Origin of the sequence: Empedobacter sp. UBA5036 (genome assembly GCF_002415215.1) — a bacterium.
GTDB classification, from domain to species: Bacteria; Bacteroidota; Bacteroidia; order Flavobacteriales; family Weeksellaceae; genus Empedobacter; species Empedobacter falsenii_B.
Genome location: NZ_DICC01000073.1, coordinates 83,190 through 140,860, shown reverse-complemented (window position 1 = coordinate 140,860; position 57,671 = coordinate 83,190). Strand labels below are relative to the sequence as shown.

Genomic DNA, 57,671 nt, shown 5'->3' with positions numbered 1-57,671 from the left:
AAATATCCCCATTCGTGTGTAAAAGTATACCAAAAAAGATGCGAATAAGCTCCTATTATAATTGAGAGAATTATGATTATCCAATGTTTTTTGAAATAATCAATCCAATCGAAAGTTAGGAATTGAGCAAATCGTTCTTTAAAAAAATAAGGTAAATGATGAATTAAAACATTTCGGACAAATAAGTGAAAAACGAAACAATAAATAATAGCAATTGGTAAATCAAAATACAAAACGCCCCAAAACAAATGACTATACGTCGCTACAATCTCCATTCGAGAGAAATATTCTAAATCCGGCAACATCGAACCAATGATTAATCCCGTCATCGAAAACCAATTCGATTTTAGCTTTTTTAGCGCAAGAACAATTGCTGGATGGCAAAAAGTTAGTGGCATTTAGAGTTTATTTTGATGCAAAGTAAATCAAAATATCCATTAACTACCAAAACGTTTAATGTTAACTTTTCGTTCCTTAATTTTCAGAATAAGCGGTTCATATTCTGTATTTTGTTCCTTTTCTACCGTTATTTTATTCAAATATGTTTTTGCATAAACATGTTCCGGTAAACTATTTTCAACAAGATGAAACGTGTAATTTCCAACAGGTAAAAAAGCTGTATATTCACCTCTATCATTTGTTTTAACTGTAAAAATCTGTCCATTTTCGTGATTAAAAATCAATGTAAATCCGAATAAATTTGCCGAAACCTGATACTCCAAATTTGAAGATAATTCATACTCAACTTTTCCTCTCACAACACCAGTTTGTTGCATTGGAATAGAAATAGAAGTCGTTTTAGAATTAATATTAACTGCATAATCTTGTGCAAACCATTTTTGTCCAGGAAGTTTAATTAAATAATTACCATAAGGAACTTTTTTATACTTGATATTTCCTTCTAAATCTGTAATAAAGTTAGTTTCATTTATCTTCACATTACGACTATCAGCCACTTTATCACCTTCATCAAAAATACCATTTGCATTGTAATCATAAAACACAAACAAATTTAATGTTCCGTCTTTTACATCTGTCACAGTACGTTTCGCAGGCAAATTATATTGTACACCAACTTGCAAATAAGTTTGTTTGCTATTCAATGTTTTCGAATCGTAATGGCTAAAATTCGTTTGTGTACTCACAATAAAATTATCAATTGGTTGATAATCCACAGAAGCTCCAAAAGTTAGGGTATTTCCAAAATTTTTGTCAATATTATAATAAGTAGAAACTGCCGTATTCAATTTTTTCTGAAAAAAGCTTTGACGAAAACTCGCCGAAGTTGTAAAACGTTCTAATTGATGATTTAGATTATTCGTCGAATATACTTCTGCAATCATCATACTTCCTCGTTGATAAATTGAGTTTAACTGAAAGTTTTTCACATTCCACGTTAATTGCCCATAAACAATTGGATCAACTTTACTCAACTCGTTTAACTCAGAAAACCCTCCCAAAGCATTCAAAACCAACTGATGCACACGAGAATTAGACAACCATGTAAATGTTCCGTTTAAATAAGCTGATTTAAAATCCATCGGCATATACTTAAATGTCTCATAATTCAGAATATTTGATTTTTCTATATTCAATTTTGGAGAAATCGAAAGATTAAAATGACTCGCTAATTTGAACGAAATTCCCGTCTCAAAACGTAAGGCTTTCGATTCATTTGCTTGCATATAATTAATCAAATACGGATCGATAGATTTCGGATTGTTATTCGTAATCGTTAACGAAGACCACAACGAAAATTTAGAAAACGTACGTTGCAAACGCTGATTAAGATACAATGCTCCACGTCGCGTCCCCGGATAATATCCTGAGCTGTAATAATTGGAACTATAAAAATCAAATTTACCAATTGTTCCAGAAACATTTGCAGAAACCGATAATGAATTTTCAACATCATTTGTCTCTTTAAATTTTGACAAACCATACCCAAATTTCACTGAATGATTCCACTTGTTTGGTGTAACCCATTTGTAACCATTTGTCAAAATAAAGTTCGTTGTAGAATAAGTTCTATCAAACAAAGCTGTTGTTTCTAATTCGTTTTTATCTTTTATTAAAAATCGTCCATTCGCAAAAGTTGTGTTGCTATTCTTGAAAACATCATTACTCAAATCATCTAATAAATTATAATTTTTTTCGACTGTTCCAACTACAATTCGGTTGTCATTCTTATCATAATTATTAAACAACATCACTCCTCTCCCGTTAATTGGAATATCAAAATCGTTATTATTGATTGATCCGATTAAAATTCCTTTGTCTTTGCGTTGATATTTCACCCAAGAATCTGTCAAAACCATGTCTTGATCGTTATTCCAAGTTGTTCCATTAATATTATATGCAAATTCATTCAACCCAACCGAAAATTCTTGATGAGCCATTAAGTTATAATTCGCATTAGCAGAATTAATATCGCGAGCAGTTAATCGAACATAATTTGAAGAAAAATTGGCCCAATTCTGATTTAACATTGTTGGATCTCTATACACACGATTGGAACTTGCATTCTGAATGGTAAAAAATACATTTCCTGCAAAATCTTTGGTCGTTGTATAACCCGAAACATTTGCCTGAAAACTTTCAATTTTCATCATATCTCGGTCTACATATTTAGAAAAACGAACAATTTTTTCTTGAAAAGCTTCTATCTTTATTCGTTTGTTATCAGAAGTAAAATTACCTCTGAAGTCAGGAAGAACATTGGTTAGCAAAATTTCTTCGGCTTGATTTCCCATATTCATTACTTTCAATTCATAATGAATAGAATCTCCTTCTTGACGATAAAAAATATTACTCTGGACAGGAAAAATCTTGATGTTTCTCTTCTGCAAAACCACAACCGAAGTAACGGATTTCCCTATTTCTTTTTTGCTTAAAAAATCAATAATATTGAATTCTAAATCTAATTTCCCAGCCATTTGCGATTTACTCACCGTAAATTGCATTGGAATAAAAGCCTTCTTGTTTGGATTGATTTTTATTTGAAGATTATCTTGCGAATACGATCTTATAGCCGAAGGAATTTTAAGTCCCAGACGAGCATTTATCGTATCATTGGTTGTATTTTCTAATTGAAGAATAACAGAAAAGTTGTTGCTATCTTCTAATTTAACTTCTTTTATTGTACTAAATTTCAATCCGTTATTTATTGTTTGAGCACGTAAGTTTTGTCCGCTAACAAGGAAAAGCAGAATAAAAAATACGCTTCGAAAATAATTAATTGAAAAGAACATATTGTTTTACAAAGGTGTAATCGTGTACAGCAAAGAAGTTGAATAATTCCCAGGTTTGCTATTCAAAATTTTATTATCCGACGGAGTTGTAGAATAAATAATATTGTACTTTTTTGAAGCCGTTTTAGAACTATTCGTCATCAATGATTGATTGTAATTCGAAAGTTTTATTTCCTTAGAAAGATTATTTGTTTCGGTGTCTTTTATCTGAACATTGATTGAATTTAATTCCAAATTCTGTGCATCACTCGATTGTAAATATTGATTAAGCGACGAAACTTGAATATCGTAAGCAGTATCAGAAGAAACAATTAAGCCGTTTTGATATTCTTTCTTTACACCATTTCTATAATCTTGTATTGTATTGAAAACCAATTCTGCATTTACAGCAGAACCATCGACCGCAATAGAAAACGTCGGAGCTGATTCGTAATTTCCGTTTGGACTAATTTGCATTTCAATCGGAAAAAGACTTTTACCAATCAGGGTTCCAAATTCATTCAATAAAGAAAACTCGAATTGAATTGGATAATTGTTCCATGATTTTAGAGGATTTAGATATGCTCCTGCATCAATCACAATATCATAATTCAGTACAATTGCACCATATTTTCCTGCTGGTGTTGCAATTGTTAAAGGAGAATTTCGGATAAAATAATTTGGAGAAAAACTCATCGCGATGTTATTCTGAATAACTCCTAATTGATTTATTGTAGGATAATTCTCTGAATAATATTGAGAAGTTGTATAATTATTAAATTTTAGCTTCAGTTTTTCGACAGGAAATTCTTTTTTCTCAGAATTTACAATAGGCGAAACAACACGCGCAACTAAAGACCAATTTTTATAATTTAAAGCACCAGACATGTGCATTTCTACAGCCACAACATTAGCCGTCGTAACTCCATTACTTCCATTTACTTGCACCCAACCATTATTATGAGCATTTAACGTAAACTGAGCAGAAACTGCCATTGTCAACAATAATGTTATGGTTGAAACTATCTTCTGAAACAAGTTACTATTTATCATTTGAGAACGTCAATTCAGCAATTTTCAATTGATCATCTTTCTCAAAACTTAAAGTTGAGGTAACAATATACGAGCCTTTTGGCAAATCCTTTGGCAATGGTATATATACAATTCTTTTATCATTGGGTAAACTATAGAAAACTGCATCTTGCAATTTTGTTTGTTGACCATTTTCTTGATTAATGATTTCATTTGTAATCGTTCCTTCGCTCCAAACATTTCCTTCATTGGAAATATTAAGCACCAAACGATTTTCAGTTTTATCGTAAACAAAATTTGTAAACTCTACATTTGTATCACGTGCAATATTTAATCGTTGATAAATTTTGACACCTGTACGAATCGAGATTTTAATATTTTCTCCACTTTTGTTTTGTCCATCGATCGGATTTGTTTGCGTGATGTACATCATTGCTGTATGCACACTCTCTGCATTTATCTTTTCAGGAACTTGCATCAGAACTTCTATTTCTTTCGATTCTTTTGGCAAAAGTGTAAATGTATTACTTGGTAAAACTGTGATCCAATTTGCATTACTTGTTGTTAAAGTATTAGGTTCAGAGACTACATTACCTCCAAACTCATCATACTTCCAATCATTAAAAGAAACTGACAACTCTAATGTATGTGCATCACTTACATTGGTTACCAAAATCTTTTTACGCTCAGACTCACCAGGATTTAACGCAAAATAAGTCCTTGGTGGACTTACAGAAATACCTGATTGTGCACTAATCTTAGTTGAAATGATTAATGCTAAAAAAGAAACGATTGTTAAAAAACGAAGAACTTTCATAAGCAAAAAAAGAAGTGATATTTTTCAATACCACTTCCTGTTTTTTATATTATTGTGCCTCAATTGTATAAGTTACAGTAGTTGTATAAACATTAGGATTCTCAACATTGTAGTATTTATTTAGATAAGCATTGTTTCCTCTTCCTTTATACGCAACGTTGAATTTTAAATCTGTACCTCCAACTGCACTAGAAATTAAATTTTTATCAGAATTAGTTAAATTTTTAACTTCAGGAAACTTAGCCTTTGTTAATTCATTCCCTGTTCCTAAACTTGCTTGTAAATTAATTGTACTTACAGCAATTTTATGATCTTTACCATCTTTAGATGTATATTCTAAATTTTCTTTATCAGATTTCACTTTTACAGCAAAACCACCAGTACTATATACAATTAAGTGGTCGTTCATGTTTGATGTAACACCATTAGAATAATCTTCTTTTGTTTGATATTCTAAGTTTACAATATTATCACCTCCAATTAAAATTGTTTGAATTGGTCTTAGTGTTACGTTTAATGTAGCTGTTGCTGTTTTAGGCTGTGCAAAAGCTAATCCTGAAGTTAATGTACAGAAAACTGTTAAAAAAAATGCTAATTTTTTCATCATTTTAAAATTTGTTAAAAATTTATTAAAAAATATTTGTTAAATAAACTGGTAGTTTATATATTTAAGATTGGTTATTCTCAAATGCGATGCAAATGTAGAAGTTGTTTTTTATTCTTAAAAGATTAAATCATACCAAAAGATGATGAAAAACGACATTTCTAACTATTTAATTCCGAGTGCTTTGTCTGAATTTAGTCGGAGAAATCCCCGTGTTTTTCTTGAAAAACGCAGTAAAATTGGTTTCTTGAAGGAAATTGAGTTCCAGCGCAATCTCTTTTATTGACATTTTTGAGTTGACTAATAAAATCTTTGCATTTTTCATCAATTCTTCAACAATCATTCCTTTTGCTGTTTTTCCAAAAACGATTTGAGTTGCTTTATCTAACCTTCTTTTTGTAATAAAAAGTTTATCACTGTAAAAAGATACTTGTTTATTTTCCTTGACATTTTCTTGCAAAAGTTTTTTGAATTTTGTCGCAAGTTCTACATCAAAATCATCTTGTTTAAATTGGGTTTGCATATCAAATGTTTCCATTTGACCATTGATAATAATACGTTCCAAAAGATTATGAGCAAGCTTCATATCTAATTCATTTTCGAATGCAGTAAAGAAATATTGCAAATAATTAGCCTCAAAAATTGGAGCAGAACAAATTGTATTCTCAACAATATTTATAATATCTCGCGAAAAAAGTGTAGAATTTTCTAACTTCAAGTTCTCTTCGATTGATTTTGAATAAAATTCTTGTTTAAAAACAATATAATAAGCATCAGTACGAGTAATTTGTTTCACAAATTCTTGAGAGATATTGGGAGCTATAAAAGGAAAATGGTTTTTAGGAATCGAATATTCTTTTCCATTTATTTTATGAATAAACTTTTTAGAACCAGACCAGATTATTCCAAAATAGTCATCAACGGATAACTCTTTTCTCAATTTCTCTATTTGTACGATATCATTCAATTCAAATGCGGTTATACCTACATCAAAAACCAAATTATTATAAACTTTACGATTATTCCACAACATACGTCTATACTATTTTATCAGTGTTATCAATGCAAAATTACGACCATTTTTAACCAAATTACTTGATATAGATCAAGTTATAATTTTAGTGCTCCAAAAATAATAAAATACAATATGCTATTTAAGTATTTTAAAAAATTAACTAAAAAAGAAAGCTTATTTTTAATGAATAAAAAAAAGTCTCAATAAATATTGAGACTTTTAAATGTATTTTAATGTAGAAATTTTCTAATAACCTTTTGCTCCTTGCTCTCGTTTTACAATCGCCAATGCAGAAGATGTTCCAATTCTTTTCACGCCTAAAGCGATCATTTTTTCAGCTTCTTCTGTTGTGCGAACTCCACCAGAAGCTTTCACTGGAAGTGAACCTGAATTTTCAAGCATCAATTTAATAACATGCTCGTTTGCTCCATTTGGTTCTCCATTTTCAGTTTTATAAAAACCTGTAGAAGATTTTACAAAAACTTTTGATGCATTTTCTTCACCTGCTTTCTCTAAAACAGTATCACGAATTAATTGTGTTATACCAACAATCTGTTCATCTGTTAAAGCAGCAGTTTCGATAATCCATTTTACAACTTTACCTTCACGCAATGCGACTAATGTTGCAGCTTCTACTTCTTCTTTTACTTTATCACTATCACCTTTTTTGAACGCTTCGTAGTTGACTACAAAATCTAATTCATCGGCTCCATCAGCAATTGCTTTTTGCGCTTCTCTCAACTTTTCATTCAAATCGTAAGTCCCTTCAGGAAAACCAATTACAGTTCCCAAAACAACATTCGATTTTTTCTCATCCAATAATTCACGAACTGATCTTACATAATCAGGACGAATCATTACCGCATAGATATCATTATCAATAGCTTCTTGTGCTAACTTATGCACCATCTCTAATGTATCAGAATTCGAAATACCTGCTTGTTCAGGTGTTTTAAGATACGTCGAGTCTAAATATTGATTAATATTCATCTTTGTATATTAAAGTTTTATTTGTCTATCTATTGGTTGCTCCAACGAAATTATAGTTTCTGTACGTGTAACGCCATCAATTTGCTGAATTTTTTTGTTCAACACATTCATTAAATGTAGATTATCACGACTCAAAATTTTAAGGAAAATCCCGTAATTTCCCGTTGTAAAATGAGCTTCCACTACTTCTGGAATCTCTTCCAAAGCTTTCACAACTAATTTATAAGAAGAAGGTTTGTCCATAAAAACACCAACAAATGACATCGTTGAATAACCTAAAATTGTTGGATTTACAATTACTTTAGTTGAATCAATCACACCAGAAGCTTCTAATTTCTTGATACGTTGATGAACTGCCGTATTTGATATACCTAATTCTTTTGCTAATTGCGAAACAGGCATGTTAGCATTGTCCATAAAGGCATTCAGAATCAACTTATCGATTCCGTCAATCTCAACCTGACCATTTTCGTGGATTCTCACCTATTCTTAAATTATACTGCTACAAATTTAATATTTTAAAATGGTATAAACGGGAAAATGATCGCTATATCCACCGAAATATTTTCTACCAAGAAAAGTTCTGAATGGCGAACCTGTAGATTTTCCGCCTGTATTCTTCAAAAAATCAGCATCAAAAATATCTGTTTTTATATATTCTAAATTTGTGTGAGAAGTAAAAAATCCTTTCGAAAAAATCTGTTGATCGAATAACATCCATTGTTTCTTAAAGATCATCGAACCTCTTTTATACGATTGTAGACTGACCATTGGATTGAATAATTCGTTTCTGTTTATTTCTTCTTGTTTAGAACGAGTATCCAATTCATCAATTAAGTCAGAATTTGTTGGAGCATCATTAAAATCTCCCATCACAACAATTTTTGCCGAATAATTTTCGGTTAACAAATCGTTAATTCTTTTTCGAATCGTTTTAAAAATATGTTGACGTTTTAATTGATTGATTTCTTTATCAATTTTAGAAGGCAAATGAACAATAAAAATATGAATAATTTCGCCAACTAAATTTCCTTTCACATATAAAATATCTCGTGTATAAGATTTTGTATCATACTGATCTTTAAAGATAAATCTAATTGGTTCGCTTTCTATAACTTCAAAAAATTGTTGACGATAAATTAATCCAACATTTATTTTTCTTTCGTCTAATGATTTATATAAAAGTGTTTTATAATCACCATCTTTCAAAAAATCATTTTGAATCAAATCTTGCAAAACCTCTTCATTTTCAACCTCAGCCAAACCAACCAAACATGGTAATTCATTTGTTTCTAATTTTCCAATTTTAGAGATGCAGAATGCAATCTTTTTCACCTTTGTGTCATAACGATTATCTTTCCATTTGATAAAATTACTGGGCAAAAAAGATTCGTCTGAAGATTTAGAATAAAAATTTTCGACATTATAAAATGCGATTGTCACTAGATTTTGTTTCAAAAGAATTGTTTTCTGCAAAATTAAGAAAGAAACTAAGTTTATAAAAATTGGTTTCTTAAGAAGCATTAAAAAGACGACTTTCTCAAAAGTGAACTTATACATAAAGTTGAAAAAAAAATCAGTCAAAAATTATCAACTTGAACAATTTTCTTTCAATAAATTATCAACTTGACGACCTATCAAAAATCATGTTAAAAATTATACTAAAATTAGTGTAAATGATTGATTTATGGTCAATTTAATCTGCTAAATATTGTATATTTGCAAAGTTTGCAGTTTCTGCATTCAAAATTGAAAAAATGTATTTTTAATTGACTATTATTAAAATAGTCTCAAAAAAATTTAAAACATAATGTCAAAAATTCATTACACACTTACGGATGAAGCTCCGATGTTGGCAACTCACTCATTTTTGCCAATCGTACAAGGATTCACGAAAACAGCTGATATTACAATCGAAGTTCCAGATATTTCTTTAGCTGGACGTATTTTAGCTAATTTCCCTGAATTCTTAAAAGAAGAACAAAGAATTCCTGATGCTTTAGCAGAATTAGGAGCTTTGGCGACTACTCCGGAAGCAAATATCATTAAGTTACCTAATATTTCGGCTTCTGTTCCTCAGTTAGACGAAGCGATTGCAGAATTGCAGGCGAAAGGTTTTGCTGTACCAAATTATCCAGCTGAACCAAAAAATGAAGATGAAAAAGCAATCAAAGCTAGATACGGAAAAGTTTTAGGTTCTGCTGTAAATCCAGTTTTACGTGAAGGAAACTCTGACCGTCGTGCACCGAAAGCTGTTAAAAACTATGCAAAAGCTAATCCTCACAAAATGGGAGCTTGGGCTACAGACAGCAAAACAGAAGTTGCTTACATGAAATCCGGTGATTTCTATGGTACTGAAAATTCAACTACATTAGAAAACGCAACTGAATATACAATCAAATTTTACGGAGAAGATGGTTCTGTTCAAGAATTAAAATCAGCAGCACCTTTAAAAGCTGGAGAAGTAATTGATTCTTCTGTAATGAACTTAAACTCTTTAAGATCATTTGTTCAAGAAGCTATTCAAGAAGCAAAAGACAAAAACGTATTATTGTCTACTCACTTAAAAGCAACAATGATGAAAGTTTCTGATCCAGTTATTTTTGGAGCTATCGTTGAAACTTTCTTTAAAGATGTTTTCGTAAAATATGCTGATACTTTCAAAGCATTAGATATTAATCCGAACAATGGTTTAGCAGATTTATTCGAAAAAATAAAAGGTCATGCACAAGAAGCAGAAATCAAAGCTGCAATTGAAGCTGATTTAGCAAACGGACCACGTGTAGCAATGGTGAATTCTGATAAAGGAATTACTAACTTCCACGTTCCTTCTGATATTATTGTTGATGCTTCTATGGCTGCATTGGTAAGAAACGGAGGTAAAATGTGGAACAAAGATGGCGCTGAAGAAGATACTGTAGCGATCATCCCAGACCGTTCTTATGCTGGTTTCTACGAAGCTGTTGTAGACGATATGAAAGCAAACGGTGCTTTAGATCCTACAACTATGGGTTCTGTTCCTAATGTTGGATTAATGGCTCAAAAAGCGGAAGAATATGGTTCTCACGACAAAACTTTCCAAGCTCCTGCAAACGGAACAATCAAAGTTGAAGACGCAAACGGAAACACATTATTAGAGCAAAAAGTTGAAACTTCTGATATTTTCAGAATGTCTCAAACTAAAGATGCTCCTATTCAAGACTGGGTTAAATTAGCAGTTAACAGATCTCGTTTATCTGATACTCCTGCAATTTTCTGGTTAGATAAAGGAAGAGCTCACGATCAACAAATCATCAAAAAAGTTGAAAAATACTTAGCTGATCACGATACAACAGGTTTAGATATTCGTATCATGGACGTTAAAGACGCGATGAAAGAAACTTTAAGCCGTGCAAGAGAAGGAAAAGATACTATTTCTGTTTCTGGTAACGTTTTACGTGACTACTTAACAGATTTATTCCCAATTTTAGAATTAGGAACTTCTGCTAAAATGTTATCTATCGTTCCATTAATGAACGGAGGTGGATTATTCGAAACTGGTGCGGGAGGATCTGCTCCAAAACACATCGAACAATTCGTAGAAGAAGGTTACTTACGTTGGGATTCTTTAGGTGAGTTCTTAGCATTACAAGCTTCTTTAGAGCACGTTTCTCAAACACAAGGAAATGCAAAAGCTCAAACTTTAGCTGATGCTTTAGATGAAGCAAATGCTAAATTCTTAGCAACTGACAAATCTCCAGGTCGTAAATTAGGAACTATCGATAACCGTGGTTCTCATTTCTATTTAGCTATGTACTGGGCAGAAGCGTTAGCAAATCAAACAAAAGATGCTGATTTAGCTGCTAAATTTGCTCCTGTTGCAAAAGCTATGGAAGAAAACGAAGCAAAAATTAACGAAGAGTTAATCGGAGCGCAAGGTAAACCTCAAGATATTGGTGGTTACTACAAAGCAGATTTTGCTAAAACAACTGCTGCAATGCGTCCATCTGCAACATTAAATGCAATTGTTGACGGAATCTAATCCAACACAACATTTCTTTATAAATTTAAAACCTCGAGAAATTCTCGAGGTTTTTTTGTTTAAAGTCTTTTGATTAAATTCATTAACAAAAATTAACATTATTCGAGAAGAAAAATCATCATTCAATCAAAAGTTATGATAAACTTTAATAAAAAGTATGAATGAAAATCGTCTAAATAATGATAATTTTAAGAATTCAAATTCATTCTATTAGATTAATCATTCTCGCATGAAATATATTTATTTACTCGCATTATACTTTTGCTCGATTACAACTTTTGCGCAATCAAAATTAGAAACGGCTATAAAAAGTCTGGATACAAATTACGCTCAAGAAAAAGTTTATTTATTATTTGATAAGGAAAATTACATTGCTGGCGACAATATTTGGTTCAAAGCTTATACATTAAATGGCTACAAACCGAGCTTAATTTCTACAAATCTTATTGTAGAATTATACAATAAAGACAAAAAATTAATCGACCGAAAACTGGTTCCGATTGTGAACGGTGAAAGTGACGGAACGCTAAATACCAAAAACGAAAACGAGGAAGGAATTTACTTTGTAAGAGCCTACACAACGTACATGACTTTCTTCTCAGAAGAATTTCAATACATCAATCAAGTTAAAATATTTAATCCAAATTCTAAATTAAAACTTGTTCCAAATCCAAATTTAAAATGGAATGCAAAAGCTTTTGCGGAAGGTGGAAATTTTATTCAAAATCAAACAACTAAATTTGCTGTAAGATTAAAATCGGACGGAGATTTACCAAAAAAATGGAATGGTTTTGTATTTGAGAAAAATAATCCTACCAATAAAATTACAACATTTGATAATTTAGATGAAAACGTTGCGACTTTTGCGTTGAGAGCAGAAGAAGGCAAATCTTATCAAGTACAATTAAATGACGAAAAAGGAAATCAACAAATTATTGATTTACCTGAAGCTAAAAAAGATGGGATTCTGATGAAAGTTGTTCGAAATAGCAAAGACATTGTGATCCAATTAAAAAGCATCAATCAAGAAAATCCTTTATTGAATCATAAAATTATTGGAACAATTAATAATGAACTTGTAATGAGTTCTCAAATTGTAAAAAGTGTGGAATCGGTTTCAACTTATGTTCCAAAAGAGGTTTTAGACAATGACAAAGGTATTTTGAACATTGCCATTTTTGATGCAAATGATATTCAGGTTGCTCATCGTTTGATATTTATCAATCCAAAAGAATCGTACAAAAAACCTGAAATTTCTTTCGAAACAACGGCTAATCCACGAGAATTAAACACAATTAAGGTAAAATATCCTGAAGAAATTAATTTTTCGGCTGTTATCAAAGATCAAAAAAATAATGATGAAGACAATTTAATTTCTGCAATGTTATTGACGCGAGATTTTAGTTCGAAAATTAATCATCCTACACAATATTTTAAAAATAATGAATTCTCAGAAAATCTGGATGCGCTTTTAATAACAGAAAAATGGAAAAGATTTAATTGGGAAGATTTAGTGGTTGGAAATATCGTAAAACCTACTATTGACAACGATCGTAGATATCTTTCCTACAAAGTGAAAGCATATAATAACGGGAGAGAATTGAGCAATGCTTCGTTGAGTATTATTTATAAAATGCAGAATAATGGAAAAGAATTTGCAACGCTTGATACTGATTATGAAGGAAACTTCGAGATGAATAATTTGTTTTATTATGGGCCAATGGCGATGAATTATTTCTTGAATTCGGAAAATGGAAAATCTGCCAACAACGGAACTTTAACTTTATCTGTTGTGCCAAATTATAAAAGTACAAGTTATAAATCCAAATTGCCTGCAACGCCTTATTTATTAGAAGAAATTACGAATAAAGAAGAAGTCGAGAAGCAGAATACGTATAAACAGAACATCAAAATCATCAATGATAAAAGTATTCGTCTGAAAGAAGTTGTTGTAAAAGCGGATAAAAAATCGAAAACTGAGAAGCTGAACAATGAATTAAGTAGCGGAATGTTCAATAACATAAACGAAACTGTGATAGATTTCGTAAACGAATCTCAGCCAATAGAAGGTTATACAAATATTATGGACTTTTTAGCTGGACGAGTTGCAGGATTAACGGTTTCTAACGGAGTTCCAAAAATTAGAAATTCTGAAGTTGCAATTTATTGGAACGAAATGAAAATGACTTCGGATAATTTAACGAGCATTAATCCTAGAGATATTGCGATGGTAAAAATTTTCAAAGGCGCTGGTTTACTTGGAAATGCAATTGCAATTTATTCGAAACGAGGAAGTGATGCGCCAGTTGATAACACGCCGATGTTACCAAATAATTTAATTCAGATTGGTGGCTACAATCAATCTCTGCCATATTTTAGCAATGATGATTACGAGTCGCTTTACAACGATATTCCAAATGATATAAGAAGCACTTTATTTTGGAATCCTAATTTGTATACAGCTCCAGGAGAAAACACAGAAATAGAATATTTCAACAATGATAAACCAAAAGATTATCAATTAACCATAATTGGTTTCGACGAAAAAGGAAATCCTGTTTATTATGAAGGGAAAATAAATTAAACCAAAAAACCTCGAGAATCTCTCGAGGTTTTTGGTTTTAATCAAATTCGTCGATAATATAGTAGGGTTTGTCGATTTTAAAGTTCAAAAAGAATCGATTTGGAGAATATTTGTTTAAAATTAATTCAACATGAAAACATTTATTCAACTTATCATTTTATTTAGCGCTAGTTTTCTATTTGCTCAAAACTATACACTAACAGGCGAAGTTATGGAGCAAAATAAAGCGCTTCCTTATGTTGACATTACCTTATCTAACCAAGACACAATCATCAATTTAACAACAGATGAACTTGGAAAATTCGCTATTGAAGCAAAGAAAAATACGTACAAATTTGAAATCAACTATTTTGAAGAAATTGTTTTTCAGAAAGATATTCAATTGAATAATTCTATCGATTTAGGAAAGATTGAAATTAAAACATCTACAAACTTGAAAGAAGTTGTCGTTGGAGCAGAAAAGAAAATCATGGAACGAAAAATCGATCGGTTTGTTTTCAATGTAGAAAATTCTACTTCAGCGGCTGGCGGAACTGCAATGGATGTTTTGCGCGTCACTCCTGGTTTGAATGTAACAAATGATAATATTGCGGTTTCTGGAAAAAATTCTGTAATGGTTTTGATTGATGACAAACCAACTTATATGTCGCAAACAGATTTGATTAATTATTTGGAAAGTATTAGCGCTTCTGATATTTCAAAAATTGAAGTCATCACGACTCCGCCTGCAAAATATGAAGCAGAAGGAAATAGTGGAATTATAAATATTGTAACAAAAAAAATAAAAAATAATAGCTGGAATTCCACTATTGGAGCATCATATACGCGAAGTAAAAGAAACACAGAGCGCTACAATGCAGCTTACAATTTACAAAAAGATAAATGGACAGTTCAGACTTCGTTGAATGCTGGAGATAGAAGATTTCTGAGAACATGGAACAACGAATTATTTTTCTCTGATGCGCGCAGACACAACATTTCTTACACAGATTATATCAACAAATATCTAGGAGGACGATTCTCTGTTGATTATAAATTAACCGATAAATGGACAATTGGTTCTAAATTTTCATTCAACAATTCGAAATATAATTCAGAAAATCCACAAGAAATGTTTTTCAAGAATTTAACGAACGAAGTTTATCAAACAAATAAAGGAAATTCATTCGAAAATGGTAAGACGAATCAATCTTTGGTCAATCTTTATTCTGAATTTGCACTTGATTCATTAGGTAAAAAGATTTCATTTGATGCCGATTACGCCAATTATTCATCTCCTATGAATAGAACTTATGCAACCAATTCTTACAAAAATAATCAGTTAATAGAAGATTCTTTTTTTGGTGGAAAAAGTAATTTAAACAATCGTATTGAGAATTTTTCATCTAAAATTGATGTAGAACTTCCTTTAACAAATTTCAATTGGAGTTTTGGGGCTAAATTTTCGCAATCAAAATCAAATAATTTGGTTGAAGCATATAAAGCAGACGAAAATTACAACTATACATTTGATGAAAATTTGTCGAATCTTTTCAAATACAAAGAAAATAACGAAGCAATTTATTTGAACGGAAGTAAAAAGTTTGGAGAAAAATGGCAGATGCAAGCTGGTTTGAGATTAGAAGCAACACAAACAGAAGGTTTTTCGAGAGAAAATAATCAAACGAATAAAACAGATTATATCAAACTGTTTCCGTCATTTTATTTGTTGCATACTTTTGATAAAAGTAAAAGTTTAGGAATTAATTATTCGCGTCGTATCAATCGTCCAAATTACGAAAGTTTAAATCCTTTTCGAATGATACAAAACGAATATGTTTACAACGAAGGAAATCCTTTTTTGAAACCAGCTTTTACACACAATTTAGAACTTACTTTTACTTACAAAAAATTTGATACTCGACTTTATTATTCAAGTTTGAGAGATGGTGTCAATCAAGCTTCAATCATTGATGAGAACACAAAACATAATACTTTTGTTTGGATGAATTTTGTAGATTCGGATAGCTTTGGTTTGAGCCAAAATATGACGATAAATCCTACAAAATGGTGGTCAAGCGTTACTACTTTTGAAGTTTCTTATTCGAGCGCAAATGTTGCAATTTCTTCTAAGCGATTCAAAGGTTGGTCAAGTTCATTATTTTCGACAAATGATTTTACGCTTAATCAACAAAAAACGATGTTTATTAACTTGATTTATTTTCAAAATTTTGGAGAAACTTTCCAAAATTATAAACTAAAACCTTATGCTCGTTTCAATCTTTCGTTCAAATATTTGATGTTAGATAAAAAATTAGAATTGAGTTTGAATGCAACAGATATTTTCAAAGCGCAAGAATATTTATCACAAAATAACAATGGAATCGTACAAACTTTTGCGAATGTATGGGATACTCAAAGCATAAGAATTGGATTGAATTATAAATTCGGAAGTAATAAATTATCAGTAAAAAATCGCGAAACTGGAAATCAAGATGAAGTAAATAGAATGTAAAAATAATAAAAAAAGACGATTTTATAAAATCGTCTTTTATTATTTAAAACCTCGCTTGCACTTGCACACTTCCCGTATGTATTGGCTTATTTTCTTCGGTTTTTCGTCCATCATACGAAATATTCAATTGCAAAAAACTTGTGATTTGCCGTTGGATTTGCAACTGCCAAACAAAATTATTTCCAGCGCGCAAACCTTCCATCATTTGATTTCCAACAACAGATTCTTGGTTTCCGATAAATTTATTGTTGATAAAACTAAAACTTCCCAACAAACTCATTTTATCCGAACCGTTCCATTGAATTTCTGTTCCCAAATCCGACTGATTTAATTGCTCTTCACCCGAAACATTCTTCTTATTTTGATAATTATAAAACAACGACGCAACAAGATTTTTTTCTGTTTGATACGTAATTTTTGGTGATAAACGAAGATTATTTAACTTATATCGTCTACTCAAAAATAATTCAGAATCGCTGTTAATCACCATATATTCAGTATCGAAACTTGCGATTAGATCTTGCAAAATCTTATAACGCGCTTGCAACAAATAACTGTCTGAATCACGGTATTCAGAACCTGTGTAAACATACGTTTGGGATTGTTGTTGATTGTAAATAAAATTTGACGACCATTTATATTGTGTTCCTTGATTAAAGAAAATCGACGAACGAATACTTCTTGTTTTACCTAAAATTTGAGCCGAATTCGTAAAAGGATTCCATTCTAACGTCGTTCCTTCTTTGCGCAACGAGTTACTTGCCGAGATATTTTGCTGAAACATCCAACGATTCCAGAATTCATTTTCGGTATTAAAAACTTGTTTTGGACGAAAACGCAACGTAAAATTGAATTGATTTTTATTCGTTTTCAAATACTCGATTGTATTCGTATACACGCGAATATAATTTGCTTGGTCGATAAATTCTGCCACTTCAAACTCGTCAATTTGCTCAATTCCATCGCCGTTATAATCCGTCCATTTGTAAATTCCCATTCCATCCGAAACTTTTACATACTGAAATTCACGCTGCGGTTCCACACCGCTTCCCACTTCATAATCTACATTTAATTGTAAACCTTGATTGAAAAAAGCTTTGTACCATTTTACGCTTCCTGTCATAAAATCTTCGTTCGGCGCATCTAAAAATTGATAATTAACTCGTCGATAATGGAAATTTAAATTTAATTGATGATTTTGTTTTTGTATTAATGTTGAATTAAAAATAGCTCCTTTACTTTGTTGAATATTTTGCCAAGTCCCTAAACGAACCGAATCGTCTTGACGTTGATAAACCGTCAAATCGATTTTATGACCAAGCGAATCTGCAAAACCTCCTTTCAACTGAAATTCATTCCATTTAAAACTTAAATCTGATTTTTGATTTTTTGTCAAATCATCCATGTCATTATTCTCGCCCCAAACTCTCGCTCCAACCCAAAATTTATTTCCAATTTTTCGTTTTCCATCTACCATATAACGCGCAAAATTGGTATTTTGAAGCGTTGCTTTTGTTGATAAAATATTTGCTTGCGCAACGATTTCGTCTTTTTCAGTTTTATAATTTGCATCAAGTTGATTTCTCAAACCTTTGTACAAACCAGTATTTTCAAGATAATCGAATTTATATTGTGCATTAAATTTTTCTTTCCAAGATGAATTGATTTTTGCTGTGATAAAATTCTGATTTACGCCACTTAATTCTTGTTCCAAATTAAAATCTCGTGCAAATTCAACAGCTCGTAAACGCTCTGCACTTTTATAATTTTTATTAATAAAATTCCATTCCGCATAAGGTGTAATTTTCCAATTTTTGAAAGAAAATGTTTTTTCACCATAAACACGAGTTGCTAAACCAGAATTGTTTTGATCATCAATCGATGAAAATAAATTTTGATCATAATTACTCAAACCTAAATTAAAACCAACATTTCCATTATTTCTCAATTGATATTGTCCATTCAACGTATAAATCTGCAACTTTTTAGGCGAAATTAATTGCTTTATTGGTTCATAATCACCTTGTAAAACTCCAGCAATTGCTTCGTTATATTGAAAGACTTTCCCATTTTGATTCGCATTTATTTGTCGATAATTTCCTTGATTAGCGCCAACATACGTGAAAGCCACTTGATACAATTCATCGTTTGGATCCGTCGAATATTCAAAAATATCTAATCCATTTTGATTTACTTTTCGATACAAGATTTTATTCGAATCATACTTCGTTTTCTCTGCAGAAATGGTGTACATTTTATCTGGATCATTCCCTGCATTTGCCAAAATTTGCTTTTCAGCATCTGTCAAATCATTTCCAAGTGAATTATACTTCGAATCTCCTTGAGAAAAGAAAAAACCTGACAATTTCAATCGTTCCGATTCGTATTCAGCTCCACCATAAAGTAAAACTTGTGAATAATTTCGAGAATTGTACAAATACTCCACATTAATACGCGTATTTGCGGTAATCAATCGGTTTGAAGTGAAAGAAATTTCTCCTGTATTGTAATTAATTACATAATCATTTTGCTCGCCACGCTCCAACAAAACACCATCAATATATACTTTTTCACTTCCCGAAATAATAATCACATACAATTCATTATTCTTTCCAGAAAGCCTATAAGGACCTTGATTTCCGTCTTGTCCAACAAAATTAACACGCATAAATTCACCTCGTGTAATGCTTCCAGAAGCAAAAATATTGGTCGACGATTTTTCGCCTTTTAACTGAGTTGACAATTGTAAACCTGTTACTTTTTGATTAAATGGATTGAAAAAATCTCGTTCTTGATTGGTATTAATATCAATATGTCCAGCTCTAATTTTCGAATTTTTACTGGCTAATTCGATGTAAACTTTATCAAATTCTTGCAGATTTTGCGTGTATCCATCCGATTCTATTGGCACATTATTATCCGCAATCGCCGCATTTACTGTAATATCATCCGATAATTTTCCTGACAATTCCAAATCCAACGAAGATTGCACAGACGCACTTTGATTATTCCCAAAACGAATACCACGAACCATCGAACCTTTACTATTCAAACCATCAAAAACATCTTTGTTCGCTTGTTTTGAATTCGGTTCTATTTGATGAAAAATATCAACTGGTTTTGCATCATTAACAATGATATTCGGATTTTTGGCATAAAAAACAGATTCGGCTAATTTTGGATTAACAAAATACTGAATTTTCACCATTTGTTTGGCGATTGAAGAATTGAAATAAACCTCGTTTCGTTCAAAATTTATCGTATAAAATTCTTTTGAAATTGGATTTCCTATTGAATCTAAAATTTGAAATTTTTCTGACAAAATTCCTTTATTTTGCAGCTTTATCGTATCAGAAAGTTGAACAGAATCTTGTCTAAAATTAGGATTTTTCCACCCAAAATGTTGAGCAAAAACAAAACTGTTCACTAACCAAAAACATAGAAAAAATAGAATCCGAAACTGCAAAAGATTTTATTAGAATAACGAAAATTTAAGCTAAAAATTTTACTCGAAATTTAATCACTTTTTTTGAATCAAATAATAGTTTCTTTGGATACGATCGTTATAATTTTTTTGATTTTTTGAAGAATGATTCAAATCGACCACACCAATTTTTTTGATTGAATAATTATTGAAATGATCCGCAAAAAAAGTAGAATCTGACGGACTTGCTAACATTCCAAATTTCTCTTCTTTCGGAAAGATAGTTTTCTTTCCATCGTTAATTGCAGGAATTGAAGTCCCATAATCCAACACTATTTCAGGAACAAAACTTTGCCATTCGTATGTTTTGATTTGATTTTGTTGTTCTAATTTTTTCAGATTTTTAGCAGAAGAATACAATTCTTCGGAAAAAGTTAATTTGGAAAGTGGAAATCCAAACGCAACAACTGAGCACATCAATAAAATAGTTGAGTAAAATATCTGTTCGAATGATTTTATCTTTAATCCTTTAAAAATTGAGATTCCTAAAATTAATCCTACGACAGCAAAAGGAATCGACCAAACCAAAAATTCTGACAAACGATCTTTTGTATAAATAAAAACACCAACTGAAATTGCGATTCCTATTATTCCGTATAAACCAAACGCAAAATTGGTAAAATATCGTTCAGTTTTATTTGATAAATTTTTGAATTCTAATCGTAAATATTCGATATAAAAGCCAATATTCATCGCTAAAGGAATTAAAACTGGTAATAAATATCTTGATTTTTTTTCTGGAATTACAGATAATAAAACCACCGATAAAATCGTCCATAACCAAGCAAATTGATAGGCTTTTTTATTTGCAACTTTATTATTTAGATAAGGATAAATCAAACTTACCAAAGCAGGAATTGTCCATAAACCAGATTGCGTAAAGAAGCTCCAATAATAATAAATTGGGCGAGTATTATAGCTATGCCAATTGTTTACTTCCTTTTGAGAAGCCGCTAAAAAATGTTCTGGATCAAAATATTTCACATACATCATCCATGCAAATCCTACAACGCAACCTAATATTATCGTTAAAATTGTGATTCCTAAATTTCTTCCTAATTTGTATCTATAAACAATAAAATAAGCAATTAAAAACGGTAAAAATAGCGCATACAACGAAACTGGACCTTTGCTCATTATCGAACAAGCTAACAAGAAAAATGCAGCAATAAAGTTGAAAAAAATAAATTTTGATGATTGAAATTCTTTCACTAAAAACAATATCGCTCCCATCACAAAACTATGTGTGTACATGTCCCAATTGTTGTCTCTTCCAGAGAAAAACACGTAAAATGAAGTGATTAAAACCAATGATGAATTAACAACTTGTTGTTTTGTTAAATCGAAATGCGTTAATGTTTTATAGAACCAAACGACCAATAAAATGGTAATTAGAACAACTGGGATGCGTAACCAAAAAAAGTTTTCAAAACCAAAAACACTTCCAAAAACAGCCGTAATCCAAGTTGGCAAAGGTGGTTTTTCATAACGAGGCAAACCGTTAAGCGTGGTAAAAATCCAATTTCCATCGTGTACCATTTCTCGCGCCGAAATAATGTTTCGAGCTTCCATAATGTTCGTTTGTAAAACACCAAGATTGACAAACAACATCAAAATTGTTACGATGATTAAAAATAAAACTGAATTTTGCTTAATCCACTGAACCATTTTTTTCTTTTCGTTTGATTAATATATTTCGAGCATAAACGATAAATCCCATAAAATGACCAACAAATAAAACGGGATCTTTTCGAATAATCGCGTAAGTTAAAATCAACAATGATCCTGTTAAACTAATTGCCCAAAATCCCATTGGTAATTGCGATTCGTGTTTTCGTTCGGAATAAATCCATTGATAAACGAAACGAAATGTAAAAAGTACCTGAGATACGACTCCTAAAGATAATAACCACAAAGGAATTTTTTCGTTTTTGAATAATAAATCTACATCAAAAATTCCGTTATTGAAACCATACAAAACAATTAATGCAGGAAAAACATACAAGAAAATGCGTACTATTTTCGGGAATTCTTTCCAATGATTTTGAAGTTGAATATTTCTAATATAGATATAATACGTCAAAGTTTGACCCAACATAATCGAAAAATCATGACGTAAATAACCATAAAAAAACAATAAAACCGAAGCAAACAAGCTGACTTCCCAAAATAATTTTGGTGTAAGAACTTTCTTATTTTTTTCAGAAACAATCCATTGTAAAATAAGACGACTCGAAAAAAGTGCTTGTGCAAGAAAACCAATACTGATGATAACCCAATTTGGCATTACGCTCTTTCTTGAATTTTATAATTGATGTATTTTTTCTTCATCCAAACAAATGCAAAACAATCCATTAACGGTCCTAATAAACGGTTCCATAAATTGAATTTTGATTCGCCCGCGATACGAGGAAAATGTTTGACAGGAACTTGAGTAACCGTTCCGTTTTGTAATAAAATCATAGCTGGCAAAAAGCGATGCAAACCTTTGAACATCGGAATTTTTTTCGCTTTTTCTGCATCTATAACTTTTAATGGACAACCCGTATCATCCATTCCATCATTAGTAAATGCTCTACGAATAGAATTGGCAATTTTAGATGACATGTTTTTCACGAAAGAATCTTTGCGATCTGCACGAACTCCAGTCACCAAATCATATTGATCCGCTAACGCTAATAATTTATTGAAATCTTCTGGATCTGTCTGTAAATCTGCATCAATATAACCAACCCATTTAGATTTCACTGTATCAAAACCAGCTTTTATAGCAGCAGATAAGCCATAATTTTTGTCAAAAGAAATATAATGAAAAGCTTGATTTCTACTACAAATCTCTTTCATAAGAGCCAAACTTTTGTCTTTAGAACCATCATTAATCAATAAAATTTCAGTCTGTTTTATTGACTTTGACAGATATTGATTCATTGTTTCTTCCAATCTTATCAAGTTATCTTCCTCATTATAAATTGGGATAACAATTGTAAACTCTGTTGACATTTTTATATTATTTCAAAGGACAAAGCTATGAAATAATCAAACGAAATTAAAATATTTTTGTAGAAGTTAATTTACTTCATATCAAATCGATACAAATTTTATTTAATAATAAAAACAGCTTTTTAAACAATAATTTATCCATTTCTTGAACAAGAATCCCCTTATCTTCATTATTAATCAAGACCACAGCATTTCCTACTCCATAAGGTTTATAACGCTCTAAGAAGCTTTGATCTTTAAACAAACCAATTGTTTTTGTAGGCGCAGCACAACTCAAATGCATCATACCAGAATCAGCTGCAATCACAAATTCGCAACTTTTCATCACCGCTGCAATTTCTCTCACATCTTTACTATAATAAGTAGGTAATCTATGATTTAGCATCGAAATATTTTCGACAGGTAAAATTTCAATTAGATTATATTCTTGCGAATATTTTGGATAAAATAAATTATAAAATTCTATCCACCATTCCTCATCATAACATTTTACACCAGTTGCATACGTAAAAAACGCCAACGTTTTCTTTGAAGGATCTTGAATCAATTCATTTAACATTTCTATTCCTTTCGTAGATTCTTGCTCTGTTAACTGAATATTTAGAATTGGAATACCTAAATTTCCTTTTTTATTTTTGAATAAATCTAAATATTTTCTGAATTGATAAACTGGATATTGTGCTTGATGAATATGAATTTCTTGGTTCGAATTCATTTCAAATTCATTTCCAAAAATTTTATACTTAGAATTTGCAAAAGAAGTCGAAAGTAGTCCTGAAGATGAATTTTTATCAACATTAATCACTAAATCGTAATTCTTTTTCTTGATTTTTAGCCAAACTTTAGCGTATTGAATCAATTCTTTGAAAGGTTTTTTAGGTAATTCAATAATTTGATCAACTTGTGGATAGTTCTCAAAAATAATCGTGGCAACCTTACCTTTTACAAATAAGTCAATTTTAACATCTGGATTATATCGGATAATTTCCTGAATCAAAGGTGTAATCAATAGAATATTTCCTAGACGCTGATTAGGTCTGTTTATCAGTACTCTATTAAGTTCAAGAGGTTTTTCTTTGTCTATTTTTGGCAAATTACCATCACCTATTCCTCCTGTTAATCGACGCATAATTGTACGACGAAAATGATTGACTGATTTTTTAAAACTCATTAAAAAGTGCTCGTTAAAAAATACCTTTATTGTATTTCTTATTTTTCCACGAAACTATGTAAACTATTGGTAATTACGAAATATTTTTTTCATAAAAAAAGATCTCTTATCGAGATCTTTAAATTATTTTGTTTTAGTAGGACGAACTTCTATTTTACTTGGCAAAACATTTGGATTCATTTTCAATAAATCAACTACCATTTGTCCTAAATCTTCGGGCTGAATTTTCCATCCATCCTCTGAATTTGGCACATGATCATTAAAGTTTGAAGTCACAGAACCAGGCATAATCGTTGTACATTTGATATCATAATTTCTCAAATCTAACATCGCAGCTTGTGTAAAACCGACAACGCCAAATTTCGAAGCATTGTAACCCGCTCCATTCGCAAAGAAATTTGTTCCCGCCAAAGAAGCAATCGAAATATAATATCCTTTCGAAACTTTTAGTGCTTCAACAGACGCTTTTATCGTATGAAAAACTCCTGTTAGATTAGTATCAATCATCGCATTCCAATCTTCTAAAGAAAGTTCATCAACTGGTGCAAATTTTCCTAAACCAGCATTTGCAATCACAATATCCAAACGTCCAAACGCAGAAATAATTTGCTCAATTGCATTTTGTTCATCTTCGAAATGTCTCACATCCGACTGAATAGCCAATACATTTTGATTTCCTAAATAATGACGAGCTTTTTCAACATCATCAATGTTTCGTCCAGAAATTGCCACTTTCAAACCATTTTCTACCAATGATTTTGCAATTCCTAATCCAATTCCTTTTGTTCCCCCCGTTATATAAGCTACTTTACCTTCTATATTTTGCATAATTATTTTAGTTTTATTTTTGGTTCAGCCAATTCCATTTACCATCTTTTCGGTAAATAAATCCGCCTTCTTTTGCGTTATCTTGATGCGCATAAATCGCATCATAATCTAAAGTTACGATTTCATTTTTAGAAACTCCATTTAAATTTCGTTTCACTCCATCTTTATAATTCGAATAAAGTGGCGTTCCTTTTGGAATCATCATCAACGTTCCGAAATCATAATTTGTAATTTTGAACGGATCTTTTGCTCCTCCCAAACCATAAATTTGACTTCCTTTTTTCATATTATTCACAATAAATAAACGGATATTTCCTTTTGTATCAATCATTCTATATAAATAATCCACCACACCGTCACCAAAAAAGTCGCCTTTAATTGCGAAGCATTTGTAAGCTGTTGCTAAATAAAATTCGCTAAAAGCTGGGTGCGTAGAAATTTCTGTTTCGAATTGATTGACAAAATTTTGTTGTGTGATTAAATAACCACTAAACGCATACAAATCGCCTTGAGCAGAAGAATCATTAACTCCTTCATCCAAAATTAATTTAGACGAGCTAACATCTAATTTCACCCAGTTTCCACTTTTTGCTTTCCCATTATCTTTAATTGCAAACGCTTCACCTTTTTCTGAAATTTTAACAGGATATCCATACGGAATTTTACCAATTCGTTTTCCATTCGGACTTGTTCTAACTGTCAATCCTTCTTGCGCTATAACTTGATAAATTTCTTGTGAAAACACAATAGAACTCATCATCAAAATGAATCCAACAACTATTTTTTTCATGATGTAAAATTAAAAAGCTTCAAGTAATCTTGAAGCTTTTATATGAACTATTTTAAATTAAAATTTATCAAGAATTCTTAGTCTTTTTATTTTCTTTTACAATTCGATAAGCGATGTAAAGGAAGATCAACCAAACTGGAATTAATTCTACTGAAATTTTAAGTCCTGTAAACCACATAATCACTAAAATTCCAAATAAGAAAATTAGACAAATATAATTACTGATAGGATACAAGAAAGATGGAAATAATGTTTTTGTATTCTCCAAATTCTTTTGTTTTCGGTATTTAAGATGTGTTATCGAAATCATAATCCAGTTAATTACCAACGAAGAAACCACTAAAGACATCAATACATGAAATGCATCTTCTGGAATTATTTTATTAATTAAAATACAAATTGCTGCGAAAAAAGATGAAACTAAAATCGCCATAACAGGGACGTGATTTTTGTTTAATTTTTTTAAGAATTTAGGCGCATTTCCTTGTTCTGCCAAACCATATAACATTCTACTATTACTGTAAACAGAGCTATTGTAAACTGATAAAGCAGCCGTCAAAACAATAATGTTTAGTGCATTGGCAATTAATCTTGAAAAATCAATTGTGTTACCAAAAATATTTAGTTTCAAATGATTCAAATTCTCAAAAACCATTACAAAAGGACTACTTTTATCCGTAATCGTTTCCCAAGGAGCTAACGAAAATAAGATAATTAATGCTCCAACATAGAAGATTAAAATTCTATAAATTACTTGATTGGTTGCTTTTGGAATTGTTTTTTCTGGATTTTTAGCTTCAGCAGCTGTGATGCCAATCAATTCTAAACCTCCAAAAGAAAACATAATAAGAGCCATTGCGGCGAATAATCCACTAAAACCGCCTTCGCTATTACCAGATAACCAACCTTTTGGAAAAAAACCTCCGTTGTTCCAAAGATTTTGTATTGTTGCTTGTTCACCTCCAGTTCCGCTTATTAATAAGTAAGCTCCGAAGATTATCATAGCAATAATGGCAATTACTTTGATGATAGAAAACCAAAATTCAGCTTCACCAAACATTTTTACTGAGCCTAAATTCAATGCGTTAATCACAATAAAAAAGAACAAACTCGACGCCCATAATGGAATTTCTGGCCACCAAAATTGTACATAAATTCCGATTGCAGTCAATTCGGACATACTTACTAAAACGTAAAGAATCCAATAATTCCAACCAGAAGCAAATCCAGCAAAAGATCCCCAATATTTATATGCAAAATGACTAAAGCTTCCTGAAACAGGCTCGTTAACAACCATTTCTCCTAATTGGCGCATAATAAAAAAGGCTATAATTCCTGCAATTGCATATCCCAAAATAACAGATGGTCCAGCTAAAACAGCAGCAGGTCCAATTCCTAAAAACAAACCAGTTCCAATCGCGCCACCTAAAGCAATCAATTGAATATGTCGGTTAGTAAGGCCTCTTTGTAATTCTTTTTCTTCAGTATTATTTATTTGACTCACGTGTGATGTATTAATTTGTTAAATATATGTAAAAACTATTTTCTAAAAGAACAATTTGAAGAATTGTCTTGTTTGAATTAATATAAAGAAAATGCTTTAATAATAAATTTTATTCATGTTAAATCATCTAAAAATTGAAAAAATATTCAATAAAATTTCTAATTATATAAAAATCAACCTTATGAAAAAACTACTTTTTACTTTTTTACTGACATTATTTACCTCTGTTCAGCTTTTTGCAGATGGACCTTTTTTATATTCTTTACCTTTTGGTTCGAGAGTTTATCCTGATGAAACGATCTTAGAAAAAACGAAAGAAAAAGGAATTGATTATTCTACTTTCGAAAAATATATGTTGGATAATAATATAGAATTAGGCAAAAAAGTTGGGCTTCTTTCTGAACTCGAAGTTTATTTTGTGGTGAATGATAATCAAAAATCATATTTTGTTGATTATAAAGAGAAATTTAAAAAGTCAGTTGGAAAGAAATTTGGAACTAAAACTCCAATCAATGAACGATTTTTAATTGCGTTGATGGATGATTACGATATAGAATCTCCTAAAGTAGAAGTATATCAAAAATTTGTTGATGAAAATCCTCAAAGTAAAACGATGCAATTTGTGAATATTTTTGCTTATAATTTTAATCTTATTTGGGATGATGATAAAAAAGATTATTCTTCTATGAATGATTTTATAGAAAAATATCAAGATAATTGTTTGCAAAATTTTGAGAGTTTTAACAACGATACTTCTGCCGATATTTTTTCTGAATTTGAAGAGATTATTGCGTTAGGATACAATTGCGATTATGCTTTGAATGTCTTGCTCCTGCAAATAATCGATTGAATATTCTGAATCAAAAAACAGGATTTACTTTAAATAAAATTGCAAATGCAGAACCAATTCCAAGAATGGTTGTGACGTCAAATGCTTCTCAAATTGGATTGTCGGCTTATGAATGGTTAGGTGAGGAAATGATGTTAATTTCAAGCTTGAAAATTTCGGATGAAGAGAAAACTCTTCTGAATTATTTTGCCGTAAATGAAACATACAATTATATCAATCATGTCAACAATCTATATGTTTTATTTGAAGCGATTCAGAAAATGCCCTCACAATTAGCGAAATCTGCGAATAATAAATCTGTTGAAAAAATTGCTGCAAAAGATAATTGGAAGAAAATAAATCAATTGTATGATGTATTGAAAAAGAATTTTCAAAAAGAGAATGAAATAGCTGTAGATTCTAGCTCAAACCTTGATGATTTGCGTAATTTGATTTATTATTTGTATCTCAATCCAAAAGAATTGTCAAAAGTTTATCAAAACTAATTATAACCGAAATATTAAATTTTTTCAAAGACTTTAATTCGTAAATGTTGTAGATTTTATTTTAAATTTATCTTCTAAATAACAAAAAAATGAAATCAATTTATTTTCTTGGATTGGGAGCTTTAGGAGCAAAATATGCAGCGAGTTTTTATGAATATAATCCAGAAATTGTAAGTGTAATTGTAGATGAGGAGCGAAAAAATCGATACGAAAAATCGCAAATTTTTGTGAATGATAAAGCGTATGATTTTAATTATGTCACAAAAATCGAGGAGAATAATTATCCAGATTATATATTTTTAGTCGTTAAAAGTTCACATTTACAGCAAGCGATAGAAGATATGAAGCCTTTTGTTGGTGAAAACACAATGATTGTAAGTTTGATGAACGGAATTTCTTCTGAACGTGTTTTGGCAGATCATTTTGGATGGGATCGTGTGGTGAATGCAGTTGCATATATGGATGCTGTAAAAGTTGATAATCGCGTGACGTTTTCGAGTATAGGAAAAATTATTTTTGGGAAAATGGATTCAATTAATCATGATAAATTAGTCGATTTACATGAATTGATGAATGTTGCTGAAATTCCAAATCAATTATCGGATGATATTCAGAAAGCGCAGTGGGCGAAATATTTGGTAAATGTTGTCGGAAATCAATTGACGTTTTTGTTGGAGTTTCCATATGGACAATTTCGTACCAATCAACATCTCGAGGTTTTAATGGATATGATTTCTAATGAAGTTCTTGCAGTTGGGAATGCACATGGAGTTGCAATTGGTCAAGAAGAAGTGGATCGAATGAAATCTACGATGAAAATTGTGGATGAATTTGGTAAAACTTCGATGTTACAAGATCGCGAAGCAAAACGATATTCGGAAGTGGATGAATTTGCAGGCGAAATTATCAGTTTAGGAAAACAATATAATATTCCGACACCTTACAACGAGTTCATTTATAATATGGTAAAATCAATCGAAGAAACATATTAAAATAGTCATAAAGTCATTCAATTTTGGATGACTTTTTTATTTGAAATCAATCGCTTTTGGATAAGCAACTTTCTGAATAATATAAATCGATAGCATAAAAAATATACTCATGATTAATGTTGCAACAGGTAAATATTTTATCGAGTCAGAAGGTAAAATCATTGGTAAAATAACCATTGCAAAAGCAGGAGGTAAGCGTAAATCTGTTAATTTCAAAATAAACATTACGATAATCAAATCGATCAAGCCAATGATTAACCAATTATCAAGATAATGCATTGTTAAACAACCAGCCATTGTAGCCATGAACATTACAAGAATACGTTTTAGACGTACGGTTAATTTTAATGTTGGATTATTTAAAGATTCAAAAGAAATTACGATAATAGGTGGAATAGCAGAGAAATGTGCAAAACCGCTAAAATAACAAGCTGTAAACCAAACTACACATAATCCGATTAACCATCTGTTATGGCTTGTATAAATCATTGGAACCGCATTTTCAGTTGGTTTTAGTTTGAATATTTTTATTGATAGAAAAAGTAAAAAGACAAATAGAAATATCGCATATAGAAATACAAAAGATTCTGTATTTGTAACAATTGGTAATAATCCCGTAGCTAATGCTGGCGCAAGTTGACTTTTAAAAATTTTCAAGACAATTAACATTGCAACCAATACCAATGCTAATTTGAATGATAATATAATCGGTAAAAAATTAATCCCAAATCCTAAAATAGCAGTTATGGATGGAAGTAAAAAAATATGAAATGGTCGTTGTAGCCATTTATTTTCTCGAAACGTTAAAATTCCGACAGATAATGCAGCAACTTCTGGTAAAATAATTTCTTTATCATCATAAATCATTGCTGTTCCAATCATGATTAAAATAAATAGAAAAGCGACAGAGTATGAGACAAAAGATTCTTTATTACCTAAGATAGATTTCATGAAATAAATGTATAAAAAAAACCTTTGCAAATATACAAAGGTTTTTGTCGGGGTGGCAGGATTCGAACCTGCGACCTCCTGCTCCCAAAGCAGGCGCGATGACCGGGCTACGCTACACCCCGATTCGGTCATTCAAAAAAAATGCGGAGAGACAGGGACTCGAACCCTGGCATCGGTTTCCCGATGACAGATTAGCAATCTGCTCCATTACCGCTCTGGCACCTCTCCTGGTTTTTAATAAAACGTGTGATCCAGTCAGGATTCGAACCTGAGACCTACTGCTTAGAAGGCAGTTGCTCTATCCAGCTGAGCTACTGGACCGATCCAAAAATTCATTGAATTTTGTCGGGGTGGCAGGATTCGAACCTGCGACCTCCTGCTCCCAAAGCAGGCGCGATGACCGGGCTACGCTACACCCCGATTCGGTCATTCTTTTACCATAAATCTTTCTATTTTCGGATGAAAATTTTGTCGGGGTGGCAGGATTCGAACCTGCGACCTCCTGCTCCCAAAGCAGGCGCGATGACCGGGCTACGCTACACCCCGATAGATTTCATTATCGTGGGTGCAAATGTAAGGTGATTTTTGAAAATTAACCAAATATTTTTAAGAATATTTTTCGGAAACTTTCATATATGTTTCTAAATCTTTATCTCCTCTTCCTGAAAGATTCAGAATCACAATGTCTTGCGGTTTAAAATTAATTTTTTCTAAAGCAGCTAAAGCGTGAGAAGATTCTAATGCAGGAATGATTCCTTCCTCTTTTGTCAACATAAAAGCAGCTTCCAAGGCTTCATCATCTGTTGCATTTAAGAATTCAGCACGTCCAGTTTTGAACAAATGCGCATGTAAAGGACCAACGCCAGGATAATCTAATCCAGCCGAAATTGAATAAGGTTCAACAATTTGTCCATCTTTATCTTGCATCAATAATGTTCGACTTCCGTGAATAATTCCTTCTGTTCCTTTGATAGTTGTAGCAGCAGTTTCTCCAGATTCTACGCCCAAACCTGCCGCTTCAACCGCGATTAATTTGACAGAATCATCATTTAAAAAATGATAAAAAGCTCCCGCAGCATTACTTCCGCCACCAACACAAGCAATCACGTAATCAGGATTTTCTTTCCCATATTTCTCTTTCATTTGTGCTTTAATTTCTTCTGAAATAATCGCTTGGAATTTCGTTACCATTGCTGGATAAGGATGAGGACCAACTACAGAACCAATGATGTAAAAAGTTTCAGGATTATTGATCCAATAACGAATCGCTTCATTTGTTGCATCTTTCAAGGTTTTACTTCCTGAGGTTGCTGGAATAACTTCTGCACCTAACATTTTCATTCGTGCAACATTTGGTGCTTGACGAGCAATGTCAATTTCTCCCATAAAAACGATACATTCTAATCCCATCAACGCACAAACAGTAGCAGTTGCAACACCATGTTGTCCAGCACCAGTTTCGGCAATAATTTTGGTTTTACCCATTCGTTTTGCTAAAAGAGCTTGACCAATCGCATTATTGATTTTATGTGCACCTGTATGATTCAAATCTTCACGCTTTAATAAAATATTGGTGTTATATCTTTTTGAAAGATTTGGTGCAAAATACAATGGACTTGGTCGACCAACGTAATCTTTTAATAACAAATTAAATTCATTTTTGAATTCGTCTGTATCGATATATTGTGCTAAAGCTTCAGATAATTCTTCACAATTATGATGTAATAACTCTGGGATAAATGCTCCTCCAAATTCACCATAAAAACCTCTTTCGTCAACTTCGTATTTCATTTTGTTTCTTTTTTAATTTTGTTCAATTCGTCCATCAATTGTATCGATAAACTGTTTTACTTCGTCAGTTTTTTTTATTCCTGGTGCTGACTCAAAACCACTATTGATATCAAATCCAATACATTTCGGATGCTGAAAATTTTTCAAGATAAATGCATCTTCAAGTGTTATTCCGCCACTTAATAAAAAGGGTATTGATAACTGATAATTTGTTAACAATTGCCAATCAAATTTCTTTCCAGTTCCTCCGTAATTATTTGATTTTGTATCGAAAACAAAACTATCAATAACTTGTTGATAAGTGGTTAATTGTTGAAAATCTTCAATCGATTTTATGCCAACGGCTTTCCAAATTTTAAAGTCTAAAAAGTTTTCATCAGTTAATAATCGTTGATGTTTTTGATTGATTAATTCTTCACAAAAGTCAGCTGTTTCATCACCATGTAATTGGACAACATCTAATTTATATTCTTCAACTTTTTCGAGAATTTTCTCGACTGATTCATTCACGAAAACGCCAACTTTTTCTGCATTCGGAAAAACTTCAAAAATAGATTCGTCTTCTACAAATCTTTTTGATTTTGGATAGAAAATAAAGCCTACATAATCGGGTTCGATTGCTGCAATTTCTTTAAAATTTTCGATGTTATTATTTCCGCAAACCTTTACTTGAAAACGTTTCATTTTGATTCTTTTACAAATTGCTCAAATGCTTGAGATGGATTATCTGCTTTCATAAAATTTTCACCAATTAAAAATGCCTGAAATCCAGCTTGTCTTAATTCTTTTACTGTTTTAGGATCAGAAATTCCACTTTCCGCAACTTTAATTAAATCGGTTGGTAATTGTTTCAAGATTTGTTTTGATTTTTCAATATCAACTTCGAAATTTTTCAAATTACGATTGTTAATTCCAATCAAATCAATGAATTCATTTACCTTTTCTAATTGATCTTCTGAATGTAATTCCAATAAAACTTCTAATCCAATTCCCTTAGCAGTTTTAGCTAAATTATAGACTTCGTCTTTTGTTAAACATTCTGCAATTAATAACATCAAATCTGCACCAATCGCTTTTGTTTCGTACACTTGAAATTCATCAACAATAAAATCTTTACGCAAAACAGGAATATTCAACACTTCTTTTGCTTGTTTTAAATCATCAAAACTTCCGCCAAAAAATTGCTCATCTGTTAAAACAGAAACGACAGAAGCACCAAACTTTTCGTAACCGGAAACAACTTCTTTTACATTTGCGTCTTTGTTAATAAAACCTTTCGATGGTGATTTTCGCTTAAATTCTGCAATAATTCCAGATTTTAATTTATCTAAAATTGAAGCTTTTGTAGATTTAACAGGAAGCAAAAAATTTTCTGAATTTCTAAAACTTTCTATTGATTGAGTTTTCTGTTTTTCTAAAATTTCAATACGTTTTTGCGCGACAATTTCGTCTAATATCGTTTTCATGGTTTCATTAATTTTTGGAATACATTCAATGCTTTTTTACTGTCTAAACTTTCGTTCGCAATTGCTACACATTCGATTAAATCTTTGGTTGGATAAATTGTTTTAAGCGCTAAAGCAGCATTTGCTAAAACAACTTCTTTTTGTGCTTTAGTTGAATTTCCTTCTAAAACGCTCAAAAATATTTTTGAATTTTCTTCGATTGATTTTCCTCCTTTTATCTCATCAGGTTGAAGAATATTTAAACCAAAATCTTTACTTTCTAAAACAAATTCCCCCGAATTATTGAACACTTTTGTAGGCGATGTCAACGAAACTTCATCATAACCAGCCAACGCAGTCGAAATCGAATATTTCACGCCCGAATTTTGCATCACATAATGATATAATCGAGCAGTTTTGACATCATATGTTCCTAAATTTTGAAATTCTGGTTGAACAGGATTCACCAAAGGCCCCATTAAATTGAAAAATGTTTTTATCGCCAAACCTTTTCTAATCGGAGCAACTTTCGCTAAAGCCGGATGAAAGAGTGGCGCATGTAAAAATGTAATTCCAACTTCTTCGAACTCACGTTTTAATTTATCTTGATTAACAGAAAATTCGTAACCAAAATTATCCAACATATTCGAAGAACCGCTTACAGACGACGTTCCGTAATTTCCTTGTTTAATAATTTTCTCTCCAGCTCCAGCCAAGACAAAACAACTCAATGTCGAAATATTAAAAGTGTCTTTTCCGTCACCGCCCGTTCCTACAACATCAATCGCTTGCTTTGGTAAATTAACTTTGATGCATAAATCTAACAACGCTCGACGATATCCTTTTAATTCTTCCAACGTAATGTTACGCATATTAAAAATGGTCATAAATGAAGCTAATTCGACAGCCGAATATTTTTCTTCCGAAATTTCCACCATAATTTGATAGGCTTCATTTTCGCTCAAAGTATAATTTTCGAATAATAAATTTAATAATTTTTTCATCGTTTTAAGCTTCTAACCAATTCTTAATCATCTCATCTCCAAGTGGTGTTAAAATAGATTCTGGATGAAACTGAACACCGCGAACATCATACGTTTTGTGACGTAAAGCCATCACTTCTCCTTTTGGACCAACTGCTGTAATTTCTAATTCTTCAGGAAAATCTTCATTTGAAACTACCCAAGAATGGTAACGTCCAACTTCTAATTTTTTTGGTAAATTTTGGAATAACACTTCGTCTTTTATTACTTCAATTTTAGATTCAACTCCGTGAAAAACTTCTTGTGTATTTAATAATTTCCCTCCAAAAACTTCTCCAATTGCTTGTTGTCCTAAACAAACGCCAAAAATAGATTTTGTTGAAGCATATTTCTCGATGATTGGTTTCAATAAATTGGCTTCATCAGGAACTCCTGGACCTGGAGAAAGTAATATTTTATCATAATTATTCACATCTTCCAAAGTAATTCCATCATTGCGAACAACGGTAATATCATCGGCGAATTTCTTTAATGAATGCACTAAATTATAGGTGAACGAATCGTAATTATCGATAACTAAAATTTTCATAGTTTATAGGTTTTGAGCGATTTCTATTGAGCGACGAAGCGCTCCTAATTTATGATTGACTTCTTGTAATTCATTTTCTTCGACCGATTTGGAAACAACTCCAGCACCAGCCTGAAAATATAAGGTATTTTGTTTGCTGACGAACGTACGAATCGCAATCGCCATGTTGATGTCACCGTTGAATCCTAAATATCCAATTCCGCCACCATAAACGCCACGATTTTGATTTTCGTAACCGTCTAATAATTCCATTGCTTTGAATTTTGGTGCGCCAGAAAGCGTTCCTGCAGGAAAAGAATCGGCAAAAACTTTCATTGTATTCACACTCGGATCCAATTGTGCAGTTACTTTCGAAACCATGTGAATCACATGCGAGAAATATTGAATTTCTTTGTATTGCGCGACTTTTACATCAGTAGAATTTTGACTCAAATCGTTACGAGCTAAATCAACTAACATCACATGTTCCTCGTTTTCTTTAGGATCTGCGATTAATTTTTCGGTTAATTCTTTATCCAAAGTTGGACTTCCTGTTCTACGAACTGTTCCTGCAATTGGATGAATTTCTGCATGATTATTATTGATGATAATTTGCGCCTCTGGCGAAGAACCGAAGATTTTATAATTTCCGTAATCGAAATAAAACAAATAAGGCGAAGGATTTACCGAACGTAAAATGCGGTAAACATTGAATTCATCACCCGAAAATTTTTGTTTGAATTGACGAGAAGGAACAATCTGAAAAACATCTCCACGAAAACAAGATTGTTTACATTTTGTGACCATTTCTTTGAATTCATCATCCGTTAAATTCGATTGAATTTCAGATTCGACATTAAATCGATATTCAACAATTGATTTATTATGAACAACACTTTTAATTTCAGAAAATTTAGAAATTGTTTCTTCATTTTGATATTCGATAAACTGAATTTCGTTGTGAAAATGATTGAAGACCACAATATTTTGATAGAACGAATATGAAAATTCTGGAATCGTAGCTTCGTTTCCTTTTGCCGAAAATTTTACTGTTTCGAAATGTGGAATCGCATCCCACGCAATGTATCCGAATAAACCATTTACAGGTAAATCTTCTCCATTTTCAATAGCAAATTTAGAAGTAAATTCTTTGAATTTTTCTGTCAATTCTTGACCATTCAATGCATATTCTTTTGTTTCTCCATTTACATACGTTTCATTCACAATTCCGTTTGTAACCTTAAAAGTCGCGATCGGATTTAGGCAAATAAAAGAGTTAGCATCTGTCTTCGAATGATAGTCAGAACTCTCTAATAATAAGGCATTCGGATAAATATCTCGCAGTTTCAAATAAAGCTGAACAGGAGTCGTTAAATCTGCTAAAACAGTTTCTTTCTGTATCTTAAAAGTTAAATTCATTTGTTAAATATTTAGGTTTAGAGCACAAAAAAAGGCTTGTCGGTTACGACAAGCCTTTTCTACATATAACTGCAAAGAGGTCTTACGAACCAACGTTTTGTTGTTCGATATTCCACCACCAGTTATTTGTAAATAATGTTTTCATTGGGACAAATTTAGAAAGGATTTTGAATTGTACAAATTATTTTTTGATAAATTTTTTAGTTGAGTGAACAATTGATATTTTTGAGTGAATAATAAAAACACAAACAAAATGGAATATAATTATAACAATCTGATTGTTGAAGTAGAAAATAAAATTGCGTTAGTTACTTTAAATCGTCCGCAAGCATTAAATGCATTGAACAAAGATTTATTAAATGATATTTCAAACTTTTTTACGGATGCGGATTCTGATTCTGCTATTCGAGTAATTATTTTGACTGGTTCTGGTGAAAAATCTTTTGTTGCCGGAGCGGATATCAAAGAGTTTGCAAGTTTTGATGGTCGTCAAGGTGAGCAATTAGCTGCAAAAGGGCAAGAAAATGTTTTTGATAAAATTGAAAATTCTAAAAAACCTGTAATCGCCGCAGTGAATGGTTTCGCTTTAGGAGGTGGTTTAGAATTAGCGATGGCGTCTCATTTTCGTATAGCATCAACTAATGCAAAATTAGGATTACCAGAGGTTACATTAGGTTTGATTCCGGGTTATGGAGGAACGCAACGTTTGCCAAAATTAATTGGAAAAGGTCGTGCAATGCAGGCAATTATGACAGCAGATATGTTTACAGCTGAACGCGCGCATGAAATTGGTTTAGTGAATGAAGTTGTTGAGCAAGCTGAATTAATCAACCGTGCTAAAGAAATTGCGACTAAAATCTCTAGAAATTCTTCTGTAGCGATTCGCCATGCGATTAGAGCGATTAATGCATCGGATAAAGACAATGGTTTTGAAGTTGAAATTGAAAGTTTCGGAAATTTATTTGACGAAGAAGATTTCAAAGAAGGAACAACTGCTTTTGTTGAGAAAAGAAAACCTAATTTTAAGTAATTTACATAAGCAAAAAAATCCGCTCAATGAGCGGATTTTTTAATCGACTTTGGTTGCAAAGCAAACCTATTTTTAAATATATTTTTTGATTTCTACCACCAATTGTTCTTTTGGTCGTGCTCCACTTTGTTTCCATAATAATTCACCATTTTTGAAAATAGCAAAAGTCGGAACTCCTTGCACTTGATATCGTGCAGCTAAATCTTGATATTTATCAACATCCACTTTTAGGATTTTGACATCATCTCCCAATTCTTCTTTCACTTGTTGCAATACTGGCCCCATCATTTGACAAGGACCACACCAAGTTGCAAAAAAATCTAACAAAACTGGTTTATCTGAATTAATAATTTCTTCGAAAGTCATCGTTTTTGATTCTTCTTGGTTATTTGATTGATTTTTATTTCGGTTGAATAAATTTTTAAACATCTTTATTTTTTCTTCTTAAATATACTAAAAAAGCACTTCCGAAGAAGTGCTTCATAATTAGCTTTACTAATTATTAACCTAACCTATGAAAAATTTATTCTACTGTTAGTGCTACTAACATTTAGATATAATCAAAACAAATACCAAGCTTAAAATACTGACAATCTGTTTTTTACATTTAACATAATTTAAGAAATAGGTTAACGCAAATATGTTTTATTTTAAAAATTTCTACTATAATTCACACACAAATTTTGGATTAACTGACTTTATTTCAGCTATCACAGACATTATTTCTTCTTTGGTTGAATTATCTTCCAATCTTTTCAATTGTTCCGAATTCAAACCAATCATTTGTATAAATGTAACTTTTCCATGCGGCGTATCAATTTCATCTAAATCATCATCCTTGATAAAAGCCAAACCAACAATGTCCGTTTGCGAATCTGTACGAATTGGACCTCCTAAGGGTAAAAATTGGTATTCATCAAACCAAACTTTTGTTTCGTTCACGAATCGTCCCAAATTATTCATTAATTGAACCACCCAAAAAGGATCTTCACCATTATCATCTTTAACAGGTTTCACACGGAAAGAAAACTCAAATCCCCACTTACTAAAATCCGCTCCTACACTTTCCTCAGAATAGTATAAATGCGACATTCCGTAACTCACCAAATGATAATAACCATTGACATCAAAGACCGCAACTCCATCAATTGGATCATCACCTCCTTGAAAAGACATCACTTGAGGCGAATAAAAACGAGGCTCTAAAGTCCCATAAACTTCTTTTAAGCGATTTTCGATCGCAATTGCACCAACCGCTTGATCTGATTTATATTGTTTTTTGTATTCTTCTACATTCATGATGCAAAAATAGTTTATCCAATCTTAATTCTCAGTTAAAGACATAAAAAAAGAGAGCTTCTTGTTAGAAACTCTCTTTGTAGTAGCGAGGACCGGACTCGAACCGATGACCTTCGGGTTATGAGCCCGACGAGCTACCTACTGCTCCACCTCGCGATTTAGTAGCGAGAACAGGACTCGAACCTGTGACCTTCGGGTTATGAGCCCGACGAGCTACCTACTGCTCCATCTCGCGTTATTGGACTGCAAATATACGTTCATTATTTAAAATACCAAACATTTTTCGAAATTATTTTATTTTATTCGGACAAAAAACAAATAAAAACCACATAAAACACTACACTAAAGCAAGTTATTCAGTTTTAAATATTTTAAAAATATTCCTTAATTAACTTTGATTGGTGGATGATTTTCGATAAAATCAATTGCTAAATCAGCACTATCTGTTAAAAATAATAACTCTTTATATGGTCTTCCTGTTGCTAATTGATGCAAAACCGAATAAATCGCTGTATCTTCTACATATCTTTTCTTGCTCAAAAAAATCATTGGACTATAATATCCTGAAGTTCCGTAATGATTTTGAGTTGCTTCCTGAAAAATTTCTTGGGTTGTTCCTGCACTTCCAGGCGCATAAACCAAACCGAACAAGCTAATTGTTAACAACATATCTTCTCTGATACTATTTGAAAAATATTTTGCAATATTCGTGGCAAATAAATTACTTGGTTCATGACCATAAAACCACGTAGGAATTGCCAAACTTTCAGCACCATTTGGATAGATTTCTAAAACTTTTTTAGCATTCGTCATAAAATTCTTCGCCAAATATTCAGTTTTATCTTCATCAATAAAGTCTAAATCAGCCAAAATATGAATTGAATTCATCAAATCTTCATCCGAATAATTTGCCATATAAGCTCCTAGATTAGCAGCCTCCATAATTCCAGGCCCTCCACCAGAAACAACAAAATACCCTTTTTCAGTTGCTAATTTCGCCGCTTTTGCCGTTTCATTATAAAACTCAGAATTACGCGCAGTAGAATGTCCCCCCATAAAGCCAACCACTTTTTTCTTCGTCATTCCATTATCATCATATTTCAAAATTCGACGCAAACCATCATCAATAGACAAATCATGTAAGCGTTGTGCCAAAGCTTCTGAAACAGACGGATTATATTTATGTTTTTTAAAATGTTTATAGATTTTAAGATCGATACTTTGGTCATTATCTGGATTATAACCTTCCATCAGCTCTTGCCAAGTGTATAATTTTCCACGATAAGGATTATAAGGAACTGATTCAAATTTTGGATAAACAAATGCTCCTTTTTCAATTAAATAGATCGCTTCGTGTTGTTTAAACTTACAACCCAAAAACGATGTATTGCATAAATTATATTCTTCCCAATTAATTTCTTGACGCAAAAAATTAATATCTTGAACTACTTTATCGGTTAAATCTTTGGTTTGAGAAACTAATTCATTCCATTCTGATAGATTATGAACTAAATCTTTGATTGGTTTTATTTTCATTCTTTTTTCTTACTTCATTAAAAATTCGTAAAATGAATTTACACGAATTATTCCAAACCAACGAATTCGGCACAATAAATCTGCTAATTTTCATTTTTCTAATTTATATTTGCATCAAATTCGTGCTCAACTTATTGGGGAATCGTGTGCAATTCACGAACTGTCGCGCAACTGTGAATCAATATTTTTGATAAGTCAGAATGCCACTAATTGAGTTAATAATTAGTCAAAAACTTTCGCGAAAAAAGTAAAAATTATGTTCTATGAAATCATCAAACCACCACAAAAAAACATTATCAACTCAAAAAATAATGAAGAAAAGTAACGTGTAAATATTATGATAATGGAAGTGGAAAAAACACCAAGAGAAGAGTTGATCGAACAACGTATCATCAATTCTGAAACTCGCATTTTCAAAGCTGTTTTTCCAGGAGATACAAACCACCACAACACAATGTTTGGAGGGTCAGTAATGTATTTGATGGATGAAATTGCTTTTATGACAGCAACTCGTTTTTGTCGCAAACCTATTGTTACGGTAAGTAGTGACAAAATTGATTTTAAACACTCAATTCCAGCAGGAACTATCGTAGAAATGGTAGGAAAAGTGGTACGTGTAGGACGTTCAAGTTTGGATGTACAAATTGACGTTTTTATCGAAAGTATGTATCGTGACGGACGTGATAAAGCGATTTCTGGAACGTTTACATTAGTTGCAATTAACGAAAACAAACGACCAGTTCCTGTTATTGACTAACACGAGCTATAGAAAATTTTTAATCCTTTATCTTTTTGATAGAGGATTTTTTTATGATTTTCAATTAATAATTGATAATATTCTAAAGGTTTCTTAGTTTTACATTAAACACAAGAAAAATGGAATTACCTTTTGCCGAACCATTTCGTATAAAAATGGTCGAAGAAATTTATCAATCTACTCGAGAAGAACGCGAAAAGTGGATCGAAGAAAAAGATTACAACCTATTTAACCTAGAAAGCCACAAAGTATTTATTGATTTATTAACTGATTCTGGAACTGGAGCAATGTCTGATAAACAGTGGTCTGCAATGATGACTGGAGACGAAAGCTACGCTGGTTCTCAATCTTTCTTAAAACTGAGAGAAACCATTAATACCATTACTGGATTTGAGTTTCTTTTACCAACGCATCAAGGTCGTGCAGCGGAAAATGTATTATTTTCAGCTCTTGTAAAAGAAGGTCATGTTGTTCCTGGAAATTCGCATTTTGATACAACAAAAGGTCATATCGAATTTAGAAAAGCACACGCGATTGATTGTACTATTGATGAGGCTTTTGACAGCGAATTGATTCATCCTTTCAAAGGAAATATCGATTTACAAAAGTTAGAAAATGTTTACAAAGAATACGGAAAAGAACAAATTCCATTCACATTAATCACTGTTACGTGTAATTCTTCTGGTGGTCAACCTGTGTCAATAGAAAATATTCGTCAAGTTCGTGAATTGTCTAATCAATATGGAATTCCAGTCTTTTTTGATGGCGCTCGTTTTGCGGAAAATGCTTATTTCATCAAAGAAAGAGAAGAAGAATTCAAGACGAAAACGATTAAAGAAATTGTTTTAGAAATGTTTTCTTACGGAGATGGAATGACGATGTCTGCGAAAAAGGATGGTTTGGTAAATATTGGTGGATTTATTGCACTGAATAATGAAGAGCTATATAAAAATTGTGGGAATTTTGGAATTATCTATGAAGGATATTTAAGTTATGGCGGTTTAGCTGGACGTGATTTAGCAGCTTTAGCACAAGGTTTACAAGAATCGACAGAATATTCTTATTTACAATCGCGCATCAAACAAATTGAATATTTAGGGAATAAATTAATTGAGTTTGGAATTCCAATTCAGCAACCAATTGGTGGACACGCTATTTTTGTTGATGCTGTAAAGTTTTTACCAAATGTAACGCGCGAAGAATTTCCTGCACAAACATTGGGAATCGAATTGTACAAAGAAGCTGGAATTCGTGGTGTAGAAATCGGAACTATTTTGGCAGATCGTGATCCTAAAACACGTGAAAATCGTTATCCAAAATTAGAATTATTGCGTTTAGCAATTCCAAGAAGAACTTATTTCCAAAGTCATATGGATTATATCGCGGTTGCGTTGAAAAATATTTTTGATCGACGAAACGAAATTAATTCTGGTTATGAAATTTCGTGGGAATCTGAAATTTTAAGACATTTCACTGTAAAATTGAAAAAGAAATAAATAAAAAATCCTTCAGAAATTCTGAAGGATTTTTTTGATATTACCATCTCCAATCGCCCGAAATACGAAGTGGAGTTTCTAAATTTCCTTTGATTAAGGCTTCTTTTACTTCTTGCTCGTTCCAACGTTTTGAAGGAATTTCTTTCAAATTACTCAAACGATACAACAAATAGGTTTCCAAAATCACATTATTTTTCAAACCAATTTCTTCTACATAATCAAATGTATCGCAATTCGCGTGGTAACAATTTAACGCTCCTTTTGTAAATTGACTATCCGAAAGCCCAATAATAGGCACGCCTTGCAACATAAACGGTTGATGATCTGAATGTAAATCTACACTCGCAAATGTTTTCAATTTAAAATCTGGAATTACTTTTTGCACATCATTCGCATAATCAGTTAAAATAGGTAAATTACTTTCCATTGTCGAATAATAAGACTTTGGATTTGTTGTCATATCCATATTCGACATTGCTTTGATTTGATTGATAGAACCATCTTTCAGCGCTCGATTGACGTAATATTTAGAACCTATCAAACCAACTTCTTCGCCCATAAATAAAACAAATTCTATTGTTCGATCATTTTGAAGATTTAACTTCTTATATGTTCTCGCAATATCCATCACAGAAAAGCTTCCAACACCATTATCAATCGCTCCTGTAGCCAAATCCCAACTATCTAAATGTCCTCCAAGAACTATTTTTTCGTTTGGAAATTTAGAACCGATTTTCTTTGCAATAATGTTGCGACCTTTCATTTGTCCAACATCATTTTTCATTTCGATTTTAGCAATTTCTTTTCCTTTTGATAGATTTTCTTTAATTTTCAATCCATCTTCTAAACTAATATTAATTGCAGGAATTTTAATAATTTCTCCCGTTACAGAAGCCGTTCCTGTCAATAGAATTCCTCCAGCAGGGCGATTAAACAAGATAATTCCTTTCGCTCCGTACTTTTCTGCTAAAGCTGTTTTTTCGGAACGATGTAGATTTTCTATTTCTTTTGGCGTTCCATCCAACAAACCAAGCGCAGCAAAAACAATCTTTCCTTTTACTTTATCACCAATCTTTTTGTAATCTTCTTCAAGTCCATTTCCTAAATCAATCAATTCTCCCGAAAGACTAACATTTTCTGGCGAATGCGCCAAAGCAACGGCTTTTATAGGTTGATTATTGATTTTTAAATCTAAACTTCTACGATTCCATCCGCTAAATGTAAACTCTTGAAAAGACACATCATAACCATACGAACGCAACAAATTTGCTGCATATTCTTCTGCTATTCGTCCATTTTCTGTTCCTGTTGCACGATGTCCGATTGTTTCGGTTGCTTTTTTTAATTGTTGATAAGCTTCAGAATTTTGTTTTACTTCTTTGTTAATCAAGTCTAAAACTTGTTGATTAGTTTGAGCAGATAAACTCATGATTGTAGAGATTAAACCTAGTGTTAATAAAAATTTCGATTTCATGTGTGAGTATTTCTATAAACTTAAAAATGTTTTTGGAAATAGTTGATAGAATGGAAGAAAAATTTACTTAAAAAAAATAGTCCTCAAAAAATGAGGACTATTTATATGAAATTATAAATTATTTCTTAATGAGCTGGTACGAAACGCTCTCTTGCATCTTGCAATAATTGTTCTGCTTCTGCTTTATCACCGTACCCTTCAATTGTTGTTGTCTTATTTTCTAAGTCTTTATAAACTCTGAAAAAGTGCTCAACTTCTTTCAATGTATGAGGATTCATATCAGTGATGTTTTCTAATTGGTTCCATGTTGGATCAGCAACTGGTACACAAATTAATTTTTCATCTTGTCCTTTGTCATCAGACATTTTAAGAACACCGATTGTTTTTACTTCGATTACACATCCAGGAACAGTAGGTTCTGTTAAGAAAACTAATACGTCAATTGGATCTCCGTCTAATCCTAATGTATTTTCTACGAAACCGTAATCAGCTGGGTAGAACATTGGAGAGTATAAAACACGATCAAAACGGATTCTTCCTGTTTCGTGATCCATTTCATATTTATTGCGAGATCCTCTTGGGATTTCAATGATTGCATCAAAAGTCATTGTAATATTCTTTTTTTTATTATGTATTTTCTAAAAATTCCAATCTAAACCGATTGTGATGCCAAATTTACGAACATCTGGCAAATTATTATAATTTCCGCGCCAATTAAAATCAACACGTATTGGTCTAATGTTTCCAAAACCAATGTTTTCGATCCCAAACCCGTATTCGTAGTAGATTTGTTGATTTGGTGCAAAATATTCTATTGTCGAACGATTAATAGCTTTACTTTTCTCAGAAATGTCTCCGTAAGCCGCTCTCAAGAATCCAACTTCTCTTAATTTTAATTTTTTGATTAACGGAACTTTGTTCAAAATCCAACCGTTAAAATGATGTTCCCAGTTCATCGTTACATATTCGTCTGTTACAAATTCATAATAATCTAATTGTGAAAATGTACCATAAACTTGTCCGTAACTCTCATTTCCAGGTAACGCACTCATTAATGATAAAGGAACACCTTGAAATGTTTTTCCTGCTTCTACAGTTACCAATGATTTACCAAAAGATCCAATCAAAATTGGTTGTGTATATAAAAATTGTAATTTATCATATTCAAAATCTGAATTAATTACACCTTTCAATCCTTTTGTATAACGCAACATCAACGTTGGTGCAAGTGTTGTCATTTCGTAACGATCAATTCCATATTGAGAATATTTTGCACCTGGACGAGCAATTACCGAAACACTTACACTTGAATTTGTTAAAGTTTCTTTTATCTGACCATTTTTTTCATAACCAATCGAGAAATGTTCTGCATCTGCTGGTTTGATTAATTGATAATTTCCATCAACACGAAATGTTACATTTTTCCAAGGTTCAATCGATGCATACACATTTGTCAAATTATTATTACTCAAAAATGTATTATCTCCTTGATTGATGATTGATGACGAAGCAAAACTACGCGTCATAATTCCGTCAGAAGCCGTTAACGTTGCAGCCAATTGTTCTACATCACGTTTTGTTCCGATACCGACTTGAAAACGATTATATTTATTGAACATATAACGAAAATCTGCTCCATATTTGAATTTTTCATCTCGAAAACCATATGCCAAGAAACCTTGCGCACGCCACATATCATTTTGCGAAAAATATGTACGAGCTCCAGCTCTCAAACGGAAACCTTCGATTTGGTTGTATCCAAAAGACGAATATAAATTCCCGATATCAATTGCATTTCCGACATTGTAATATCCAGAACCAAAAATCTCGATTGCTTTCACAATATTATTGAATTTTGGTACTTTATTTAATTGTTCTAATGTTTCGTAAATCCCTTCTTGATCTTTTGTTAAAGCTTCAGGACGATTTTCTGCCCAAAACTGATTATCTTTTTCGTTAAGCGCAGCTTTTGCTGGATCTAATTTCTCGTAATAAAAAGCTTCGGGATGTGTTGTATCGAAATCGTAATTGTAATAATTCACCGTTTTATGCGCAAAAATTCCTTTCGCACTTTCCTTTTTACTCAACAACGACATATCCAACATCGCGTATTCTTTTTTCGGATAGAAAATAGAATCGTTTGGAATATCATATTCTAAATTCATGAAAATATTACGCACAAAATTCACATTCATTTCTTTCGTTGTCTCCATCACAACTTCTTTTACCGCATAGGCATCTTTCGAGATATATAATTCTCCTTTAAATGTCAATTCTCCTTCGCGACGCGGATAATATTTGATTCGATAAGATTCTATTCCATCTACATCAACTGTATCTTTCAATTCATAATCATAAACAGCGAAACCATCTGTAGCAATTGGACTCACAAATTTAATGTCTAAAATATTGACACGATTATCATAAATATCAATATCACGGAAAAGATTTTTTACCGTAGAAGCTACCACTTCATTTTTCTCGAAACCTGATGTTTTATTCGCAATTAATTCTCGACGCTCTTTTGTTGAAGGTTTATTAATTCCCGCAATATTGTAAATTGACTCATTCAAGAAAGCTGGTAAATATGTTTTTCCGTTGATAGAAGAAGTATCTACTTTCTCGAAAACAAACTCCATTCCTTTAAAAATCTTACGTTTCATAAAAGTTGAATCAATATTACTAATATCAAATTGCAACTTTTCGTATTCATCATATTGGTAATGTGGCGCTAATTTTAGCCCATTTTTCTTTTTACGCTTCCATACTTCACGCAAAATAGCATAAGCTGGATTTTCTTTCTTTTTAAGACGTTTTTTCTTTGCCGAAACAACCGCAGTTTGTAAATCTACTGTTCCATCATCTTCTTCGGAAGTATTATCTTCTGCTAAAAATAATTGAGCAATAAAATTATAATCAATTTTATTTTCGATTACATAATCAGAAGTTTCGTATCCATTTTTTGATACGACAATTTTATTTGCATTCGAACTAGATTCGATATAAAAAGTACCATCAGAGTTTGATGTTGCACTTACTTTAAGTTCTGGTAAACGAATATCTGCGTAAGGAATAGGCTTCTGAGTTTCAGAATCGATGACCTTTCCTTGAATTTTTACTTGCGCGTGTACAGACGCTAAAACAACTATAAAAAAAGATGTTATATAACTTTTCATCAATAAGATTTGGTTAAAAAAATAAAGCCTAGCAAAATGTATGCTAGACTTTACAAATATAGTTTATAAATCTTAATTATTTATACATCACAGCTTTTACAGCTTCAACTACATCTTTTGCATTAGGAATCCAAGTCTCATACAAGTTTGGAGCATAAGGCGCTGATGTATCTTTTGTTGTGATACGTTTGATTGGTGCATCTAAATAATCGAATGCTTTTTGTTGAACCATATACGTAATTTCTGAAGCAACTGAAGCGAAAGGCCAAGCTTCTTCTAAAACTACTAAACGATTTGTTTTCTTAACAGATTTGAAAATTGTATCGTAATCTAATGGACGAACTGTACGTAAGTCGATTACTTCTACAGAAATTCCTTCTTTAGCTAATTCATCAGCAGCAATGTAAGCTTGCTTAATGATTTTCCCGAAAGAAACTAACGTTACATCTGTACCTTCACGTTTGATTTCTGCTTTACCAATTTCGATTGTGTATTCTTCATCTGGCATTTCCATTTTATCTCCATACATCTGTTCAGATTCCATGAAAATTACTGGATCGTTATCACGAATTGCAGATTTTAATAAACCTTTTGCATCATAAGGATTTGAAGGAACAATTACTTTAAGACCTGGTACATTTGCATACCAATTCTCAAAAGCTTGTGAGTGTGTTGCACCTAATTGTCCTGCAGAAGCAGTAGGTCCTCTAAATACAATTGGACAGTTGAATTGTCCTCCTGACATTTGATAAATTTTTGCAGCGTTATTGATAATTTGGTCAATAGACACTAATGAGAAGTTGAATGTCATGTATTCTACGATTGGGCGACATCCCGTCATTGTAGATCCAATTGCGATTCCAGAAAAACCAGCCTCTGCGATTGGCGCATCAATTACACGTTCTGCTCCAAATTCGTCTAACATTCCTTTCGAAGCTTTGTACGCTCCGTTGTATTCTGCTACTTCTTCTCCAATTAAAAATATAGATTCATCGCGACGCATTTCTTCACTCATTGCCTCTGCGATTACTTCTCTAAATGTTTTTATAGCCATTTTATGCGATTTCGTTCTTTATTATATTTTTTCCTAAAGCAAATGTAATAAAAAACTTGCGAATTATTTAAAACGAATTCATTCAATAAAAAAATCCCAAAATAACTTTAGATTATTTTGGGATCGAAAAATAATTGAAAAAGAATGTAATCTCTATTTTAAAACCAGCCTTTGTGACCTTTTACATAAGTTTCATCAAACTCTTCATCAGATTTTGTTAAATACATAATTCCTTCGATTAATCCAATAAGTCCTCCTGCTCCACATGTCACAAGACCAATAATTAATTGAATAACACCTTCTTTAGTGTAGCCTAAATAAAATTTGTGAACTCCTAAAGTTCCTAATACTATCGCTAAAATTCCGGCAATAAGTTTTTTCTCTGATTTGTACGGTTGATTGTTTTCCATAATTTTTAAAGTTTAACTAAATAATTGTTTTTGTTGGTTACAAATTTAATTTGTCCATCTTTCTTAAAAATCACTAGATATAATGATTTTGAATATTGTACAAATAAAATAAATCTGATCTTAATTTAAGGTTAACGATTTAACAATCTACTTTTTATAAAATCAATTGCTTTTCTTTACATTTGCATAAAATGGTGCTCAACGAGTGAGTTAAAAGGGAATTTGGTTCAATTCCAAAACTGTCCCCGCAACTGTAAATTCTAACATACTTTTTGTAAAAAGAATAAGTCAGGAAACCTGCCATTGCTAACGAATTAATAGAAAATGTTTTCGGAGGAAAAACAGATTTTAATATGAAAAAACTTTTTCTTTGTTTTAATCTTATCGCTGGAATTGCTTTTGCACAGACGGATACCATCAATTTGAAACCTTTGATTTTGAACGATGCTTTTCTTAAAAATCATTACAAATCTCAAAGTATTATCAAACTTAATGATAGTATTTTAGAGCAAAATCCTAATCAACTGACGCAAGTTTTACAAGAGCAAACGCCAATTTATTTTAAAGAAAATGGACGAGGAATGGTTTCTTCACCTTCGTTTCGAGGAACTTTAGCTTCGCACACAGCCGTAATTTGGAACGGAATTAATGTCAATTCGCAAACAACAGGACAAACGGATTTTAATTTATTTGCAAGTAATTCGTTTGACGGAATTTTAGTGAAACCAGGCGGCGGAAGTATTGCGTATGGAACAGGTTCTATCGGCGGTACAATTCATTTGTTGAATAAATTTGAGTATGACAAAGGTTTACAGCAAAAAATAAATTTAGGATACGGAAGTTACGATACATGGTCGGGAAAATATCAGTTGAAATATAGTACAGAAAAATTTAGTTCTTCAATCGATTACGAACGAAATCAATCTGATAATGATTACAAAATTCCGAATCACATGAAGAAGAATTTGAATGGAAAATATTATTTCAATACAATTAATGGAAATTTTGGTTATAAAATCGATCCTAAAAATGAATTGAAACTTTATTCGATGTTCAATTTTGGAAAGCGTGAATTTCCTTTGGTTGACATTGGTTCAACGCCTTCTGGATACGAAAATCAGGATTACCGTTTGATGACAGAATGGAATTTCAATCCAAATGAAAAGTGGCTATCGCAGTTAAAATTGGCATATATCCGAGAAGAAAACAGTTATTTCAACAATATTCACAAATCTTATTCGGACGATTTACAGGTGGATAATTATGTTTTAAAATATTATCTGAATCATCAATTGACTAATAATTTCGAGCTTTCATTTTTATCTGAAGCTAATTATAATCAAGGAAGTGGAAATAATTTGAATAAAAGCGATCAAAACTCAATCAATTTTGCCTTAATCGCGAAGCATAAATTATCAGATGTTTTGGAATACGAAGCGAGTATTCGTCAAGATTTTTCTGATACGTACCAAAATCCATTTATTTATTCATTGGGTTTTAATTTTCGTCCGATTCATTCGTATCAATTGAGAGGAAATGTTTCGAAAAATTTCAGAAATCCAACCTACAATGATTTATTTTGGAAAACTGGTGGAAATCCAGATTTGAAATCAGAATCAGCTTATCAATTTGAATTAGGAAATGATTTTATCAGCAAAAATTTAAACATTCAAACCAATATTTTTTATAATAAGTTGAGTGATATGATTCAATGGATTCCGAGCTCGCAAAACAGTTCTTATTGGGTTCCTGTGAACATCAACAAAGCAGAAACCTATGGTTTTGAAATGATTGGAAATTACAAATGGAATGTGTTTACTTTCAACACAACTTATGCATACACCAAAACAAAAGATAAATTTAAAAATAAGGAATTGATGTATTCCCCAAACCATAAATGGACGGCGAGCGCACAATACACTTACAAACGTTTATCTGCTTTTGTACAAAATATTTATACAAGTAAAGTTTTTACCGATTCGGAAGAAGAAAGAACACTTGATAGTTTTTGGCTAACGAATTTAGGTTTAAATTATACGATTTCACCACTTTATATCGTTTCTATGAGAGTAAATAATGTGTTTAACCAAGAATATCAAACGCAAGAAAATCGTTGGCAACCAGGCACAAATTATAACATACAAATACAAATAAAATTTTAAAAAACTATGATTAAATTTAAATCAATCGCACTTATAGCCTTGGCAGGAGTATTTTTACAGTCTTGTTCAAATGACGATGATGGACCAAACAATGATCCTGAAAAAGGAAATTATTCGAAAGGAGTTTTTATTTTGAATGAAGGAGGTTTCAATTCAGCTAACTCAGAAATCACTTATTTTGATCCAACAAAAGATGTAAGTACAACAAATCCTATTCAAGAAATTTTCAAGACTGCGAACGCAGGTGCGCAATTGGGTTCTGTAGGACAAAGTATGTATTTCAAAGGAAACAAAGCTTATATTGTTCTTAATGTTTCTAATAAAGTAGAAGTTGTAGACAACACAACTTTCAAAAAAATTAGTACAATTCCATCATCAGATAATATGAGCAACCCTCGTTATATCGTTTCTGATGATCAATTTTTGTATATCTCAAACTGGGGAGATCCTAATGTTACGACAGACGATTTTATTGCAAAATACAAAATCAATGATTTAACTTTCGTAGAAAAATATAAGGTTGACGAAGGTCCAGAAAAAATGATTCTTGACAATAACAAACTTTATATTGCACAAAAAGGAGGTTGGGGAACAGGTAAAACAGTTACAATTATTGACCTTAAAACAAATGATAAAAAAAGTATAAATGTTGGTGATGTTCCGACGGATTTAACAATTCAAAACGGAAATTTATTTGTGCTTTCGCAAGGTGTTAATTGGGGAACTACTACAAAAGGAAAATTGGTTCGTTATAATTTAACTTCAGAAGATAAATTAGAAATGAATTTTCCTGATGGACAACATCCTAATTTCTTAGTTGCGGAGAATAGTAAATTGTATTACATCGTTAATAATTCTGTTTATTCTATGGCTACAAATGCGACAGCTTTGCCTACAAAAGCAGATTATATAACAGGTGCTGATAGTGTATATGGTTTTTATGTAAAAGGTGATACTTTTTATGTTTTAGACGCAAAAGATTACAATTCTAATGGACGATTATTAATTCAGAATGCACAAGGAGGTCTTAAAAATCCAGCAATTACAACTGGAGTTTCACCAAATTCTGTTTACATCAAATAATATTTCCTGAAAAATCAACATAAAAAAATCTGAAGTTTAGACTTCAGATTTTTTTATGTTCTTTATTTTGAAAATGGTTTGTGAATTAAACACAACAATCGCGAGTAAAATCAAACTATAACCGATCATTTGCATTGGTGAAACGGCTTCTTTGTAATAGAAAATTGCCAAAACAAAATTCATAATTGGATTCAAATAAATTAAAATTCCAACGGTTGAAGAATCAATTCCTTTTAAAGCAAAATTGTTTAAGAACATTGGAATGATAGTGAACAAAATCACAATCATCATAATACATTGATAGAAAATTGTTTCGGTCGGAATTGGTCCCGAAAAGATGAAAACCAATGGCAACATCAGAATAGCTACAATTAATAATTGTGTCATCAACAAATTGAAACTATCAAAAACATTCAAACTTCTCTGAATAATGATATACAGTGCAAATGTACAAGCTACAATCAAACTATAAACCAAGTCTATAAGATGACCTATAGAAAGAACTAAACATGCTAAAAGACTAATACCAACTGCAATCCATTTTATTTTGGTTAAATGTTCTTTCAGAATAATGAAAGCCAAAACAGTTGTAATAATCGGACAAACTAAGTAAGAGAGCGATGCGGCTTGCACACTAATATGATTCATTACGATAATAAACATCAACCAATTTGTCATCAAAATCAATGATCCGCCAACAATTAAACTTCCTAATTTTTTCTGTTTCTTTTTATCAAATGATTTGAATAAATCATAATCAGCTTTCATCTTATTACGTCGAAATCCAACATTAATGACCACTAAAAAGAAAACGGAAACATACAATCTAAAAAATAGAATATCCAAAGGTGGATAACCGGCGATCGGTTTCAATCCGAAACTAAAAAATCCCCACATAAAGTAGGTTATAATGGCTGCAATGATATATTTTGATTGATTCATAAAAGAGGCGTCAATTTGTACAAATGTATCGAATATCCAATTTGGAAATGATTATTTTTGCCTTAAATTTTATAGAAATGGAAAATCTTTTTACAGACGAATATTTTATGCGAATCGCCTTTAACGAAGCAATTACAGCTTTCGAGCGAGACGAAATTCCAGTTGGAGCTGTGATTGTTTGCAACAACAAAATTATCGCGAAAGCACATAATTTAACCGAAACGTTGACTGATGTTACGGCGCACGCTGAAATGCAAGCGATTACTTCTGCTGCAAATTATTTGGGTGGAAAATATTTACAAGATTGTACGTTATATGTAACCTTAGAACCTTGTGTCATGTGTGGTGGCGCTTTGTATTGGAGCCAAATTTCGAAAGTAGTTTATGGTGCTTCGGATGAAAAACGTGGTTTTAAAGTGAAAATTGGGGAATTACATCCAAAAACTGAAATTGTTTCGGGAATTATGGAAGATGAATGCGGTCAATTGATGAAAGAATTTTTCCAACGCAAGCGTTAAGTCGATTTCAAAATCGATAAAACTTCGTCATAATTTTCTATAAAAGCCATGTGTCCTCCATCAAATTTATACAAATGAATATTAGGTAAATCTGGAATTAAGGTTAAAAATAATTCAGGATTAACCGTTTCATCATTCAGTCCAACAATGATATAAATTCCACCTTTGAAATCATACAAAATCGACGAACGATCTGGACGCTCACGCATTCCTTTCAAAGCTGCACAAACGCCTTCGATTGGAGTTTTCAAAGCAATTTCTTTTACAAACTTCAACTCATCTTTGAATTGCTCACGATGATGCGCCGCAAATAAAGTAGGCATGCTAAAACTCACCAACGCATTGAAATTTTTACGAGCTGTTTCACACGCTTTCAAACGTTGATTTTTCTTCGCTTCATCATCTGGCAAAGTCGAAGAGTTGATCAAAACAATATTTTCTACACGCTCTGGAAAAAGTTCAGCCAACGTGCACGTCACATAACCACCCATCGAATGTCCAACAAAAGTTGCTTTTTCTAGATTTAATTCATCCAAAACCGCAATCACTTTTTCAGCCATTTCTTCCATCGTATTCACCTCTTGCGAATTTTCAGAATTTCCATGCCCAGGCAAATCAATTGTAATAATTTGCACATCTTTCTCAAGATTCTTTCGTAAATTATTCCAAATTAAATGACTTTCTAAGAAACCGTGTAAAAACACAAAAGGTTTACCGTATCCTGTATTTTCGTAAAACAACATATAGTTTGGTTCAGAATTTGTAATTAACTAATGCACAAATTTACAATAATGAAAAAATATAGTCCCATAATAATACTATCAATAGCTATTGGCGCTATTATCATTTATTGTATGACAAAAAATGAGCCTCTTACGATGGGAGATTCTGTACAAAAAGTAATCAAAAAAGATTCTTCTTTTCAAGAAATTGCTTTGGCTATACCAAAGATTACGAATAATTCTGAATTGAAATTAATTCATGGAAAAGGCGAATTTGAGATTGAAAAAGAAGCGAAAGAACAACAAACTTTTAGTTTTAGGAATGATTCTTCTTCCTCTGTTTTTATTCAAATTATTCCTCAAAATAAACTCGGAAACATCAGAATTAATCAACTTATCTCTCCAAATAACGAAAAAGATGGTCCTTTTGGACAAGAAATCAATTATGATTTAACCGAAAAAGGTTTATATCAAATCCGAATTGGCGAAAGTTTGATGCAAGGTGATCCATTTGAAGGAAAATATACCTTGAAATTGCAGTTAAAATAGTTACTTTTACAGAAGAATTTTTCTGTTATGAAATGGACTTTTATCGCTTTTATTACATTGATTACGCTTTATAGTTGTGAAGACAAATCTACACCAACCATTTATCCAAGCAAGATTGGAGTTGATTCTGCGTACAAAGATTTGGTAAAAAAAGATAAACCAATAACAGAAGATGTGATGAAAGAGGAAGTCGTGAAAACAACTTCACCTCAGAAAAAAGTTACTGCAAAACCTCAACAAAAAATTGTGTCTAACACAGATAAAATTATTCCGTTAAGTGCTAATAATACTACCGAAAATCTGGAAGTAAGTTATGCAAAAGCTAAAGCAGAAGCAACTAAAATAGTAGGACAAACAAATACGTTTACCTTTAATGCAGATTCTGCTAAAAAAGTTTGGATCAAAATTTCTGCTCAAGATTCTACAGCAAATATCCGAATTAATCACATCAAAGGCCCTGTGGATTCTATAAAAGGTGGACCATTTGGCAAAGAAACCATCTTCGAATTACCTGCGCGTGGCCTGTATCAATTCTCGATTTCGGAAAAACCAACAAACCCAAAACCATACGCTGGGAAATATAAAGTTGAATTGAAATTATTGTGGAAATAAATTTCTATTTGTAGTAGATTTTGTAGTTGAGTGAATGATTTTTCAAAATATCTTGTTTAATCATTCCTCCATTAATTTCATAATATAAATCAACTGGTTGTTTCGTATTTATCAAATCAAAATAGCCATTCCCTTCGGGACAAAAAGGATTTTCGTAAGAAGTTTCTAAACCAATAAAATAATTTTTAGCTTCAGAAGGTTTAAGTTTTAAATGAATAGGAAAAATATATTTTCCTTGATAATCTTTGTCTACTTCAAACCATTTTTCGTCGATTAAACTTTGTTTATCCTCAATCGATTTTAGAATTATCGGTTTGAAATAATAATATTCATTGCAATAATTTTTCTTCTTCACTTTTGATTCAAACAAAATTTCGATTGCTACAATTTCAATTTCTTTCTCGTTTGGAAGCAATAGATTCGAAAATATTTTGAGTCCAAAACTTGTGTTATCCGTTAATCTTTCAACATTTTTAAACTTTGGACGAAATTGTTTGTAGTTGGAATAATTCATAACCTCAACTTGATTAAGATTAATCGTATCCAACTTTTGAGCAAAGCTTATCACAGAAAATAAAAAGAGAATTAGAAATTTCATTTTGTAAAAATAAAAAAGTTTTCAGTAAACGATTTTCACAATTCATCCTAAAAAATCAACAATTCGTAAATATATATTTATACAAGTCTTTTGCTAACTATAGTTTTGATGAAAATTAACAACAAACAACATGAAAACACTTATCAAAACCCTAAAAATCTTTTTTATTGCATTGATTTCAATAATTACTTTTATTTTTTTGTATTTACTTATTAGCAATAAAATTTTCCTAGGATCTAAAAATCAAACAAATATTGACTATCTAAAAAATAACAAAACAACAATTGACAATAACTTTAATATTCAGATTTTTGATAATAATTTCAACACTTCAAATGTTATTCTATTAGGCGAAATTCATGGTTTTGCTGACAATCAAAAATTAGATGAATTTATGTTTAAATATTTGAATAAAAATCTTGGGTTCAACTATTACATCGCAGAAATGGACAGTTTAAATTCTAAAAAATTAAACACATTTCTAAATTCTGATATTAAAAACGAAAAATTATTAAAAGAAGTTGTTTTAGCTATTAAAAAAAGAATTCCTCAACAATCAAGTCAAGAGTTACTAAAAAAATGGAGCAACTTATATGATTACAATAAAACATTAAATGATTCATCAAAAATTGTTGTTTTGGGTATTGATACAAATTTTGATGATTCTAATAGCAAAATTTCAAGAGATTCAGCAATGATTGAGAATTTTAAACATGTCATTTCAAAGAATCATCTACAAAATGAGAAATTCTATGGATTATTTGGACTTTTTCATACACTTCAAAAAAGTATGAATGACAAAGAAAAACCTTTTGCAGAAAGACTTTTAGATAATAAATATAAAGTAACAAGCATCGTAAGTTATACATTGGATAGTGAAATGTATTTACCTAAAAATGATCAATTTCCTACTCCAGAAGATGAAAAAATAAACTGGGTAAATGCTGATGGACCAATGATGTTAATAAAAGGTATTCTTGATTTTAAAGAACTTGCAGAGCCTAATTCCATTTCAATTTTTAATCTTAATGCAAAAAATTCACCATATAGATCTTCTCAAAATTTAATTAAAACAAAATCAAGATTATTTGGAGAGAACTTTATGCCAAAAGAAAATTTAAAAACAACTGATTATTTTCAATACGTTGCAATTCTTCGAAATTCTGAAGCGTTAACTCCAATTCAATAATAAAAAAACGGAATCT

Annotated in this window: 50 protein-coding genes, 7 tRNA genes and 2 riboswitches (1 of these 59 only partly in view); of the genes, 15 read left to right on the top strand and 42 right to left on the bottom strand. The window is 31.5% G+C overall.

Annotated features, from left to right (window positions below):
• The 9 genes from B4J88_RS14315 to B4J88_RS14275 form a co-directional block, all read right to left on the bottom strand.
• Nucleotides 1-398, bottom strand: partial view of a DUF4184 family protein gene (locus B4J88_RS14315; protein WP_291067911.1) — the 5' portion only. 343 nt of this gene lie to the left of the window's left edge; only the first 398 of its 741 coding nucleotides appear in the window; the start codon lies at nucleotides 396-398; its stop codon lies beyond the left edge, outside the window.
• A gap of 39 nt (nucleotides 399-437) precedes the next feature.
• Complete coding sequence (locus B4J88_RS14310) at nucleotides 438-3,155, bottom strand: hypothetical protein (protein ID WP_291067909.1); 2,718 nt, start codon at nucleotides 3,153-3,155, stop codon at nucleotides 438-440.
• Nucleotides 3,156-3,257: 102 nt separating this feature from the next.
• The gene (locus tag B4J88_RS14305; RefSeq protein WP_291067906.1) at nucleotides 3,258-4,283 is read right to left on the bottom strand and encodes a hypothetical protein; all 1,026 of its coding nucleotides are present in this window, start codon (nucleotides 4,281-4,283) and stop codon (nucleotides 3,258-3,260) included.
• Nucleotides 4,273-5,079, bottom strand: a complete 807-nt coding sequence (locus tag B4J88_RS14300; protein ID WP_291067904.1) for a molecular chaperone — start codon at nucleotides 5,077-5,079, stop codon at nucleotides 4,273-4,275. Before B4J88_RS14300 ends, B4J88_RS14305 begins: the two co-directional genes overlap by 11 nt.
• Nucleotides 5,080-5,128: 49 nt before the next feature.
• The gene (locus B4J88_RS14295) at nucleotides 5,129-5,683 is read right to left on the bottom strand and encodes a hypothetical protein (RefSeq protein ID WP_291067902.1); all 555 of its coding nucleotides are present in this window, start codon (nucleotides 5,681-5,683) and stop codon (nucleotides 5,129-5,131) included.
• Nucleotides 5,684-5,852: 169 nt separating this feature from the next.
• Nucleotides 5,853-6,716, bottom strand: coding sequence for a helix-turn-helix domain-containing protein (locus B4J88_RS14290; protein ID WP_291067900.1), 864 nt, complete (start codon nucleotides 6,714-6,716; stop codon nucleotides 5,853-5,855).
• Nucleotides 6,717-6,944: 228 nt separating this feature from the next.
• A complete protein-coding gene (gene deoC, locus B4J88_RS14285) occupies nucleotides 6,945-7,688 on the bottom strand; it encodes a deoxyribose-phosphate aldolase (protein ID WP_291067898.1) in 744 nt (247 codons plus the stop codon).
• Between the two features lie 9 nt (nucleotides 7,689-7,697).
• On the bottom strand, nucleotides 7,698-8,171 hold the full coding sequence (locus B4J88_RS14280) for an Lrp/AsnC ligand binding domain-containing protein (protein ID WP_180905762.1): 474 nt from the start codon (nucleotides 8,169-8,171) through the stop codon (nucleotides 7,698-7,700).
• Between the two features lie 27 nt (nucleotides 8,172-8,198).
• Entirely contained in the window at nucleotides 8,199-9,146 is a 948-nt protein-coding gene (locus B4J88_RS14275; RefSeq protein WP_291067896.1) for an endonuclease, read from the bottom strand.
• A gap of 352 nt (nucleotides 9,147-9,498) precedes the next feature.
• On the opposite strand from B4J88_RS14275, the gene B4J88_RS14270 reads away from it, so the two are divergent.
• The 3 genes from B4J88_RS14270 (at nucleotide 9,499) to B4J88_RS14260 (ending at nucleotide 16,787) form a co-directional block, all read left to right on the top strand.
• Complete coding sequence (locus tag B4J88_RS14270) at nucleotides 9,499-11,709, top strand: NADP-dependent isocitrate dehydrogenase (RefSeq protein ID WP_291067894.1); 2,211 nt, start codon at nucleotides 9,499-9,501, stop codon at nucleotides 11,707-11,709.
• 229 nt (nucleotides 11,710-11,938) lie between these two features.
• Nucleotides 11,939-14,293 carry a hypothetical protein gene (locus B4J88_RS14265; protein WP_291067892.1) on the top strand — a complete coding sequence of 785 codons (2,355 nt, stop codon included), beginning with the start codon at nucleotides 11,939-11,941 and terminating at the stop codon, nucleotides 14,291-14,293.
• Between the two features lie 130 nt (nucleotides 14,294-14,423).
• On the top strand, nucleotides 14,424-16,787 hold the full coding sequence (locus B4J88_RS14260; RefSeq protein ID WP_291047871.1) for a TonB-dependent receptor domain-containing protein: 2,364 nt from the start codon (nucleotides 14,424-14,426) through the stop codon (nucleotides 16,785-16,787).
• A gap of 43 nt (nucleotides 16,788-16,830) precedes the next feature.
• Here B4J88_RS14260 and B4J88_RS14255 read toward each other — a convergent pair whose 3' ends face one another.
• From B4J88_RS14255 to B4J88_RS14220, 8 genes are all read right to left on the bottom strand, one after another.
• Nucleotides 16,831-20,214 carry a hypothetical protein gene (locus B4J88_RS14255; protein ID WP_291067891.1) on the bottom strand — a complete coding sequence of 1,128 codons (3,384 nt, stop codon included), beginning with the start codon at nucleotides 20,212-20,214 and terminating at the stop codon, nucleotides 16,831-16,833.
• A 93-nt stretch (nucleotides 20,215-20,307) separates the two neighbouring features.
• The gene (locus tag B4J88_RS14250) at nucleotides 20,308-21,939 is read right to left on the bottom strand and encodes an ArnT family glycosyltransferase (RefSeq protein WP_291067890.1); all 1,632 of its coding nucleotides are present in this window, start codon (nucleotides 21,937-21,939) and stop codon (nucleotides 20,308-20,310) included.
• A complete protein-coding gene (locus tag B4J88_RS14245; protein WP_291067889.1) occupies nucleotides 21,923-22,558 on the bottom strand; it encodes a lipid-A-disaccharide synthase N-terminal domain-containing protein in 636 nt (211 codons plus the stop codon). Before B4J88_RS14245 ends, B4J88_RS14250 begins: the two co-directional genes overlap by 17 nt.
• Complete coding sequence (locus B4J88_RS14240; RefSeq protein ID WP_291067888.1) at nucleotides 22,558-23,271, bottom strand: glycosyltransferase family 2 protein; 714 nt, start codon at nucleotides 23,269-23,271, stop codon at nucleotides 22,558-22,560. Before B4J88_RS14240 ends, B4J88_RS14245 begins: the two co-directional genes overlap by 1 nt.
• Nucleotides 23,272-23,347: 76 nt before the next feature.
• Complete coding sequence (locus B4J88_RS14235) at nucleotides 23,348-24,442, bottom strand: glycosyltransferase family 9 protein (RefSeq protein WP_291067887.1); 1,095 nt, start codon at nucleotides 24,440-24,442, stop codon at nucleotides 23,348-23,350.
• A gap of 123 nt (nucleotides 24,443-24,565) precedes the next feature.
• Nucleotides 24,566-25,270, bottom strand: coding sequence for an SDR family oxidoreductase (locus B4J88_RS14230; RefSeq protein WP_038330800.1), 705 nt, complete (start codon nucleotides 25,268-25,270; stop codon nucleotides 24,566-24,568).
• Nucleotides 25,271-25,283: 13 nt separating this feature from the next.
• On the bottom strand, nucleotides 25,284-26,060 hold the full coding sequence (locus tag B4J88_RS14225; protein WP_291059743.1) for a hypothetical protein: 777 nt from the start codon (nucleotides 26,058-26,060) through the stop codon (nucleotides 25,284-25,286).
• A 67-nt stretch (nucleotides 26,061-26,127) separates the two neighbouring features.
• The gene (locus B4J88_RS14220; RefSeq protein WP_371875724.1) at nucleotides 26,128-27,564 is read right to left on the bottom strand and encodes an amino acid permease; all 1,437 of its coding nucleotides are present in this window, start codon (nucleotides 27,562-27,564) and stop codon (nucleotides 26,128-26,130) included.
• Nucleotides 27,565-27,745: 181 nt separating this feature from the next.
• Here B4J88_RS14220 and B4J88_RS14215 point away from each other — a divergent pair, with 181 nt between their 5' ends.
• The 3 genes from B4J88_RS14215 to B4J88_RS14205 all read left to right on the top strand — a co-directional run bounded on the left by B4J88_RS14215 (nucleotide 27,746) and on the right by B4J88_RS14205 (nucleotide 29,891).
• Nucleotides 27,746-28,414, top strand: coding sequence for a hypothetical protein (locus tag B4J88_RS14215; RefSeq protein ID WP_219033914.1), 669 nt, complete (start codon nucleotides 27,746-27,748; stop codon nucleotides 28,412-28,414).
• A complete protein-coding gene (locus tag B4J88_RS14210; RefSeq protein ID WP_280050631.1) occupies nucleotides 28,369-28,899 on the top strand; it encodes a hypothetical protein in 531 nt (176 codons plus the stop codon). The genes B4J88_RS14215 and B4J88_RS14210 overlap by 46 nt, the downstream gene beginning before the upstream one ends.
• An 89-nt stretch (nucleotides 28,900-28,988) precedes the next feature.
• On the top strand, nucleotides 28,989-29,891 hold the full coding sequence (locus B4J88_RS14205) for a ketopantoate reductase family protein (protein WP_125349990.1): 903 nt from the start codon (nucleotides 28,989-28,991) through the stop codon (nucleotides 29,889-29,891).
• A gap of 36 nt (nucleotides 29,892-29,927) precedes the next feature.
• Here B4J88_RS14205 and B4J88_RS14200 read toward each other — a convergent pair whose 3' ends face one another.
• The 12 genes from B4J88_RS14200 to B4J88_RS14145 all read right to left on the bottom strand — a co-directional run bounded on the left by B4J88_RS14200 (nucleotide 29,928) and on the right by B4J88_RS14145 (nucleotide 37,048).
• On the bottom strand, nucleotides 29,928-30,842 hold the full coding sequence (locus B4J88_RS14200) for a hypothetical protein (RefSeq protein WP_125349989.1): 915 nt from the start codon (nucleotides 30,840-30,842) through the stop codon (nucleotides 29,928-29,930).
• Nucleotides 30,843-30,889: 47 nt separating this feature from the next.
• A tRNA-Pro gene (locus B4J88_RS14195) sits at nucleotides 30,890-30,964 on the bottom strand.
• A gap of 22 nt (nucleotides 30,965-30,986) precedes the next feature.
• Nucleotides 30,987-31,070 (bottom strand) — tRNA-Ser (locus B4J88_RS14190).
• Between the two features lie 19 nt (nucleotides 31,071-31,089).
• Nucleotides 31,090-31,163, bottom strand: a tRNA-Arg gene (locus tag B4J88_RS14185).
• A 24-nt stretch (nucleotides 31,164-31,187) separates the two neighbouring features.
• Nucleotides 31,188-31,262, bottom strand: a tRNA-Pro gene (locus B4J88_RS14180).
• A gap of 51 nt (nucleotides 31,263-31,313) precedes the next feature.
• Nucleotides 31,314-31,388: transfer RNA gene (locus B4J88_RS14175), tRNA-Pro, on the bottom strand.
• A gap of 60 nt (nucleotides 31,389-31,448) precedes the next feature.
• Nucleotides 31,449-32,633, bottom strand: coding sequence for a tryptophan synthase subunit beta (gene trpB / locus B4J88_RS14170; RefSeq protein ID WP_125349944.1), 1,185 nt, complete (start codon nucleotides 32,631-32,633; stop codon nucleotides 31,449-31,451).
• Between the two features lie 12 nt (nucleotides 32,634-32,645).
• A complete protein-coding gene (locus tag B4J88_RS14165; RefSeq protein WP_125349945.1) occupies nucleotides 32,646-33,317 on the bottom strand; it encodes a phosphoribosylanthranilate isomerase in 672 nt (223 codons plus the stop codon).
• Complete coding sequence (gene trpC / locus B4J88_RS14160) at nucleotides 33,314-34,099, bottom strand: indole-3-glycerol phosphate synthase TrpC (RefSeq protein ID WP_125349946.1); 786 nt, start codon at nucleotides 34,097-34,099, stop codon at nucleotides 33,314-33,316. The genes B4J88_RS14165 and trpC overlap by 4 nt, the downstream gene beginning before the upstream one ends.
• Nucleotides 34,096-35,082, bottom strand: a complete 987-nt coding sequence (gene trpD / locus B4J88_RS14155) for an anthranilate phosphoribosyltransferase (RefSeq protein ID WP_125349947.1) — start codon at nucleotides 35,080-35,082, stop codon at nucleotides 34,096-34,098. The genes trpC and trpD overlap by 4 nt, the downstream gene beginning before the upstream one ends.
• 4 nt (nucleotides 35,083-35,086) lie before the next feature.
• A complete protein-coding gene (locus B4J88_RS14150) occupies nucleotides 35,087-35,650 on the bottom strand; it encodes an anthranilate synthase component II (protein WP_125349948.1) in 564 nt (187 codons plus the stop codon).
• A 3-nt stretch (nucleotides 35,651-35,653) separates the two neighbouring features.
• A complete protein-coding gene (locus B4J88_RS14145) occupies nucleotides 35,654-37,048 on the bottom strand; it encodes an anthranilate synthase component I family protein (RefSeq protein WP_291067886.1) in 1,395 nt (464 codons plus the stop codon).
• Nucleotides 37,049-37,301: 253 nt separating this feature from the next.
• Between B4J88_RS14145 and B4J88_RS14140 the strand changes: the two genes are divergently transcribed.
• On the top strand, nucleotides 37,302-38,078 hold the full coding sequence (locus B4J88_RS14140) for an enoyl-CoA hydratase/isomerase family protein (protein ID WP_291067885.1): 777 nt from the start codon (nucleotides 37,302-37,304) through the stop codon (nucleotides 38,076-38,078).
• A 72-nt stretch (nucleotides 38,079-38,150) separates the two neighbouring features.
• On the opposite strand, the gene trxA is transcribed toward B4J88_RS14140, so the two are convergent.
• The 5 genes from trxA to B4J88_RS14115 all read right to left on the bottom strand — a co-directional run bounded on the left by trxA (nucleotide 38,151) and on the right by B4J88_RS14115 (nucleotide 40,913).
• Nucleotides 38,151-38,507: a thioredoxin gene (trxA, locus tag B4J88_RS14135; protein WP_280050632.1), complete on the bottom strand. Its 357-nt coding sequence runs from the start codon at nucleotides 38,505-38,507 to the stop codon at nucleotides 38,151-38,153.
• Between the two features lie 234 nt (nucleotides 38,508-38,741).
• Nucleotides 38,742-39,377 carry a suppressor of fused domain protein gene (locus tag B4J88_RS14130; RefSeq protein WP_221855476.1) on the bottom strand — a complete coding sequence of 212 codons (636 nt, stop codon included), beginning with the start codon at nucleotides 39,375-39,377 and terminating at the stop codon, nucleotides 38,742-38,744.
• Nucleotides 39,378-39,460: 83 nt separating this feature from the next.
• Nucleotides 39,461-39,533, bottom strand: a tRNA-Met gene (locus B4J88_RS14125).
• A gap of 6 nt (nucleotides 39,534-39,539) precedes the next feature.
• A tRNA-Met gene (locus B4J88_RS14120) sits at nucleotides 39,540-39,612 on the bottom strand.
• A gap of 149 nt (nucleotides 39,613-39,761) precedes the next feature.
• Nucleotides 39,762-40,913 (bottom strand): LOG family protein, encoded by a 1,152-nt coding sequence (locus B4J88_RS14115; RefSeq protein WP_291067884.1) that lies wholly within the window; start codon nucleotides 40,911-40,913, stop codon nucleotides 39,762-39,764.
• Nucleotides 40,914-41,039: 126 nt separating this feature from the next.
• Nucleotides 41,040-41,127, top strand: a riboswitch (adenosylcobalamin-variant (AdoCbl-variant) riboswitch).
• A 129-nt stretch (nucleotides 41,128-41,256) separates the two neighbouring features.
• Here B4J88_RS14115 and B4J88_RS14110 point away from each other — a divergent pair.
• Nucleotides 41,257-41,670 carry an acyl-CoA thioesterase gene (locus tag B4J88_RS14110; RefSeq protein ID WP_114998110.1) on the top strand — a complete coding sequence of 138 codons (414 nt, stop codon included), beginning with the start codon at nucleotides 41,257-41,259 and terminating at the stop codon, nucleotides 41,668-41,670.
• Between the two features lie 119 nt (nucleotides 41,671-41,789).
• On the top strand, nucleotides 41,790-43,166 hold the full coding sequence (locus B4J88_RS14105; RefSeq protein WP_291067883.1) for a tryptophanase: 1,377 nt from the start codon (nucleotides 41,790-41,792) through the stop codon (nucleotides 43,164-43,166).
• Nucleotides 43,167-43,206: 40 nt separating this feature from the next.
• Here the strand turns inward: B4J88_RS14105 and B4J88_RS14100 are convergent, their stop codons facing one another.
• The 5 genes from B4J88_RS14100 to B4J88_RS14080 form a co-directional block, all read right to left on the bottom strand.
• Nucleotides 43,207-44,640 carry a M28 family peptidase gene (locus B4J88_RS14100; RefSeq protein ID WP_260392384.1) on the bottom strand — a complete coding sequence of 478 codons (1,434 nt, stop codon included), beginning with the start codon at nucleotides 44,638-44,640 and terminating at the stop codon, nucleotides 43,207-43,209.
• A 125-nt stretch (nucleotides 44,641-44,765) separates the two neighbouring features.
• Nucleotides 44,766-45,248, bottom strand: coding sequence for an inorganic diphosphatase (locus tag B4J88_RS14095; protein WP_038336778.1), 483 nt, complete (start codon nucleotides 45,246-45,248; stop codon nucleotides 44,766-44,768).
• A gap of 30 nt (nucleotides 45,249-45,278) precedes the next feature.
• A complete protein-coding gene (locus B4J88_RS14090) occupies nucleotides 45,279-47,816 on the bottom strand; it encodes a DUF5686 family protein (RefSeq protein WP_291067882.1) in 2,538 nt (845 codons plus the stop codon).
• A gap of 76 nt (nucleotides 47,817-47,892) precedes the next feature.
• Complete coding sequence (locus tag B4J88_RS14085) at nucleotides 47,893-48,870, bottom strand: pyruvate dehydrogenase complex E1 component subunit beta (protein ID WP_114998120.1); 978 nt, start codon at nucleotides 48,868-48,870, stop codon at nucleotides 47,893-47,895.
• Nucleotides 48,871-49,028: 158 nt separating this feature from the next.
• Entirely contained in the window at nucleotides 49,029-49,280 is a 252-nt protein-coding gene (locus B4J88_RS14080; protein ID WP_125349960.1) for a TM2 domain-containing protein, read from the bottom strand.
• Between the two features lie 175 nt (nucleotides 49,281-49,455).
• Nucleotides 49,456-49,599, top strand: a riboswitch (cobalamin riboswitch).
• Nucleotides 49,600-49,633: 34 nt separating this feature from the next.
• On the opposite strand from B4J88_RS14080, the gene B4J88_RS14075 reads away from it, so the two are divergent.
• Entirely contained in the window at nucleotides 49,634-51,442 is a 1,809-nt protein-coding gene (locus B4J88_RS14075) for a TonB-dependent receptor plug domain-containing protein (protein ID WP_291067881.1), read from the top strand.
• A gap of 6 nt (nucleotides 51,443-51,448) precedes the next feature.
• Nucleotides 51,449-52,525, top strand: a complete 1,077-nt coding sequence (locus B4J88_RS14070; RefSeq protein ID WP_291067880.1) for a DUF5074 domain-containing protein — start codon at nucleotides 51,449-51,451, stop codon at nucleotides 52,523-52,525.
• 36 nt (nucleotides 52,526-52,561) lie between these two features.
• Here the strand turns inward: B4J88_RS14070 and B4J88_RS14065 are convergent, their stop codons facing one another.
• Nucleotides 52,562-53,467, bottom strand: coding sequence for an EamA family transporter (locus tag B4J88_RS14065; protein ID WP_291067879.1), 906 nt, complete (start codon nucleotides 53,465-53,467; stop codon nucleotides 52,562-52,564).
• A gap of 77 nt (nucleotides 53,468-53,544) precedes the next feature.
• Between B4J88_RS14065 and B4J88_RS14060 the strand changes: the two genes are divergently transcribed.
• Nucleotides 53,545-53,985 (top strand): nucleoside deaminase, encoded by a 441-nt coding sequence (locus B4J88_RS14060; RefSeq protein WP_291067878.1) that lies wholly within the window; start codon nucleotides 53,545-53,547, stop codon nucleotides 53,983-53,985.
• On the opposite strand, the gene B4J88_RS14055 is transcribed toward B4J88_RS14060, so the two are convergent.
• A complete protein-coding gene (locus B4J88_RS14055) occupies nucleotides 53,982-54,728 on the bottom strand; it encodes an alpha/beta fold hydrolase (RefSeq protein ID WP_291067877.1) in 747 nt (248 codons plus the stop codon). The two genes, B4J88_RS14060 and B4J88_RS14055, sit on opposite strands and share 4 nt — an antisense overlap.
• A 48-nt stretch (nucleotides 54,729-54,776) precedes the next feature.
• On the opposite strand from B4J88_RS14055, the gene B4J88_RS14050 reads away from it, so the two are divergent.
• Both B4J88_RS14050 and B4J88_RS14045 read left to right on the top strand, forming a co-directional pair.
• Entirely contained in the window at nucleotides 54,777-55,256 is a 480-nt protein-coding gene (locus B4J88_RS14050; RefSeq protein ID WP_291067876.1) for a hypothetical protein, read from the top strand.
• A gap of 27 nt (nucleotides 55,257-55,283) precedes the next feature.
• On the top strand, nucleotides 55,284-55,868 hold the full coding sequence (locus B4J88_RS14045) for a hypothetical protein (protein WP_291067875.1): 585 nt from the start codon (nucleotides 55,284-55,286) through the stop codon (nucleotides 55,866-55,868).
• Nucleotides 55,869-55,872: 4 nt separating this feature from the next.
• Here B4J88_RS14045 and B4J88_RS14040 read toward each other — a convergent pair whose 3' ends face one another.
• The gene (locus B4J88_RS14040) at nucleotides 55,873-56,466 is read right to left on the bottom strand and encodes a hypothetical protein (RefSeq protein WP_291067874.1); all 594 of its coding nucleotides are present in this window, start codon (nucleotides 56,464-56,466) and stop codon (nucleotides 55,873-55,875) included.
• A gap of 130 nt (nucleotides 56,467-56,596) precedes the next feature.
• Between B4J88_RS14040 and B4J88_RS14035 the strand changes: the two genes are divergently transcribed.
• Entirely contained in the window at nucleotides 56,597-57,655 is a 1,059-nt protein-coding gene (locus B4J88_RS14035; RefSeq protein ID WP_114998143.1) for a hypothetical protein, read from the top strand.
• Nucleotides 57,656-57,671: the final 16 nt, after the last annotated feature.

Coding starts and splice junctions, on each gene's coding strand:
- B4J88_RS14305 (WP_291067906.1), bottom strand. CDS start 4,283: ATGATAAATAGTAACTTGTTTCAGAAGATAGTTTCAACCATAACATTA.
- B4J88_RS14300 (WP_291067904.1), bottom strand. CDS start 5,079: ATGAAAGTTCTTCGTTTTTTAACAATCGTTTCTTTTTTAGCATTAATC.
- B4J88_RS14295 (WP_291067902.1), bottom strand. CDS start 5,683: ATGAAAAAATTAGCATTTTTTTTAACAGTTTTCTGTACATTAACTTCA.
- B4J88_RS14290 (WP_291067900.1), bottom strand. CDS start 6,716: ATGTTGTGGAATAATCGTAAAGTTTATAATAATTTGGTTTTTGATGTA.
- deoC (WP_291067898.1), bottom strand. CDS start 7,688: ATGAATATTAATCAATATTTAGACTCGACGTATCTTAAAACACCTGAA.
- B4J88_RS14270 (WP_291067894.1), top strand. CDS start 9,499: ATGTCAAAAATTCATTACACACTTACGGATGAAGCTCCGATGTTGGCA.
- B4J88_RS14265 (WP_291067892.1), top strand. CDS start 11,939: ATGAAATATATTTATTTACTCGCATTATACTTTTGCTCGATTACAACT.
- B4J88_RS14260 (WP_291047871.1), top strand. CDS start 14,424: ATGAAAACATTTATTCAACTTATCATTTTATTTAGCGCTAGTTTTCTA.
- B4J88_RS14250 (WP_291067890.1), bottom strand. CDS start 21,939: ATGGTTCAGTGGATTAAGCAAAATTCAGTTTTATTTTTAATCATCGTA.
- B4J88_RS14245 (WP_291067889.1), bottom strand. CDS start 22,558: ATGCCAAATTGGGTTATCATCAGTATTGGTTTTCTTGCACAAGCACTT.
- B4J88_RS14240 (WP_291067888.1), bottom strand. CDS start 23,271: ATGTCAACAGAGTTTACAATTGTTATCCCAATTTATAATGAGGAAGAT.
- B4J88_RS14235 (WP_291067887.1), bottom strand. CDS start 24,442: ATGAGTTTTAAAAAATCAGTCAATCATTTTCGTCGTACAATTATGCGT.
- B4J88_RS14230 (WP_038330800.1), bottom strand. CDS start 25,270: ATGCAAAATATAGAAGGTAAAGTAGCTTATATAACGGGGGGAACAAAA.
- B4J88_RS14225 (WP_291059743.1), bottom strand. CDS start 26,060: ATGAAAAAAATAGTTGTTGGATTCATTTTGATGATGAGTTCTATTGTG.
- B4J88_RS14215 (WP_219033914.1), top strand. CDS start 27,746: ATGAAAAAACTACTTTTTACTTTTTTACTGACATTATTTACCTCTGTT.
- B4J88_RS14205 (WP_125349990.1), top strand. CDS start 28,989: ATGAAATCAATTTATTTTCTTGGATTGGGAGCTTTAGGAGCAAAATAT.
- B4J88_RS14200 (WP_125349989.1), bottom strand. CDS start 30,842: ATGAAATCTATCTTAGGTAATAAAGAATCTTTTGTCTCATACTCTGTC.
- trpB (WP_125349944.1), bottom strand. CDS start 32,633: ATGAAATACGAAGTTGACGAAAGAGGTTTTTATGGTGAATTTGGAGGA.
- B4J88_RS14165 (WP_125349945.1), bottom strand. CDS start 33,317: ATGAAACGTTTTCAAGTAAAGGTTTGCGGAAATAATAACATCGAAAAT.
- trpC (WP_125349946.1), bottom strand. CDS start 34,099: ATGAAAACGATATTAGACGAAATTGTCGCGCAAAAACGTATTGAAATT.
- trpD (WP_125349947.1), bottom strand. CDS start 35,082: ATGAAAAAATTATTAAATTTATTATTCGAAAATTATACTTTGAGCGAA.
- B4J88_RS14150 (WP_125349948.1), bottom strand. CDS start 35,650: ATGAAAATTTTAGTTATCGATAATTACGATTCGTTCACCTATAATTTA.
- B4J88_RS14145 (WP_291067886.1), bottom strand. CDS start 37,048: ATGAATTTAACTTTTAAGATACAGAAAGAAACTGTTTTAGCAGATTTA.
- B4J88_RS14140 (WP_291067885.1), top strand. CDS start 37,302: ATGGAATATAATTATAACAATCTGATTGTTGAAGTAGAAAATAAAATT.
- trxA (WP_280050632.1), bottom strand. CDS start 38,507: ATGTTTAAAAATTTATTCAACCGAAATAAAAATCAATCAAATAACCAA.
- B4J88_RS14130 (WP_221855476.1), bottom strand. CDS start 39,377: ATGAATGTAGAAGAATACAAAAAACAATATAAATCAGATCAAGCGGTT.
- B4J88_RS14115 (WP_291067884.1), bottom strand. CDS start 40,913: ATGAAAATAAAACCAATCAAAGATTTAGTTCATAATCTATCAGAATGG.
- B4J88_RS14110 (WP_114998110.1), top strand. CDS start 41,257: ATGGAAGTGGAAAAAACACCAAGAGAAGAGTTGATCGAACAACGTATC.
- B4J88_RS14105 (WP_291067883.1), top strand. CDS start 41,790: ATGGAATTACCTTTTGCCGAACCATTTCGTATAAAAATGGTCGAAGAA.
- B4J88_RS14100 (WP_260392384.1), bottom strand. CDS start 44,640: ATGAAATCGAAATTTTTATTAACACTAGGTTTAATCTCTACAATCATG.
- B4J88_RS14095 (WP_038336778.1), bottom strand. CDS start 45,248: ATGACTTTTGATGCAATCATTGAAATCCCAAGAGGATCTCGCAATAAA.
- B4J88_RS14090 (WP_291067882.1), bottom strand. CDS start 47,816: ATGAAAAGTTATATAACATCTTTTTTTATAGTTGTTTTAGCGTCTGTA.
- B4J88_RS14085 (WP_114998120.1), bottom strand. CDS start 48,870: ATGGCTATAAAAACATTTAGAGAAGTAATCGCAGAGGCAATGAGTGAA.
- B4J88_RS14080 (WP_125349960.1), bottom strand. CDS start 49,280: ATGGAAAACAATCAACCGTACAAATCAGAGAAAAAACTTATTGCCGGA.
- B4J88_RS14075 (WP_291067881.1), top strand. CDS start 49,634: ATGAAAAAACTTTTTCTTTGTTTTAATCTTATCGCTGGAATTGCTTTT.
- B4J88_RS14070 (WP_291067880.1), top strand. CDS start 51,449: ATGATTAAATTTAAATCAATCGCACTTATAGCCTTGGCAGGAGTATTT.
- B4J88_RS14065 (WP_291067879.1), bottom strand. CDS start 53,467: ATGAATCAATCAAAATATATCATTGCAGCCATTATAACCTACTTTATG.
- B4J88_RS14060 (WP_291067878.1), top strand. CDS start 53,545: ATGGAAAATCTTTTTACAGACGAATATTTTATGCGAATCGCCTTTAAC.
- B4J88_RS14055 (WP_291067877.1), bottom strand. CDS start 54,728: ATGTTGTTTTACGAAAATACAGGATACGGTAAACCTTTTGTGTTTTTA.
- B4J88_RS14050 (WP_291067876.1), top strand. CDS start 54,777: ATGAAAAAATATAGTCCCATAATAATACTATCAATAGCTATTGGCGCT.
- B4J88_RS14045 (WP_291067875.1), top strand. CDS start 55,284: ATGAAATGGACTTTTATCGCTTTTATTACATTGATTACGCTTTATAGT.
- B4J88_RS14040 (WP_291067874.1), bottom strand. CDS start 56,466: ATGAAATTTCTAATTCTCTTTTTATTTTCTGTGATAAGCTTTGCTCAA.
- B4J88_RS14035 (WP_114998143.1), top strand. CDS start 56,597: ATGAAAACACTTATCAAAACCCTAAAAATCTTTTTTATTGCATTGATT.